Here is a 57,671-nt window from a genome sequence, read left to right on the forward strand (position 1 = left end):
TCCCCGCCATCGAAGCCTGCCGCCACCGCCGGAAATGGCCGCAAAGCTGCACCCAGGGCGGCGATCTTCTTCCCGTCCCGAACCTGCAGCATCGTATTCGCCGCCAACCACGCACCCACCCCGCGGCTGGCAATCACCTGATCATCCGGGCGCGTCGACAACTCGTCCACCACCGCCACTCGAACGGCTTCCAGGCGCAGAATCTCGGCACTCGCTTCGACAGCAGCAGCGCGTAACTCCGAAGCAGTCAACCGCCACAACCGTCCGCGCAACCCCACCGCAGAACCAGACACCACATCCGACAACAAGACACTCATTGAATCCCCCGATCCCCTCCCCAAATCATATTCGAATATGTGTTCGAGTCAAGGGGTCATTCACCAGCGAATCGGCCTGACTCTGTGATGTCAGCGGGTTGTCATATTGTGGTCGAGTGACTTCGCCGTGGACAGCTGGGCAGGTGGCGTCGGTAGCTCCGGACGCCGCATCGCTGGCCGCTGCGCGCAAGTTGGCTGGTTCGTGGAGCCATGCCGGCAACAGGGGTCTCGCGCTCTGGGGGCTGTGTCAGGGCAGCGGCTCGAAGCCGTATCAAGCAGTGGTCGACCTGCGGGGCCCTGCATACAAGTGCTCGTGCCCCAGTCGAAAGTTTCCGTGCAAACATGCTCTGGGGCTGTTGGTGGAATGGTCGGAAGGGCGTGTGCCGTCGGCGGACGAGCCCGCCGACTTCGCGGCAGAGTGGTTGTTGCGCCGCGAGGAGAAGGCCGAGACCCGCGGCGAAAGGGCTGAGACCGGCGACGAGGCTCCCAAGAGGGCTCCCGACCCGGCGACAGCGCAGAAGCGCGCCGACCGCGTTGCGAGCGGTCTCGTCGAATTGGACCTGTGGATCACCGATCAGATTCGCAGTGGTCTGGCAGCGATGGACACATCCTGGGCGGGCTTCGACGCAGTAGCTGCTCGAATGGTGGATGCTCAGGCGCCTGGTGTCGCAGGCACACTTCGAGCCTTGGCGGGCACCGTTGCGTCTACCGAGAACTGGCCCGAGAAAGTCCTCGACGAGTTGGCTCGGTTGCACCTGCTGGTTGCTGCGCATCAGAAGCTGTCCGAGTTGCCGGAAGATCTTGCCTATTCGGTGAAAGCACACGTCGGCTATCCGGTCTCAACCGAGAGTGTGATGGAATCGATTCCGGTGAAAGAGAACTGGATGATTCTCGGTTCCGGGATCACCGAGGAGAAGCGACTGTTCACCCGAACGGTGTGGATGCTCGGCAGGAATTCGAAGCGGTGGGCCATGCTGCTCGACTTCTCCCACGGGTCGGCCAATTTTGCCACCGAAACGCCGCCAGTCGGGTTTCTGCTCAACGCCGATGTTCATTTCTATCCTGGTGCCGCGGCATTGCGGGCGCGGATAGGGGTCACGCACGGAGAACCGGAGCCCTTCACAACCATGCCGTTCGGAAGCATCGACACTGCGTTGCAGCAGTTTACCGATGCCCTCGCCGCGGATCCATGGTTGCGCTCGTGGCCGGCAGTGATCAGTTCGGTGGTCCCGTCGTTCGTCGACGGATCATGGTTTGTCGTCGACGAATCGGGCACAGCGCTTCGGGCAGAGGGTGATTCGGATCTTCTGTGGAAGTTGCTCGGCATTTCCGGCGGTTACCCGGTCACAGTCTGCGGAACGTGGAACGCGCTGGCTCTTACTCCGATCTCGGTTTTCACGGGAGGGCAGGTGATCGTGCTGTGAGTACATCGATCTCAGCGGCGCTCCTTGGGACAGCCAGAACAGCAACAACATTCGAGGAGCTGCCGACTGAAGTGCGTGGCTACGCTCGCGAACTCGACGGCGATCCTGCCGAGATGCTTCTCGCAGGAGTAGCGTTGGAGAGGGCGTACCGCCGTGGTGGTGCGGGCTCCACCACGGCGGCGGTGCCGACACCTGCGCCAGACGATGTTCGATTCACGCTGCCGGAATCCTCATCGGCGCATCTGCTGTCGATGCTCGCGGCCAAGGCGACCTTGCTCGACGAATGGTTCGCAGTCGCGTTGGAGCACAATTACCGTGCGCCTGATCATCTGGTCGCCGAGTTGCTTTCTTTTGCACGTGCAAGTGAAGCTCACCGGGAGAGCATCCTGCAGATTGTCGGCGAGCGTGGTCGATGGCTTGCCGCGCAAAACCCCGAGTGGAGCAAACTCGTCCGAACCAGGGATGCCAACCCGGACGTGTGGCGTCACGGAAGTTCGTCGCAGCGCACACAGTGGCTGATAGACACTCGTCGAACAGATCCCGCGCTGGCGCTGGCCGAACTCCGAAAGTCCTGGGCCACCGAGCGGGGCGAACAGAAGGCTGCCTTCGTCGCGGCGCTGGCAAACGGACTGAGCGCGGATGATCAACCATTGTTGGAGGAAGCCCTCGACGACCGTCGCAAGGACGTGCGACGCGCGGCAGTGGAAGTACTCGGACAACTCCCCGAATCGGAGTTCGGGGAGAGAATGGCTGCTCGGGTTCGGAAATGGGTGCGGGTGGAACGGAAACTCGTTCGGTCCACGCTCGTCATCGTCCCGCCTGAGGAAGTCGATTCAGCGGCGAGGCGAGACGGCATCGAAGACCGGCCGAATCCACACACCGACTATCGTGCCGAGTATGTGCGTCAGGCGATCAGTTCTGTGCCGTTGTCTCTGTGGAACAACATGATCGGTGGACCAGGCAAGGTCTTGGGGATGGGCGTTGACGAAAGCTGGGAGCCGATCCTTCACGACGCGTGGTCCACCGCCGCAGTCGCGCAGAACAATACGGAATGGGCGCTGGAACTCTTTCGTATGCGCGGCACCGCAACCGATCGACGCGTGCTCCCGTTGGTGCAGGCCAAGGCGCTGGCTGATCTGTTGAGGTCCGGAAACGGCGACGCCAATGTTCTGCACCCGGGCCGGGCAGCGATCTACGACGCTCTGCGAGGTCCATGGCCCGAGGACATCACCCGGGCAGTGGTAGCCCAGTGGGAACGAGTTGCGGCCAGACGTGCCGACGGAGGCGCCAAGGCCGGCGAATTCTCACGCTACAAGTACGTCGCATCGCTGCGCCTGGCCGAGACTCGATTTCCTTACAGCGCAGTAACTTTGCTGGAGCGTGCGGCGGAGCGTGCTCGTGACCCCGACTGGCGGCAAACCTTCGCCAGAACTGCCAGTGCCATCACCCACCGCAAGACTCTGCTCGAGGAGCTCAAGTGACTGACAGCGTAACCGTGCCCACCACGGAACCGGAAAAGCTCGCGCAACCGGGAAAGCTGATGCGGCCCCACGCAGAGCAGGAGTACGCGCTCGAACTCGAAGCACTGGCCGCGCAGGATGCTCGTCCGCGTCCACCGTCGTGGAACTTGTCGCCCTGGGCCGTCGTGACGTATCTGTTGGGTGGCACTCTCGACGACGGAACCGTCATTTCACCGAAGTACGTCGGTCCACGGAGGTTGATGGAAGTGGCCGTCGCAACTCTTGCCACCGACCGGGCGCTACTGCTGTTGGGGGTTCCAGGTACGGCCAAGACCTGGGTCTCCGAACACCTTTCGGCCGCAATCTCGGGTGCGTCGACGCTCCTGGTTCAAGGCACGTCGGGTACGCCCGAGGAAGCTATCCGCTACGGCTGGAACTACGCACGTCTTCTCTCCGAGGGGCCGACCGCCGGTGCACTGGTGCCTTCTCCCGTGATGACGGCGATGGAAACCGGGAAGATCGCCCGCGTCGAAGAGTTGACGCGTATTCCGGCCGACGTACAGGACGCCCTCATCACCATTCTCTCCGAGAAGACGTTGCCGGTGCCGGAGCTGGGCATCGAGGTGCAGGCAGCCAAGGGCTTCAACCTGATCGCTACCGCCAACGATCGCGATCGCGGTGTCAACGACCTGTCGTCCGCACTGCGTCGACGGTTCAATACCGTAGTCCTCCCTTTGCCGGCCAGCGAGGAAGACGAGGTGGCCATCGTGGCACGTCGAGTCGAACAGCTGGGCGCAGCACTGGAATTGCCGACAACCCCCGCAGCAGCCGAGGAAATTCGCCGGGTCGTCACCGTGTTCCGGGAACTGCGATCAGGCACGACCACCGACGGCCGCACCAAGTTGAAGTCCCCGTCCGGAACTCTGTCGACGGCGGAGGCGATCTCGGTGGTCACCAACGGTTTGGCGTTGTCTGCGCATTTCGGGGACGGCGTACTGCGGGCATCCGACGTCGCTGCCGGAATCCTGGGCTCGGTGATCAAGGATCCGGTCGCAGACAAGGTGGTGTGGAACGAGTACCTCGAGGCAGTAGTGCGTGAACGCGGCGAGTGGTCCGACTTCTACCGGGCGTGCCGCGAGGTCACCGGGTGACCATCGTGATTCCGGACCTGCGTGTCCGGGTCTTCGGTATCCGTCACCACGGCCCGGGATCTGCTCGTTCGGTTCGGCAGGGCCTGGAAGAGTTCTCGCCTGACGTCGTCCTGATCGAAGGGCCTTCGGACGCAGACCCGTTGGTGATGCTGGCGGCGTCGGAATCGATGAAACCACCGATTGCGTTGCTCGCGTACGCCACTGGCGAACCGTCGAAGGCGGCATTCTGGCCGTTTGCGGTGTTCTCACCCGAATGGCAAGCGCTGCAGTGGGCTGCGAAGAACGGTGTGCAGGCACGGTTCTGCGATCTGCCCGCCTTCAACGTGTTGGCGGATCAGGGGATTCGTACTGTCCGCGAGGGCGATCCTCTGTCGGAACTGGCCGCGGCCGCGGGTTTCGACGATACCGAACGCTGGTGGGATTCGGTGATCGAATCTAGCTCGGGCGCAGATTCTTTCGATGCGATCACCGAGGCGATGGAGGCGCTGCGTGAGACAGTGCCGATCGACGAGGAGACAGCGCATCGCGAAGCGTATATGCGTCAGGTGCTGCGAAAGACGTTGAAAGATGGCGCTGAGCGGGTAGCGGTCGTCTGCGGAGCCTGGCACGCGCCGGCGTTGGTCGGAGCCTTGGGGCCGGCGGCACCCGATGCTCGCATCCTCAAAGGAATGTCCAAGGTCAAGACCTCGCTGACGTGGGTTCCCTGGACTCACTCACGCCTGGCGTCGGCATCGGGTTACGGCGCCGGAATCACCTCGCCGGGTTGGTATCACCACCTGTTCACCGCGAACGACAAGACGATCACGCGGTGGCTCACCAAAGTTGCGCGGGTGCTCAGGGACGAGGACCTTCCGATCTCGAGTGCTCACGTCATCGAAGCTGTCCGTTTGGCAGATACGTTGGCGGCACTGCGTTCTCGACCCTTGGCGGGATTGTCGGAGGTCACCGAGGCAACGAGGTCGGTGATGTGCGACGGGAACGACGTTCTTCTGGATCTGATCACGCGAAGATTGGTTGTGGGCGAAGCGCTGGGCGCGGTGCCCGAGGAAACGCCGACAGTCCCACTCGAAGCAGACCTGCGCGCACGCTCGAAGACCTTGCGGCTCAGACAACAAGCGGGAGCAAAGACTCTCGATCTGGACCTGCGACGCGATATCGACGTCGAGCGTTCCCAGTTCCTGCACCGACTGGGGATCCTCGAGATCGATTGGGGGACCCCGGCCGACAGTGAGGTCCGTTCCACCGGAACGTTCCGGGAAACTTGGGCGCTGCAATGGAAGCCCGAATTCTCGGTCTCGGTGATCGAGGCGTCGCTGTGGGGCACGACGGTGGCTGCAGCGGCAACATCACGTGTCGTCTCGAAGATCAACGAGCCGGACATCTCTCTCGCGTCACTGATCGGACTACTGGAGAACTCGCTCCTGGCGAACCTGCCGGCAGCGTTGTCCGCTGTGCTGGAAAGTGTGAAAACGGTTGCGGCACTAGATCATGACGTGTCGCACCTGATGGCGGCGCTGCCCACGCTGACGCGAACGCTGCGGTACGGCGATGTGCGCGGAACCGACGTGTCGGCATTGGTCGACGTCGCCGACAGCCTGTTGATCCGCATTTGCACCGGCCTCGCAGTCGCCGTCACGGGCCTGGACGATCCCAGTGCCGAGGAGTTTCGCGAACACCTCGACAAGGTTCACTCGGCAGTCATGGTTCGTGACGATCGCGATGCGAGCGCGCGGTGGCTGCAGGCCATGGCCGGCGTGATCGACCGTGACGACGTCAACGGATTACTCGTCGGCCGGATGGTGCGGCTACTGCGCGACAGCGGTTCGATCACGGAAACCGCTGCAGCCCAGCGCTTGTCTCGGGCCCTGTCCGTGGGAAGCACGCCGACAGCCAAAGCCGGGTGGGTCGACGGGTTTCTCGGTGGAGGAGGGCTTGTGCTCGTTCACGATCGAGCGTTGCTCACGCTGATCGACACGTGGGTTCGCCAACTTCGTGAGCAGGACTTCATCGACACGCTTCCACTGCTTCGACGTACGTTCGGAGCGTTCGAGGCGGGGGAGCGTCGAGCGATCGGTCAGGCGGTCAGAGGTGGACGACGCGTCGAAACGACAGTGGAGACCGATGCTCGACGCGGCAGAGCGGCAATGGCGGTCGTTGCGGACATCTTGGGGGTGGGCGCATGAGCGACGACGATCAGCGCCTTCGACGCTGGAGACTGATGCTCGGGGAATCCGCCGAAGAATCGACGGGTGGGCTGGGCCAACCGGGCGAGCGTCGAATGGATGCAGCTCTTGCCGCACTCTACGATTCGTCCGGCCCGACCAAGGGGCGACGCCGCTCAGCCGGATTGGGGGCGTCGGCTCCGTCCGTCGCCAGATGGCTCGGCGATATCCGGACGTACTTTCCCAGCACGGTGGTGCAGGTGATGCAGAAGGACGCGATCGACCGACTGGGTTTGGCGCAGTTGCTGCTCGAACCGGAACTGCTCGATGCCGTCGAGCCCGATGTGCATCTGGTCGGGACGCTGCTGAGCCTCAACCAGGTCATGCCGGAGGCCAGCAAGGCAACTGCTCGAATGGTCGTCGGCAAGGTGGTTCGGGAAGTCGAAGAGCGAATCGCGCAGAAAACGAAGGCCGCGGTGACCGGGGCTCTCAATCGTTCGGCCAGAACGTCGAATCCGAAGTTGCGTGACATCGACTGGGACCGAACCATCCGAGCAAATCTGTCGCACTACCTTCCGGAGTATCGAACCGTCGTCCCCGAGCGGCTCGTCGGATACGGCCGCAAGTCGAAATCCGTGCAGCGCGACGTAGTCCTGGCGATCGACCAATCGGGTTCGATGGCGTCCAGCGTCGTCTACGCATCCGTGTTCGGCGCGGTGTTGGCGTCGATGCAGGCGCTGAAGACTTCGCTCGTGGTTTTCGACACTGCCGTCGTCGACCTGACGGACAAACTGTCCGACCCAGTCGACGTCCTTTTCGGGACCCAACTTGGTGGGGGCACGGACATCAACCGCGCAATCGCGTACAGCCAGTCACTGATCTCGCGTCCTGCCGAGTCGATGTTCGTTCTGATCTCGGACCTCTACGAGGGCGGTATTCGCAACGAGATGTTGCGCCGGATGGCCGCCATGAAGAACTCCGGCGTTCAAGTCGTGGTTCTACTGGCACTCTCGGACGACGGGGCACCGTCGTTCGATCACGACAATGCAGCGTCGCTGAGTGCCCTCGGGATTCCCGCGTTTGCGTGCACGCCGGACAAGTTTCCGGAACTGCTGGCGGTGGCTCTGGAACGCGGGGACGTGTCGGCTTGGGCGGATCAGCTCAGCCTCGAACAGCACTGACCGGTCTGCTTCGAGAACCTGAACACCGGGTACACCCGCACGATGGGTGACGGACAGGTTGCTGGTTCGACGACGCAGGCGGGTTCAGGATTGGTTCTCACGGTGTTGGCATCCAGCCAATTCCTGATGACCTTGGACAGTTCGGTCATGAATGTTTCGATGGCAACCGTCGCCGAGGACGTCGGCACGAGCATCACCGGCATTCAAACCGCGATCACGCTGTACACCCTGGTCATGGCGACTCTGATGATCACGGGCAGCAAGCTGGGGTCGATGATGGGTCGTCGCCGGGCCTTCGCGCTCGGCTTGATCATCTACGGCGCAGGTTCTCTGACAACGGCGCTCGCTCCCAATCTTGCGGTCCTGCTGATCGGATGGTCGTTCCTCGAAGGCGTCGGTGCGGCACTCATCATGCCCGCGATCGTCGCGCTCGTCGCCACCAACTTTCCGGCGCAGAAGCGCCCGGCTGCCTACGGTCTGGTCGCTGCCGCCGGCGCGATGGCCGTGGCGGTCGGGCCGCTGATCGGCGGCGCCGCGACGACATTTGCGTCATGGCGTTACGTGTTCGTCGGCGAAGTCGTGATCGTTGTCCTGATCTTGCTGGTGCTGAGCAAGGTGGTCGACGTCCCACCGTCGAAGTCGCGCCTCGACTACGTCGGATCGATCTTGTCCGTGGTGGGACTGGGCATGATCGTCTTCGGTGTACTGCGCTCGAGCGAGTGGGGTTGGGTGCAGGCCAAACCCGACGGACCGCAGTTGGTCGGGCTTTCCCCGGTGGTGTGGCTGCTGATCGCCGGGCTCCTGGTCGTGTACGGATTCCTGCGCTGGGAGGGACGCCTGGCCGCTGCGGGGAAGGAGCCGTTGCTTGATCCGGCGATGCTGCGAAACCGCGAGCTCAGTGGCGGGCTGTCGATGTTCTTCGCGCAGTTTCTGGTGCAGGCGGGCGTGTTCTTCGCGGTTCCTTTGTTCTTGTCCGTAGTTCTGGAACTCAGCGCTCTCGAGACCGGAATTCGCATCCTGCCGTTGTCGGCGGCGCTCGTCGTGGCGGCGATCGGTATTCCGAAGCTACGGCCTACCGCGAACCCGCGACGCGTGGTCCGAGTCGGATTGTTGGTCATGGTCGTCGGCATTCTGATGCTCGTTGCAGGCATGGACCCCGGCGCCAATGCGGCGATCGTGATGATTCCCATGCTGTTCATGGGTTTCGGCTTGGGGTGCCTGTCTTCGCAGCTCGGAGCCGTCACGGTGTCCTCGGTCCCGGACGAGCGCAGCACCGAGGTCGGCGGGTTGCAGAACACCGCCACCAACCTCGGCGCTTCCTTGGGAACTGCCCTGATCGGATCGGTTCTCATTGCCACTCTCACGACGTCGGCGATCGCCGGAATCGAAGACAATCCGGCGGTTCCGACATCGGTGCAGCAGCAAGCGAGCACCGACATGGCCTCGGGCGTGCCGTTCCTGTCGACGACGCAACTCCGATCCGCTCTCGATGACGCCGGCGTCGCCGAGTCCACGGCGGATGCGATCGTGGACGTGAACGAAGAAGCCAGGCTGGACGCGTTGCGTGTCGCTTTTGCCGTGGCAGCGCTGCTCGCAATCGCCGCGTTGTTCCCGACCGCTCGAATCCCCCGCGTCGCGGTCGGCGACAAACGTGGTTCGAGCTAAGAATCAGCAATCGCGGATCGACCTGGACGATCGACGGAACGACCTCTGGATATAGTGATCTGCGCACAATCGATTCGTCAGATGGCTACCGTTGTGAAGGAAACAAGCAGCGAGTCTGAAACACTGACGTTTCACCGGATAAGGGTTCGGTGGGGAGCTGGGGGAGGTTCGGATGGCCAGGCGAGCGGATTCGACGCCCGCTGATGGCGCCTGCGCAGATGTCGGGATGCCTCGCTGATGAGCCGTCCGAGTCGATTGGGCAGGCAAGATCCTGCTTCGGAGGCCGACTGCAACAGCCTGTTTCGCCGTCAGATAGACGAAGCTGCAGCCGTCGCGCCGTTCGCCAATCTTGCGTACATGGCGAGTTTGGTCGTGATTCTGACCTACACCGTCCCGCCCGGACGTCAGACGCTCAGGTGGTTGGGTGGCGCCCTCATCTTTCTCGTCCTCGCGAATTCGATCCGAGTATGGATTCCCCTTCGCTGGCGGCCGTCGAAGCACACCCCGCGCTACGACTACGTGGGTCTGCTCGTCGAAGTGATCGTGGTCGCGACCCTCGACGTCACACTTTTCGCTCTGCTCTTTCACGACATGGACGTCTTCCGCGACTTGGTTCTGATCGCGACGATGGCCGGGATCATGGGCGCCGGGACCGTGACGTTCTCGAGTCTGAGATCGGTGAGCCTGACCTGGATCTACATTCACGGCCTCGGCGTCTTCACTGTTCTCGTCGTCCACGCCGAACCCCACTTTCGCATACTTGCGATTCAGTTGTGCATCTACATGTTTGCGCTCACCGTAGGGGCGGTCTATCTGTCGGCCTCTTTCCAGAGACGTTGTCTCGCAGAGTTTCAGGCGGAATCAGAGCGTCAGACTGTGGCGTTGTTGCTCGACGGTTTCGAGGGCGGTTCCCGCGACTGGCTGTGGGAGTGCGACACCAACGGCCGGTTCTCCCACACCTCGGCACGTCTCGCCGAGGTCGCAGGTATGACGGTGGACGAGTTGCAGAAACTCACCTTCGGACAACTCCTCACCAGACTCCAGATCGCATCGAGTCCGGAGGGGCGTGCGGCCGCGGCCCAGATGATCGACAAACTCGAATCGAGTGCTCCCTTCCGGGACACTGTCGTGCCGGTGCATGTCGACGGTAGGCGACGCTGGTGGTCTCTTTCCGGCAATCCACGGGTCCTCGAATCCGGCGTGATTCTGGGTTGGCGCGGTGTCGGTTCCGACATCACGGAGAGGTATGTCCACGAGCAGGAGATCCTTCGCCTTGCGGCCACCGACTCGTTGACCGGGTTACCGAACCGTCGTGCGTTCGGAGTGGCGCTCGAGGAAGCGATCGATTCCCGCGTGCCGGAGAAGCAGGTTCTCGTCGGGATTCTCGACCTCGACAACTTCAAATCGGTGAACGACACCCTTGGCCATCCGATCGGGGACCAATTACTTCTCGAAGTCACGAAACGCCTTCGCGACGTGATCGGTTCGGACATGTGCTCGCGGATGGGCGGTGACGAATTCGGGCTGATCGTCTGCACCTCTTCGCGCGACGATCCCGGTGTGATCTTCGATCGGTACCTGGAAGTGCTGCACGAACCATTCTTTGTCGAAGGCAATCGGATCGAAGTGCGGGCCACGATCGGTTACTCGAGCGCGCCCGAGGATTCGACGGACGCCGACGGATTGGTGATGCTGGCGGATCTGGCTCTGTACGAGGCGAAGTCGACGGGACGCAATCGAGTGGGTAAGTTCTCACCGCTGCTGCGGGCGAGGGCATCGGCGCGGGCGACGGCGTTGCACGAGCTGGACAGAGGGATCGAGGAAGGGCAGTTCGATCTCCATTACCAGCCTCAGGTCGACACTCAGACCGGTGAAGTGGTGGCCTTCGAGGCTCTTCTTCGGTGGAACCATCCCAGCCGCGGCCTCATCGGGCCCAGCCAGTTCATCTCGGTGGCGGAGGAAACCGGAATGATCATTCCCCTCGGCGCGCAGGCAATGGCGATGGCGACCGCCGCTGCTGCGGGGTGGCCGACCGGAATTGGCGTCTCGGTCAACGTTTCACCAGTGCAGTTGGTGTCGCGAGAGTTCGGTGCGATGGTGAAGAAAGCGCTGACGGATTCGGGCTTGCCTCCGCAACTGCTGCAGCTCGAAATCACCGAGACAGGTGTTGTGGACGATCGCGCGATCCGGGATCTCTACAAGCTGCGTGAGCTCGGGGTCACCGTCGCACTCGACGATTTCGGCACCGGCTATTCGTCCTTCGCCACGCTCCAGAGACTTCCAATCGACGTTCTCAAGATCGATCGCATGCTGGTCACCGACTCGGACGATCCGAAGATGTCCGTGGTGAAGTCCATTGTCGAATTGGCCGCGGCCCTCGGTATGAAATCGTTGGCCGAGGGCGTGGAGACCATCGAGCAGTTCCGCCGCGTCCAGTGGGTCGGGTGTGACCTGGTCCAGGGTTACCACATCAGCAAGGCTCTGACCGCTGAGCGCGTCGATGTGTATCTTGCCGCGACGGACACGGAAACCGGGCGCAGCGTCCACCCACTTACGTGGCTGTGAATCAGATCTGAGCCGAGCGGATCGTATTACCGCCTGCCGCCTTCGCTTGATACATCATCGAATCCGCGACATTTGTCGCCGCCAGGATTGCGGAAGCACCGCCGCTCCACGCCTTCGATTCGGCGGTCATCATCACCGCTCCGACGCTCACCGTTGTGGGGATCGCGTCGGAACAATCCGACAGCGCCGCGTTTATCCCTTCGATCAACAGGGTTGTCGATTCGGGATTGCCGGCGATGACGGCCAGGTATTCTTCCCCGCCGGTTCGAGCGATGACTCCGCGTTCGCCGAGATGTGTGCTCAATCGGTTCGCGGTTCTCCTGATGACATGATCGCCTTCGGCATGACCGTGAAGATCATTCACCGTTTTGAATTTGTCGATATCGACGACGATGAAGGCGAGAGATGAAGAATCGTCTCGGGCGCTCTCGAAGAGATCGCCGACTGCCCCTTCCAGTCCCCGACGGTTGAACAGTCCAGTGAGGGGATCCCGGTCCGAATACTGGGCATCGCGGTAGAGAGTGCGCCAAGTCAGGTGCGCAAAAATGGGAACGAGTGTGACAGCTCCGAAAAGAACGGTGCCGCGGGCCAGAAGCGTCGTGATATCGACGTCGCCTTCCAGATATGCAAGAACGAAAACGGTGGTCGTGACGGTCGTCGACCAAACGACATGAGCGACAAGCCACTTTGCGCTGACAAAAAGCGTCGCAAAGGTTCCGGTGACCGCGAAGACGATGCAACCGAACGTCCCGGACGAGCGATCCGGCACCAGGAGGACGGCAGCCGCGATCCCGAGATCTGCGAATATTCCGAATGCAAGCAACCCCCGGCGTCCGGGAAACGGTTGTGTGAACCAGCATGCGGCGATTCCCACACACGTACAGATCATGAAAATCGAAAGAGCTTTGCCGGGGGTGGTCGGCGGCGTATCCGGACCGATCAATTTGTAGAAAGCGGACAGTCCGAAGATGATCGTCATCATTCCGAGCAAGGTTCGGAAGATCGGAATGATTGCCCGGCCGGATCTCTGGTGCTTTATCCACTCGTAGTCGTGTGGTTCGTTGAACCATTCGTGAAGTGTTCGCCAAGAACTGTGCCCCTCGGAGGCGATGACAGGGCTCGGCATGCTGTCCATTTTGCCTTGAATTTAGGTAAAGAGAAAATCTATGTTCGACCGCTTCCATCGGATCGGCTCTTTTCGGGGAAGAGGTTCAATTATCGAGTCGAGCGCTTACTCGATGCTTGTTTCAAGCTTTCTTCGAACTGCTGTGTGCGTTGTTCGAGGCGGTCGCGAACGATCCGACTTTTCGCGTACGAGACTTTCTCACGCCGTAAGCGGCGAGGATGACCCCCAGCGCGACCAGGCTTTGGACGAATTCCGCGCGCGTGGGTTCGTTGAGACCCATTCCCACCAGGATCACGAGAATCAGACCAGTGACCACTATCGGCAGGCCGGGATACAACCAGACACGGAATTTCAGAATCTCGGGGCTTTCGCGTTCCCATCGGCGTCGGAGGCGTAGTTCGGATACACAGATCAGGATGTAAACGAACAAGCAGATTGCGCCCGACGAATTCACGAGGAACAAGAAAATCGTATCCGGCCAGATGTAGCCGGCCGCGATACAGAAGTACCCGGCCACGGTGCAGGCGAGTACGCCCTTCACCGGCACGCCGCGGCTGTTGGTCCGTGTCATCCAGGCCGGCGCGTCGTTGTAGACGGAGAGTGCGAAGAGCATCCGTGACGCCGTGTACAGGCCGGAATTGAGGCAGGACAGCACCGCGACCAGAACCACGAGATTGAGAATGTCGGCGGCGCCGGGAATTCCGAGCAGGTCGAGTGCGGAGATGAACGGAGAATCGCCGACGACGAACGAATCCCACGGCAGCATCGTCACGAGGAGGAAGGTGGCGACAACGAAGAAGGCGAGAATGCGGAAGACGACCGTGTTCGTGGCCCGCCTGATCGCTCCGGCAGGTTCGGCGGATTCCGCTGCGGCGATCGTGACAAGCTCGGCTCCGGTCATGGAGAAGATCACGGCGACAACGCCCACCAGTACGGGGGTGAAGCCGTTCGGCAGAAATCCTCCGTGGCCGGTCAGATTGCTGAAATCGACTTCACTGCCGGGCCAGATGCCGAAGACGAACAGACTGCCGAGCACGATGAAGCCGATGATGACGGCGACCTTGATACCCGCAAACCAGTATTCAGCCTCGCCGAAGTTGCTGACGGAGAGAAGATTGACCCCGGTCATCACCAACAGGAGTACCGCTGACATGAGCCAGAGCGGGACACCATGGATCCACCGGGAGAGCAAGGTTGCTCCGACGACGGATTCGATGCCGACGACGATCACCCAGAAATACCAGTAGAGCCAGCCAGTGGTGAAACCCGCCCAGTCGCCCAACGCCATGCGGGCGTATTCGGTGAACGATCCCGTACACGGCTTGGCCACGGCCATTTCGCCGAGCATGCGCATCACCAGGAACACGATGATGCCGCAGATCGCGCACGTGATGACTGCGCCGGGGCCGGCCTGGTTGATGATTCCGCTCAGCCCGACGAAGAAACCGGCGCCGATGACGCCGCCCATGGAAAGCATGGTCAGGTGGCGCTTCTTCAAGCCTGTTTTGAGTGTCGAATGAACGCTGGCGGCTTCGGCTGTTTCGGTGCTGCTGTCGGGCATGTGGGCTCAGCTCCTATTGCATGACGCGATCAGTTCTTTCGGAGAGACGCTAAGCTCATCGTGTGATCCAGAACATGGACTTGATGTACAAACCTGAACTGGAAACTGTCAGTTCTGTCCACTGCCTTTCTATTCACTGCCCTCGGAGGTTCCGGTAATGCCGATGACTGTCCGGCGCCTGGCGGCCACCACCTCGCTCGGCCTCACGATCGTTGCCGGTCACGACGACGTGGATCTGTCGATCAGCTGGGCGCACGCAATCGAATTGCAGGATCCGACCCGTTGGCTCGCCGGTGGAGAGCTTGTCATGACGACGGGGCTGCATCTACCGCGTTCGGCGACAAAGCAATACGAGTACGTCGAGCGCATCGCGCAGACTGGTGCGGTGGCACTGGCGTTCGACACCGGCACCGTCCACGAGAGGGTGCCGGACGCGATCATCAAGGCCGGCGACGAACTGGGTTTTGCCGTGCTTTCCGTCGCCAAGGAGACGCCGTTCATCGCCATTTCGCGGGCCGTGATCGACGAACTGACTGCCGACCAGATACGAACGGTGCAGGCGGTGGTCGACGCGCAGGAGAAGTTGGCGCGTGCCCTGCTCGACGGGGTGCCGGCTCTGATCACTGCCCTGGGTCGAGCCGTTCACGCAGCAGTCTGTGTTCTCGATCGGGACGGCGCGGTGCTGGCTCTGACGGAAGGTGCGAGTTCGTCTCTGCCCGAACGCATCAGGGAGCGATCAGGTAAGGAGCGCAGCCGGATCGTGGTGGACGACGACGGTCACCTGGCCATTCACCGCCTTGCTGTGAGCGGCACGCTGGCCGTGGCGTCCGAGGCCGCCTTGGATCAGTCCGAGCGACTGTTGGTGGGCCACACGGTGTCGCTGTTGACCATCGAGCTTGCCAAGCCGTTGCGGGTTGTCGATGCCGAACAGCGGCTGAGGTTGGCCGTTACGACGATGGTGCGCCAGGCCGGCGGTGACGTCGACGAAAGTCTGTTGCGGTACTTCGGATTCGAATCCGAAACCGCGGTGGTGGCAACCGCCTTGACCGATGTCGGACCTTTGCTTGCGGCCACCGACATCACTTCAGCGGCCCTGGAAGAAGAGTCGGTGCCGTACCTGTTGGCCCCGCTGACTGACGGAACCGGTGTGTGGTTCGTCGTGAAAAGTGAAGTTGCGGAGAAGGTCACGCGCAGTGTGTATGCGAGAGTACGGGAGAATTCACGCCGGAGTATCAACGGTGGAATCGGTGGCGTCCGGCCGATTAGCGGTGTTGCGGCCAGTCTGCGCGAGGCCGTCTCTGCTGCCAAAGTGGGGCAGGTCGAAGGACACACACTCGTTCCGTTCTCGGAACTCGGGACTTTCAGTCTCTTGTTGAGTGTGCAGTCGAGCGATGTTCTGCAGTCGATCGCGGCCGGCGGTCTCGGTGTGCTGGAAGGCTACGACGCCGAGAACGGTTCCCGTCTGGTGGACTCGATCGAAGCGTTCCTGCACCACAATGGTCAATGGGAATCCGCTGCAGCGCAATTGGGTGTTCACCGGCACACGCTGCGTAACCGCATGGACAAGGCTGCCGAGTTGATCGGGAGAGATCTCGATTCCGCCCACACCCGGTCCGAGTTGTGGATCGCACTCAAAGCTCGTGAACTGCTGCAGGCGGAATCGAATTCAGATCACGCTCGGCCGCCCCTGAGATAGACGGTGGTGGTGTGAGTGAAGAACTCTCGCGCCGCGTCGCCTTGTTCCTTGGGTCCGTATCCACTCCTCTTCGCGCCGCCGAAAGGTACGTGGGGATCAGCGCCCGCCGATTCCGAATTGACGTGCAGGATCCCCACGTCCAGATCGTCGATACCGGCCAGTGCACTGGTCAGGTCTTGCGTGAACAATGCTGCGGACAAACCGAATTCGCCCTCGTTCGCCAAGCGGAATGCGTCTGCGGTTGTTGCTGCCCGCTGCACCGCCAGTACCGGGCCGAAGAGTTCCTCGAACCACAGTTCGGTGCTCGACGGTAGTTCCAGCACTGTCGGTTGGACGTAGTAGCCCGACTGCGGCGCTTCGGCGGTGGCCACAACCCTGGCGCCGCCGTCGACGGCTCGATTGATCCCCTCGATGATCGACTGCTGCGCGTATGCGCTGACCACGGGACCTGTCGTGACGTCGGGATCGAGTGGATCTCCGACTCTCAGTTGCTTGACTTCAACGGTCAGCCTGGCCAGGAATTCCTCGGCGATGGATTCATGGAGCACCAGACGTGAAGTGGCCGTGCATTTCTGGCCGCTTGACCGAAATGCGCCCAGCATCACCTGCTCGACCGCAAGCTCGAGATCTGCGTCGGCAAGTACGACGGCTGCGTTCTTTCCACCCATTTCCGCCTGTACCGGAACTCCGCGCGCCGCAGCAGATCCCGCGATCTTTCGGCCGACGCCGGTGGAACCGGTGAAGGTGACGGCGTCGAGGTCCGGGTGATCGACCAGCGCTTCACCGGCCGCGCTGTCGGCGAGGATCATGTTCAGGACTCCGTCGGGTAGGCCCGCTTCGGTCAGTGCCTGCGCGAGACGGAAGGCCAGAAGGGGCACCGCGGCAGCCGGTTTCCAGACGACGGTGTTTCCGTACACCAAGGCAGGCGCAATCTTCCATGCCGGGATCGCGATCGGGAAGTTGAACGGCGTGACGACGCCTACCACGCCGAGAGGTTTGCGAGTGACGAGAATCTGCTCGCTGCTACGTGGGGAGGAATACACCGTTCCGGTCTCGCGGTCGGCGGCGTTGCCGTAGTAACGCAGAATCTGCGCTGCGCGGCGCACCTCTCCGATACCCTCGGCCAGCGTTTTCCCTTCTTCGCGGGTGAGTTCTTCGCCCCAGGCCTCAGCGTTGGATTCGATGATTTCCGCTGCGCGAGTGAGGTATGCGCCGCGTGCGGACATCGGCAGGCGGGCCCAGTCATTCGCGGCGATGCGGGCGACGCGAACACCGGTCGCCATTTCGGAGGCACCGGCGCGGCCTCCGGTGGCGACAACCTCGTCGGGACGGGCCGGGTTGGTGTCCGTCAGTGTGCCGTCGCTGCCCGTGACCCAAGCTCCGCCGATCAAGCTGCGCACTGCGACGCTCATCGGACTGCGGCCACAGCGTCGCGAAGAATACCGAGTCCTTCGGTCAGCAACTCGTCGGAGATGCTCAGCGGCGGGAGGAAACGGACGACGTTTCCATAGGTGCCGGCGGTGAGCAGAAGGAGACCGTGCGTGTGGGCGTAGCTGACGATCTGGGCGACGGCCTCGCGATTCGGAGCCTTGTCCTCGTCGTGGACGAGTTCGATTGCAATCATGGCGCCGCGTCCACGAATGTCGCCGATTATGTCTGTGTCCGAAGCGATTTCGGACAAACCTGTGGTCAGAATGTCGCCGATGTCCTTGGCGCGGTCGAGGAGCCCTTCCATCTCGATCGTCTCGAAAACTGCCAGGGCGGCCTCGCAGGCAACGGGATTGCCGCTGTACGTACCGCCGATACCACCGGGATGCGCGGCGTCCATGACGTCGGCACGGCCGGTCACGGCGGCGAGTGGCATTCCGCCGGCGAGACCTTTTGCGGTTGTGATGATGTCGGGGACGAAGTCCTCACTCTCGCTGGCGAACCAGGATCCGGTTCGTGCGATACCGGTCTGGACCTCGTCCGCGACGACGAGAATGCCGCGCTCACGGCAGAATTCCGAGATTCGCTTCAGGAATCCCGGAGCGGGAACGATGAAACCGCCCTCACCCTGAATCGGTTCCACGACCACAGCGGCTACCGATTCGGCGCCGATCTGAGTGTCGATCGCAAGACGGAACTGGGCGAATGCTTCGTCGGCCGCGTTTTCGGGGCCGCTCGGCCAACGGTAGGGGTATGCCATCGGAACCCGGTAGACCTCTGGTGCGAACGGGCCGAATGTGGCCTTGTACGGCTGGTTCTTGGCTGTCATCGTCATGGTCATCAACGTGCGACCGTGGAATGCGTGGTCGAAGACGACAACTGCCGGGCGACCGGTGGCGGCACGTGCGTATTTCACGGCGTTCTCGAGCGCTTCGCTGCCGGTGTTGAACAGCGCTGTTCGCTTCTCGTGATCTCCCGGGGTCAGGCGGTTGAGCGCTTCGCAGACCTCGAGGTACCCCTCGTAGGGGTTTGCGAGGAAACACGTATGGGTGAACTGACCGAGCTGGCGCGTGGTGCGTTCGACCACGCGCGGCGCACTGTTTCCGACGGTGGTCACGGCGATGCCGCTGCCGAAGTCGATGAACGAGTTGTCGTCGACGTCGACGACAACTCCTCCGCCCGCTGCGGCAACGTAAATGCTGGATCCGCTGGTCAGCCCGGCCGGCAGTGCGGCGCTCCGGCGCTTTGCCAAAGCACGCGAGTTGGGGCCGGGCACTTCGGTGACGAGGCGTCGTATCTGGGGAAGGGTCGGTCCACCGATGCACGTTTCCGTGCCGTGCTCGAGAATGGTCATCGCAGTGCCTCCAGTCGTTTTCCGAACTGTAGGACGGCGATGAATGATCCGGACATGGCCGGATTGTCGAGTGGCTTCTATCTCATAGGACGCCGCGTCCAGCAGGTTACTGTGCGAAACTGCCGAGGAATCGTTGCAACAGTGGGTTGTACACCTCAGGGGCTTCCCAGAACGCTGCATGCCCCACACCGGGAATCACGTGATACGTGCCCTCCCAGAGATTCGCGAAGGTCAACGACGCGACATACGACGTGTTCACGAACGGGTCCTCGGCGCCGTCGATCACCGCGAGAGGCACAGACGCCGTTGCAACCAGAGCCTTCTGATCCGATTCGCGGCCGGCGCCGAATGCGTCGAACATGATCTTGCGAGCGCGTCCGTCCGTGCGTATCGCGGCGTCGAGGGCAGCCTGCTCGAAGGGAACGGCGGTCATTCGTGCGTAGAGGTCGGCTTCTTGCGCGGTGATGACCTCGGTGCCGCCGATGGACAATCCGTCGCCGGCATTGAAGGCGTCGCCGAGCGTCTCGGGATTTGTCGGCGGCGTACCGGTGATGACGATTCCGGTGAGCCCGGGGAATTTCGCGATCAACTCGAGAGCGATGTGTCCGCCGAGCGACCAGCCGACGACAACGGCTCTTTCGACGCCGAGTTCGGTCAGAACATCGACGATGGCGTCGGCGTAACCGTTCTGCGTGTATGCGGCTTCGGGATCGCTCGCGTCCTCGGAGTCGCCGTGGCCGAGTAGGTCCAGAGTGATCATGCGGTAGTCGCCGGCCCAGTCGGCGTCGACCTGATGACGGAAGATGGAGCGGCTGGCCGAGTTCCCGTGGATGAAGACAACCGGAAAACCGTCGGTGGCACTGTCGTCGACTGCCATGACGCCATGCCGGGTTTCGATCTTGGTGGTTGTCATCGGAATCCTCATCGTTCGAAGTGCACGGTCAGCGGGTATCCACGCTACCGGGCATATGCGGCATAGAGTTCACCCGTGGACTTCGCATTGCGCTCGTGCAGTTGGCACGGTCACGAGACCTACGCTCCGGACGAACCGGAATTGCGGGATCGACTACATGTGGATACTGCGGTGGGTCAGGCGTGGCGGTGCCTACGTTGCGGCAACTTCGTCCCGGGAGCGCCCCGAGCATCGGGACCGGCGGACGCCGCCCCCGAGGTTCCGCGGGGGAGGCTGCTTCGCGACCGGTTGATCATGCGACTTCTCGCCATCGAGAGAATGTTCCGCGCTCTGGGTTTGGTTCTTCTGGCGATCGGTGTGTTCGAACTGAGATCGTCGAAGGGTCGCGCCGAGGACGCCTTCGAGAACGAATTGCCGTTGATCAGGCCACTTGCCCGTCAATTGGGCTGGAACATCGACGATTCCAAACTGGTCCATCACATCGAGCAGGCGTTTTCGTTGTCCGCTACGACGCTCACCTGGATCGCAGTCGGGCTGTTGGTCTACGCCGGCCTTCAAGTGATCGAGGCAGTCGGCCTGTGGATGGTCGAACGCTGGGGCGAGTACTTCGCGGTGGTGGCGACCAGCTTGTTCCTGCCCCTCGAAATCTACGAATTGACCGAGAAGATCACGTGGTTGAGGGCCGGGTTGCTGCTGGTGAACATCGCTGCCGTCGTATGGCTGATCTGGAGCAAGCGACTCTTCGGTGTCCGCGGCGGCGGCGCGGCGTATCACGCCGAACATTCGGAGGAGAGCTTGCTGACGGTGGAGAGGGCCGCGGTCAAGCAGGCTTCGTGAGACCAGCTTTCGACGCGGCAGCACCCGCCAGCGTTGCTGCACCGATCGTGATCATGGCGGCGAGGAGGATGGCTGCGGGTTCACCGTCGCCCATCACCCCCAATTGAGTGCCCACCGTAACTGCGGCAACCGGTACTCCCAGTTGTGCGGCGGACAGCACGCCGAGAGGGAGCGGGAGACCGAGGGCGCGTATCGCGGCGTGAACCACGAGAGTTGCTCCGCCCAAGACCAATCCGAGCCAGATGGCGGACGGATGGGTGACGAGGTCGCGCAGATTGATCGCCGCTCCCAACCAGACGAAGAAGAGGGGGGCGAAGAAGCCGTCGGTGATGGCGAAGAGCTGTTTGGCGAGGCGGCGGGGTTCACCGATCGCGGCAAGAACGAGCCCGAAGGCGAAGCCCGCGAGCATGATAGACACGTGCGTGCTCGACGCCAGCGCTGCCAGAGAAAAGAGGATCACCAGATTGATCCGGAGTTCGAGTGCAAACTTTCGTTTCTCCGAGAATTTGTGGAGCCTTCGCCAATGGCCGGACCGGTGGAAGGCTCGCAGTACGAAGAACAAGGCAACCGCACACGCCGCCACAGCCAGTGCGCCGACACCGGCACGAGGGGCATTGTCCGGATCGATCACCAAAGGCAGCGCGACAATGCAGACGGTGTCCGCGATCGCAACCTGGGCAGTCATCTGCAGAACCGAGGTTCCACCGAGCCCCAGCGAATCGACGATGGGGAGAATCAACGCCGCGGACGACGACGCGATCAGGACCGCGTACAGCGCGGCGTGACCGGTGCCGAATGCCGTCGCCGCACCGTAGCCGGCAACAACCGACAGAAGTCCGACGACAACCGAGCGAACGGCACCCTTGCCGATTGCCGCACGGACTGCCGGATCGCGAACCGGGACGTGTGAGCCGGCCACCATCATCGTGAGCGCGAATCCGATATCGGCCAGGAACGTGAAAGTTTGGTCCGAAGAGTCGAGCAGCCCGAAACCGGTGACACCGAAGACGACGCCCGCGGCAAGTTCGCCGACCACCACGGGGACATGCCAGCTGACGCGAGCGCCGAGCAGCGGGCCGAGAATGCCGGCCAGCGCGACGAGGGCAAGGATGCCGAAGGTCATCGACGACCTACGAGTTAACTGTCGAGGGTGCGATCTTCGCGGGGATGGCGGTGTTCTCGTCCACGTAGTAGCTCGCACAGACACGGTGGTAGCCGTCGGCGATCTGCGCCGGTACTCCGGCGCGGAAGTCTCCCTGCACCAGCAGGATCGGCGACAGCGCGATCCCCTTGCGGATCTTCAACAGGTCGGCAGCAACGTGTGGGTTGTCGACCGGAAGCAGAGGGAGCCCAGCAGCCCGCAGGATGTCTTTGGCCTTCTTCGAGACCAGCGTCGCCGTCTTGAGGGCGTACACGAGAGCTTGGACCTGAACCGGCGTCGCGCCCAACTGGAGGTAATCGCGGGCCGCCGGGTAGTCGTGCTCGTCCGGCAGGTCCTTCCAGAGGACTGCGGGCGCCTTCGCCGCGGGTGCTTTTGACGCTACCGGCGCCTTCGTCTTGGCTGCCTTCGACGTTTTGCTCTTGGCCATCTGTGCTGTTTCCTTCAGTGTCGGTCCGCGAGTGGAGCTGGTGCAGAAATCGTGCACTATCAGCGCCGCAGGCACCACATCGGAGCTGTTTGGCCCCCTAGGCGGCGGGTAATCAGCAGACTGCGGGGGAACGAGCAGGAGGCGAAGCAATGAAGCGGATTCTCGCAGTGCTCGCAGCGCTGATCCTGGCGGTGTTCGCACTGACCGCGTGCAGTGACAACAACGATTCGTCGGACAACGATTCGGCCGATCACGACGGCATGGCGATGACCAGTATGCCGACCAGTATGTCGATGCCGAGCATGCCTCTGGGTATGTCGACGCCGGGAGCGTCGTCGATGGGAATCGTGATCAGCGGCTTCGAGTATTCGACACCGGAGTCGGTGATGCCTGGTCAGGTACTGACCATTCAGAACAACGACACCGTCGAACACTCGGTCACGTCCGATACGGCAGGACTGTTCAGTGAGGACATCGAGGCGGGCGAGACGGAAACCATCACGGTGCCGAACGAGCCGGGAACGTACACGTTCCACTGCACCTATCATCCGAGCATGCGCGGCACCTTGACGGTCAAGTAGAGGTCGGCTCGGTCTGGCGTGACTTTCGCGAGAAAACGTTGGCGGCACGCGCCGGATTGAGCTGGTGGAGAACAGATCCGGGTGTACGGTTTTCAGGTGCGCCGGAGAATTGCGATCAGTGTCGTCACGCTCGTGGTTTGCGCCCTCGGCTTTTCGCCGCCGGCGCTCGCGGATTCACCGAACGGCTCGTATTCGTCACAGCTGCTGTACTTCTCGGTCGATGTCGGGCCTGAACTCTCGACGCCGTGCACCGTCGTCGGTGAACTCTTTGTTCCCGATGGTGTCGACGCTGACAACCCAGCTCCCGCGATCCTGACCACCAACGGGTTCGGCGGTTCGTACAAGGACCAGATTCCTGCCCTGCAGAACTTCGCCGAGAACGGGTATGTCGGACTGACGTATTCGGGATTGGGTTTCGGCGGCACGAGTTGCAAGATCACACTCGACTCTCCCGCATACGACGGTATCGCCGCTTCCCAGTTGGTCAGCTTCCTCGGCGGCCAAGAAGGGATTGCCTTCACGGATCAGGCTCTGACGCAGCCCTATCCGGCGCTCACCACGGTCGTTCAGGACTCCGTCGATCACACCGGTGCACCGTCGACGAACGACCCGCGGGTCGGAATGACGGGTGGCTCTTACGGCGGCGGCATTCAATTCGCCGCCGCGAGTGTCGATCCCCGCATCGACACCATCATCCCCATGATCACCTGGAACGATCTCTCGTATTCTCTGGCGCCCAACAGCACCGGGACCATCTCCGGAGTGTCGACTGCGGAGCCGGGAGCAGCGAAGGTGCTCTTTGCATCGCTGCTCTTCGGCGCGGGCATCGCGAATCCCGGTGTGGACGGTTACATCGCAGATCCCGCACGGCTACCCGGCTGCCCGAACTACGTCCCTTACATGTGCAACGCGATCGCCGAGGCAGTGGTGACCGGCGATATCGGACCGCAAGTAGTGAGTGAGCTCCGAGCGTCGTCGGTCTCGTCGTTCGTCGACCGGATCAACATTCCGGTACTGCTTGCTCAGGGGCAACAGGACACCCTGTTCGATCTGAACGAGGCAACCGCGACTTACGACGCGCTGAAGGATCGTGGCGTCGATGCCAAGATGATTTGGCATTCGTGGGGGCACAGCCACTTGGCCGCTGCGCCGGGCGAGTTCAGCTTCTCCGCACCCGACGAGGATACCCAGTACGAGACCGGTCGCTTCATGGACTGGTTCGATCACTACCTCAAGGACGAGAACACGGAGACCGGCCCGGAATTCGCGTATTTCCGCAACTGGATCGACTACGAGGGAAACGCGGCACCGGCCTACGCGACGTCCGACACCGTCGATGTCGGGACCGCTCGCGCCTTCCATCTGTCCGCTGACGGGGGACTGCTACCGGACGGCACGCCGGTGATACCGGGTTCGAAGACGATCGTCACCGCACCGGCTGGGCTGCCGACGGGCGTAGAGCCACTCAATATCAATCCGGCCGGAAACATTCCGAATGCACAGATTCCGGGAACCGAGGCGCTCTGGACCACTGCGCCGATGACCGAGGCTATGGACGTGGTGGGAGCCCCCACTGTGACGCTGCGTGTTGCGGCGCCCGGACAGCCGGTGGTGTTCGCGAAACTCTACGACGTGGCTCCGGACGGAACTTCCTCGCTGATCAACGGACTCATCGCGCCCATACGCATCAGTGACCCGTCGCAGCCGGTGCCGGTGACGATGCCGGCGATAGTGCACCGATTCGAGCCAGGGCATTCCGTGCGTCTCGCGATCACCGGTGGCGACATCAGTTTCCGTGGGGGACTGCAAGGTATGCCGGTGACGATCTTTGCCGACGGTTCCGGCCCCCTCGAACTTCCCGTCGTGGGCTGATACACCGTGGGCTGAATTTCAGCGGGTGATGGTTCGACTGTCGCCGCGGAACTCGGCCACGACGGTGTTGCCGTTGCGAACGGTCACGTCGTAGATCCCACTTCGGCCGCCTCGAGCCTTCTCGGTGGCGATCGCGGTCAAGGTGTCGCCCAGACGGGTCGGACGCAGAAATCTGATGTCCGCGCGCGCTGCAACGGCTGAATCCTCGTAGCCGTTGCAGGCGAGCGCAAACGCGGTGTCCGCGAGCAGGAAAACATAACCGCCGTGTGTGATTCCGTGACCGTTCACCATGGTTTCGCCCACGGTGACGGTCACGGTTGCGCTACCGGGCGCCAGCTCGGAAATCTCGATACCGAGTGCCTGCGATGCCTGGTCCGCGTCGAACATCTCTCTGGCGGTGATGCTTCCTGTACTCACGAGACAACTCCTGTGGGATCGGAGAATTGCAGGGGTCTAGAGGACCGAGACAACTTCCTGGACGTACATGTCGACTGTGCCGGTGGCAAAGTTTGCGACATCTTTTCCAGCGGCGCCCATCTCCGGGGACTTCAGGCCGCTCTGCATCGTCTCGAGATCGGGAAATACGAGGTTGGCGACGGCATAGAAGACTGGATCGGAGCCGTCCAGCGTCGAGCACTTGCTGAACGTGAAGTCCGAGAGCCCTGGCACTGCGCTGGCGAGCGGGACGTGGATCTCGTTGTAGTACTTGTCGAAAGCCTCCGGATCGGTGGGGCGTCCGTAACACACTGCTACTCGATAGGTCATGTGCTTTCAATTCCCTTCGGGGCGAGTCTTGGCTACCAGAGTCAGGACGTCGTATGTCGCGACCGGATCGTTGTCCTGGTTCGTCACCACGGCGTCCCAACGAACCTCACCGTAGTCGGCGCTGCTGCGAGGTGTGATGGTCTTGGCTGTGAGGGTGACCGTCAGGCTGTCGTCGGCTTTCACCGGGGTCAGGAACCTGAGGCTGTCCACGCCGAAGTTCGCGAGAACCGGGCCGGGAGCCGGGTCGACGAACAGGCCCGCAGCGAGTGAGACAACAAGATAGCCGTGCGCGACGATGCCGCCGAAGAGTGGATTCGCCGCAGCGGCCACCGGATCGGTGTGAGCGTAGAAGGTGTCACCGGTGAACTCCGCAAAATGATCGATGTCTGCGAGTGTGACCTGGCGCGGACCGCCGACAACAGTGTCACCGATCTTCAACTCGGCGAGACTCTTTCGGAATGGATGTTCGGATCCGGTCGTGCGCTGCGATCCGGTGAACCAGCGCTCGCCGACCGCGGTGAGCACGTCGGGTGTGCCCTGTACGGCGGTCCGCTGCATGTGGTGCAGAACTCCGCGGATGCCACCCAGCTCCTCACCGCCGCCGGCACGGCCCGGACCGCCGTGTACGAGGACTGGAAGGGGAGAGCCGTGGCCGGTGGATTCCTTGGCGTCGTCGCGGTTCAGCACGAGCACTCTGCCGTGAAAAGCTGCGAGGCCCAGCACCAGTCGACGTGCGATGTCGGTGTCGGCAGTGACCACCGAGGCGACGAGGCTTCCCTCGCCACGAGCCGCGAGTCCGATCGCATGATCGATGCCGTCGTATCCGATGACGGTGCTGACGGGTCCGAAGGCCTCCAGTTCGTGTACCTCGTGCGCATTCTCTTCCGCCCGGAGAAGGACAGGGGAAAGGAAGGCTCCTGACTGGCCGTCGGCACCGACCACGTCGACGTTGTCCGGGTCTCCGAATACGATAGTTGCCGACTTCGTCAGACCGCGAATGGATTTCAAGACCTCGTCACGCTGTTCGATGCTGGCGAGAGCTCCCATAGTGACGCCATCAGCATCGGGGTGTCCCACGACCACTTTGTTCAGTCGCTCGGATGCGGCATCGACAACGGCGTCGACCAGCGAGAGCGGGACCAGGGCGCGCCGGATCGCCGTGCACTTCTGGCCCGCCTTGACCGTCATCTCGGTGACGAGTTGTTTGACGTACAAATCGAATTCGGGCGTTCCTGGTACGGCGTCCTCGCCGAGGATCGACGCGTTGAGTGAATCGGCTTCGGCATTGAAATGGACGCCCTTGCCGACGACGTTCGGGTGAGCACGCAGCGTTGCCGCGGTGTCGGCGGATCCGGTGAATGCCACTGAGTCCTGCCCGCCGAGGTGATCGAGGAGGCCGCGTGCACTACCGGAGAGCAGTTGGACGGAACCCTCTGGAAGCAAGCCTGACTCGATGATGCGCCGGAAGACGAGTTCGGTGAGATATGCCGTGGAACTGGCAGGTTTGACGATGGACGGCACCCCCGCGATGAATGCCGGTGCCAGCTTCTCCAGGAACCCCCACACCGGGAAATTGAAGGCGTTGATCTGCACGGCGACGCCGCGACGTGATGTATAGATGTGTTGCCCGAGGAAGGTTCCGCCCTTGCCGAGAGGCTCGACGTTTCCGTCCAGAAAGACTGTGCTGTCGGGCAATTCGCGCCGAGCCTTGCTCGCGTAGCTCAGCAGGGTCCCGAATCCGCCGTCGATGTCCACCCCGGAATCTCGCGTCGTCGCACCGGTGGCAGTGGAGAGTGTGTAGAACTCGGCTTTTCCTGCCATCAACGTGAGGGCGAGAGCCTTGAGCGCGCCGGCACGTTCGTGGAAGGTCATCGCGGACAGTGCAGGCCCGCCGACCTCGCGGGCGTACGTAACCATCTCGGCGAGGTCGATGCCGGTTGCGGAGATCCGGGCCACCTCCGATCCGTCCACTGCGCTCGGCAACGGGGTACCTGCGTCCGGTGCGGCGTACCACTGACCGGCCACATAGCTTTCCAACAGTCTGCTCACGACAACTCCATCTCACCGTACGTTCGGTCGGTAATTACGATCGCCCGGTAACGCCGCGTTGTCAAGGATTCGGCAGAACTGCCTGGAGTCAGGCCTTGCGAAGTCCGTCGAAAGTGACGGCGACGACCGCGTCGGCGATGTCGGAGACGGACTCACCCGCTCGGGGTTTGTACCACTCGATCAGTGAGTTGACGGTGCCGAACATCAGCTTGCTGGCGAGGGCTGGTTCGATGTCCGGGCGCAAGTCTCCCTCCGCTGCGGCGGACGCGACGAGACCTCCGACGAAGTTGTCGAATTCGCGTCGACGAGCTAGCGCGGCGCGCTCGACCGTCGTGTTGCCGCGGACGCGCAGGAGCAGGGTGACGTATGGAAGCTCTGCGACCAGCACCTCTACGCTGCGCCGGACCAGGTATTCGAGCCGGTCGATGTACGGACCGGTGGTGGCGCCCTCTTCGGTCGTGACCGCAAACAGGGCGTTGAGTGCACGCGAAAGGGCGAGTTCGAGAAGTTCTGACTTTCCGGACACATGGTGGTAGATCGAGGACTTCGTGATGCCGAGTTTCTTGGCGAGCACCTCCATGCTGGCGCCGTCGTAGCCCTTGTCGTTGAACACCTTCACGGCCACGGCCAGGAGCGAATCGAGGTCGTAGCCGGGACGTCCGGGGAGGCCGGTGCGTCGAGTGGGGCGTGCCGTAGTCATGTCCCCATCTTCTCAGTTCGGGCAAAGCTGTGCACCATCCTCGTTCTCACCCTTGCCAAACGACCGAATGTTCGGTTACTAATGGAGAAGAGCGAGAAGGAGCGAATGTGAACACCCTGCACGTGGACGAGCGCGAGGATCGCGTCGTGGTCACCCTCGACAGGCCCGCGCAACGCAATGCGATCAACGCGGAAATGATCGACGAACTGCATCAGGTTTGTGGACGCCTCGAACGGGATCCGAAGCTGCTCCTGCTTGCGGGGTGCGGCGACCACTTCGCAGGCGGCGCTGACATCGCGGAGCTCCGAGAGCGCGGACGAGAGGAAGCGTTCGCGGGTATCAACCGCACGCTGTTCGACCGAATCGGAAAGCTCCCGCTTCCCACCGTGGCCGCCGTGAGCGGCTACGCGCTCGGCGGTGGGGCAGAGTTGACCTACGCCTGCGACATTCGCATCGCGACAACGACGGCGGTCTTCGGTAATCCCGAGCCCAATCTCGGCATAATGGCAGCCGCCGGCGCCAGCTATCGGCTGCCGAAGCTCGTCGGAGTCTCGATCGCGAAGCAGGTGCTCCTCGGTGCCAGGAACCTCGACGCCGAGCAGGCGCTACGAGCGGGCCTGGTTGTCGAGGTAACCGAACCGAACTGCCACGTCGACGCAGCGCATCGGCTGCTCGACCGCATTTCCCGACTGTCCCCGCTGGCACTGCGATTGACCAAGATCATCGTCGATGCGCCGGGATCGCATCCGTTTGCCGACGACATCGCCCAGGCCGTCCTGTTCGAGAGTTCGGACAAGCGCGATCGCATGACGGCCTTCCTGGAGAAGAAATCATGACTGAAGCAGTTGCACCGAAGACCGTCGGAGTCATCGGCGGTGGACGCATGGGTGCGGGTATCGCCCAGGTGTTCGCCAGTCTCGGCGGGGCGGTCACCATCGCGGAGAGTGGCGACACCGCGGCCGCGTTGCAGCGTGTTTCCGCCGGCCTCGACAGAGCTCACGAGCGAGGGAAACTCGACGACCAGGACCCCGCGACGGTGCTGGCGCGCGTGAGCGCCGTGGACGCAGTGACCTCGTTGCCACCGTCGCTCGACCTGATCGTCGAGGCGGTCCCGGAAATCGCGGCCCTCAAGGTCGAGGTGCTCGCCGCTGCGGAAACCGTTGCCGGAGAAAGCACCGTGATCGCCAGCAACACCAGTTCCATGTCGATCGCCGAACTCGGCGCAGCGCTGACGGATCCGGGCCGGTTCATCGGTATGCACTTCTTCAATCCAGTCCCGGCGTCGCTGTTGGTCGAGATCGTCCGGGCGCCTCAGACCCGCCCCGAGGTTGTCGACTCGGTACGAGCATGGGTGTCGATGCTCGGCAAAGCCGAGGTGCTCGTCAACGACTCACCTGGTTTTGCAACCAGCCGGCTTGGCGTCGGTCTCGGGCTCGAAGCCATCCGCATGCTCGAAGAAGGTGTGGCGGACGCGGAATCGATCGACCGAGCCATGGAATTGGGGTACCGGCATCCGATGGGGCCGCTTCGTTCGACAGATCTGGTCGGGTTGGATGTGCGCCTGGCGATCGCCGAACACCTCGCGAGCACTCTCGGTGATCGATTTACTCCTCCAGCATTGCTGCGAGAGAAGGTGGCTCGCGGCGAGTTGGGGCGCAAGACGGGACAGGGTTTTCACACATGGAGCTGAACCGAACTGCCTGCGAAAGGAACATCGATGACTGACGTGATTCGCTTGGAGATCGAGCGAGGTTTGGCGACAATCACTCTCGACCGGCCTGAGGCAGCCAATGCCGTCAACGGCGAAATGAAGTCTCAGCTGCTCGAAGCGTTGCTGCAGGTCCACGCGGACGCAGAGGTTCGAGCGGTGTTGATTCTCGCCGAAGGCAAGAACTTCTGCGTCGGTCAGGATCTGGGCGAGCACGCCGCAGCGTTGGATGCTGATCCTGCGCACGCGATGGATACCGTCGAGGCGCACTACAACCCCATCGTCACGGCGCTGTCGACGCTCTCTGTCCCGGTGGTGGTGGGTATCGGCGGAGCCTGCGTCGGGGCCGGGTTGGGAATCGCGTTGGCCGGAGACATCCGTGTCGTGGGGGCTCGCGCGAGCTTTGCGACGGCATTCACCGGCATCGGTCTGGCCAGTGACTCCGGGCTCAGTCATGCGCTCGTGCACGCGCTCGGACCTAGCCGCGCCAGTGGCCTGATGTTGCTCGGCGACAAGTTCGACGCGCAGAGCGCGCTGGAGTGGGGCTTGGTTCATCGCGTGGTGGCCGACGAGGACGTCGCAGCTGAGGCTCGGGTACTCGCGCGTCGGCTTGCCGACGGACCCACCGCGGCCTTCGCCCACGTGAAATCGCTGATCCGTGCCGTTGCTCCTGGGCTTTCCCGGACGCTGGCGGCCGAGGCGAACGCACAGGTGGAGCTGGGTTCCACGGCAGATCATCGAGGCGCAGTCACGGCTTTCCTGTCGAAGCAGAAGCCGGTTTTCGAGGGCCGCTGATTTCTGGTGCGGCGAAAGATTCTCTTGTGTGCTGGGACACCTCGGTGCATACTAGTTACCAACCGATCATTCGGTAATAAAAGGTAGGTACGATGACCAACGTGGAAGCTCCACAAGACCTGCAGAACCTGTTCGACGAGACGATCGCGGCAGACCAGCGCATCGAGCCTCGCGACTGGATGCCGGACGGCTACCGCAAGACTCTGATCCGTCAGGTTGCCCAGCATGCGCACTCCGAAATCATCGGAATGCAGCCCGAGGGAAACTGGCTCACCCGTGCGCCTTCGTTGCGACGCAAGGCGATCTTGATGGCGAAGGTCCAGGACGAAGCCGGGCACGGTCTGTATCTCTACTCCGCGGCCGAGACGCTCGGTGCCGATCGTGGCGATCTGACCACCAAACTGATCGAGGGAAAGCAGAAGTACTCCTCGATCTTCAACTATCCGACGCTGACATACGCCGACGTGGGTGTGATCGGCTGGCTGGTCGACGGAGCCGCTATCTGCAATCAGGTTCCGCTGTGCCGCAGCTCCTTCGGGCCGTATGCGCGCGCGATGATCCGTGTGTGCAAGGAGGAATCGTTCCATCAGCGGCAAGGCTTCGAACTGTTGGCGACGATGATGCGCGGCACGGAAGCTCAACGGGCAATGGTGCAGGAAGCCGTCGACCGATGGTGGTGGCCCGCTCTGATGATGTTCGGACCGCCGGACGACGAATCGCCGAACACCGAGCAGTCGATGAAGTGGCGCATCAAGCGGCACACGAACGACGAACTGCGGCAACGATTCGTGGACATGTCGATACCGCAGGCCGAGATACTCGGTGTGACCTTCCCTGATCCCGACCTGCGCTGGAACCCCGAGCGTGGCGCACACGATTTCGGCGAGCCGGACTGGAGCGAATTCATGGACGTGGTCCGCGGCAACGGAGCGGCGAGCGTCGAGCGGATCACCAATCGGAAAGCCGCACACGACAACGGGGCCTGGGTTCGCGACGCCGCGTTCGCCTTTGCACAGCGCGAGAGACTCGCGCACGATCGCACGACTGAGGAAACATCATGAGCGAGAACGATCAGGTACAGGGCGATCAGGTGCGCGGCGAATGGCCTTTGTACGAGGTATTTCTGAGGGGAAAGCGCGGACTGAACCACGTGCATGTCGGATCCCTGCGCGCGGCAGACGATCAGATGGCCCTACGCCACGCGCGCGACGTCTACACCAGACGTAACGAAGGCGTGAGCATCTGGGTCGTGCCGTCAGCGAACATCGTGGCTTCGAGTCCGGCAGAAAAGGATCCGTTCTTCGCGCCGAGCGGCGACAAGGTCTACCGGCACCCGACTTTCTACGACATCCCGGACTCCGTTCCGCACATGTGAGAATCACTTCGACTTCGAGGACCAACAGATGAACGATCACGACAGTGCCTACGACGGCCTGGTCGACGGCGACGGCCACGGTCAGTGGGCGTTCGGAACCAGCTTCGACGACCCCCTCGCCGGAGTCGACACCACGGTGCCGGATGACGTCGATCTCGGTGCGCTGGCGCGCTACTGCCTCATGCTCGGCGACGACGCGCTCGTCAGTTCGCAACGACTCGCCGAATGGTCGACGCGGGCACCGGAACTCGAAGAAGAGGTAGCTCTCGCGAATGTCGGCCTGGATCTGATCGGGCAGGCCAGGCTGCTGCTGGCTCGCGCGGCAGCAGCCGATTCCACTGTCGTTCCGTTCATCTCGGACACGTCGCCGGTGCCGGCTGAAGATGCGCTCGCCTTCTTTCGTGATCAGTTCGGTTTCCGTAACGTGAGACTGGTGGAACTCGCCAACGGCGACTTCGCGCACACGGTCGTTCGGCTCCTCGTGTTCTCGACCTGGCGGCTGGCGCTGTTCGATCGGCTCCGCACATCGCGGGACCCGGTCCTCGCGGCCGTGGCGAACAAGGGCGTCAAAGAACTGACCTATCATCGCGACTACGCGGCAAGATGGGTCGTCACCTTGGGTGCCGGCGCGGCAGAATCCAAGCGTCGGACTGCCGCGGCCCTGCTCGAGATCTTCCCGTTCGTGGACGAACTCTTTGTTCCCACCCAGGACGAACTCGTCTTGGCAGAAGTTGGCGTCGGAGTGGACCCGCGTACTGTTCGGCCGGAGTTCGACGCTGTTCTTGCCCAGGTCCTCCATGCAGCCGAAATGGAAGAGCCCCCTTCGCGTTTCTCCGGTTTCGTCGGCGGCCGCGGCGGGCGTGCCGGACTGCACACCGGGGCACTGGGGCTACTTCTCGCCGAAATGCAGAGCGTCGCTCGGGAGCATCCGGAAGGGGTGTGGTGACCGTGACTGCCGCTACCGTCTCTTCCGCTACTGTCTCTTCGGCGCAGGAGATCGTCGCCTCGGTGATGGATCCGGAGATGCCACTGTTGACCTTGGCCGATCTCGGCGTCATCCGATCGGTCGACGTCGAAGCGAACTTGGTCTGTGTGACAATCACTCCCACCTATTCCGGGTGTCCGGCGATGGCGACGATTCGAGACGACATCGAGCACAAGCTGACCGACGCGGGGTACGGCAGCGTCCAGATCAAGACTCAACTGTCGCCGCCTTGGAGTTCGGATTGGATCAGCGAAGAGGGGCTCGCGAAACTTCGGACGGCCGGGTACTCGGTGCCGGGGGCCGCGCCGCGTCGCACCTCCGGCCCGATCGCCTTGACCTTGACGGCCAAGCCGCGCGACATCCTGTGCCCCCAGTGCGGTTCGGCAAACACCAGACTGAGTTCGGAATTCGGTGCGACCCTGTGCAAAGCGCTCTATCGCTGCCTCGACTGTCTCGAGCCGTTCGATCACGTGAAGGAGATCTGAACAGATGAGTACCGCAACGACGAACCGGAACAAACCATTTCACCCGTTGACGGTCGCCGGTGTCGAATCACTGTGCGACGACGCAGTTGCCGTCACCTTCGACGTGCCTGCCGGTATCGCCGATCAATTCGACTTCGGCGCCGGGCAGTCACTGACACTGCGGCGGATGATCGACGGCGTCGAACACCGTCGCTCCTACTCGATCTGTGCACCGGTAGGGGCGTCTCCACGGGTGGGGGTTCGCGAAGTGGCAGACGGACTCTTCTCCTCCTGGTTGGTGCGAGACGTCAAGGCCGGGGATCGAATCGACGTCCAGGGCCCATCTGGCAATTTTGTCGCCGATCCGGCACTGGGTGGACGGCACGTTCTGATCGCGGCGGGCTCCGGAATCACGCCCATGTTGTCCATCGCTGCAACACTGCTGGTGAACCCCGAGGCCGATGTCACCCTGCTGTACGGGAACAGGCGCACCCGTTCGGTCATGTTCGCCGAAGAAATCGCCGACCTGAAGGACCGGTACGGTGCACGCCTGGACGTTATTCATGTTCTCTCTCGCGAGCCGCGCGAGGTCGAGTTGTTCTCGGGCCGTCTCGACGCCGACCGGTTGCGCGAGATCTTCACCTCTCTCGTTCCGTGCGACCAGGTCGACGGCTTCTGGTTGTGTGGTCCGTTCGGGATGGTCAACGACGCCCAGGAAGTACTGGCCGGCTTGGGAATTGCCAAGGATCGCATCCATCACGAGCTGTTCTACGTCGACGACGTCGCGCCGCCGGTCGCGGTGCATCGTGAGCCCGGAATTGTGGGACCAGGCAGCGAGGTCACCATCACGCTCGACGGTCGATCGACCACCGCGACACTTCCGCGAGACCAGTCGATTCTCGATGCAGCGGAACAGTACCGATCGGATCTGCCCTTCGCGTGCAAGGGCGGGGTCTGTGGAACGTGTCGCGCCAAGGTCACCTGCGGTGACGTCGAGATGCGCAGGAACTACGCACTCGAAGACTACGAAGTCGACGCGGGTTTCGTACTGACCTGCCAGACCTTCCCTGTCGGTGAACAGATAACAGTCGATTTCGACGCCTGACCGCCCGCACAGCGCCCTCACTGAGCCCACCGGAGACAATCATGACCGAACTCGTCACTGCTACCTCGCAAGACATCGAATTTGCCAGTCGGGACCGCATTTCGACGCTCCAACTCGAGCGGATGCAATGGTCCCTGATGCACGCGTACACCAATGTTCCGCACTACCGCAAAGCTTTCGACGACGCCGGCGTCCACCCGAGCGACTTGAAGGATCTGAGCGATCTCGCGAAGTTTCCCTTCACCACCAAAGCGGATCTGCGCGAGAACTATCCGTTCAAGATGTTTGCGGTGCCCCAGGACCGGGTCTCGCGAATTCACGCGTCCTCGGGGACCACCGGTCGCCCGACGGTGGTGGGGTACACGAGCAACGACCTGAACAACTGGGCCGATCTCATCGCGCGCAGTCTCTCGGCCGGCGGCGTGCGGTCTTCGGACAAGGTTCACGTGGCTTACGGGTACGGTCTGTTCACCGGTGGGTTGGGAGCTCACTACGGTGCGGAGCGCTTGGGCTGCACGGTCATTCCCATGTCCGGTGGCATGACCGAGCGGCAGATTCAACTGATCGAGGACTTCGAGCCCGACGCCATCATGGTGACTCCGTCGTACATGTTGACCATCGTGGATGCGATGATCAAGAAAGGCATCGATCCCTCGAAGACCTCACTGAGGGTGGGAGTTTTCGGAGCGGAGCCGTGGACCGAACAGATGCGTACCGAGCTGGAACAGCAACTCGACATGCATGCGGTCGACATCTACGGACTCTCCGAGATCATGGGCCCGGGTGTGGCAATGGAATGTGTGGAAACCAAAGACGGGCTCCATATCTGGGAAGACCACTTCTACCCGGAGATCATCGATCCGGTCACGGGCGAATTGCTGCCGGACGGTGAAGAAGGTGAGCTGGTTTTCACCTCTCTCACCAAGGAAGCGCTGCCCATCATTCGCTACCGAACCAGGGACCTGACCCGTCTGTTGCCCGGTACGGCGCGCTCGATGCGTCGGATGCAGAAGGTCACCGGCCGGACCGACGACATGATCATCCTGCGTGGGGTCAATCTGTTCCCCACACAGATCGAAGAGCTGATCCTGACCGTCCCCGCCCTGGCACCCCAATTCCAGTGTGTGCTGGAGCGTCCGGGCCGGATGGATACTCTGACAGTGCGCGTCGAGGCTCGCCCTGACGCGGCAATTTCCGATCATGCGGCAGCGTCTTCGGCGTTGCAGAAGCTGGTGAAGAACAAGATCGGTGTCACGGTCGAGGTGAGCGTTCTCGAACCCGGCGGACTCGAACGCTCGATCGGCAAAGCGCGTCGTCTGATCGACCAACGTCCGAAGGACTGAAACTACTCCAGGGCCATGCGGGTGGCGAAGATTCCGAGAATGCCACCAGCTAGCCATTTCTGAGCCCGCATCCACACCGGACGCGCCATGAGGAAGGTCGACACGGCTGCCGCACAGCACACGATCAACGCGTTGACGGTGACTGCGACCAGGATCTGCACGCCGCCGAGTACGAGTGCCTGTTGCCAGACCGGACCCGCAGTGGGATCGACGAACTGGGGGATCAGGGCCGCGTACATCAGCGCAATCTTGGGATTGAGCAGATTGGTGGTCAACCCCATCCCGAACAGACGGCCGCTACCGTGGCGGTCGACCTCGCCCACCTCGAAAGCGGACTTCCCACCTGGTCGGAGTGTCGACCAGGCGAGATAGGCCAGGTACAGGGCACCACCGATTTTCACCGCGGTGAACACCGTTGGTACGGCGAAGAGAACCGCCGTCAGCCCTGCACACGTGGCGGTGAGGTAGACCAGGAAACCGGTTGCGACTCCGCCGAGCGAGATCAAACCCGCCCGGCGGCCCTGGCTGATGCTGCGGGACACCAGATAGATCATGTTGGGGCCCGGTGTCAGAACCATCGCCAGGGCGATCAGCGCGACTCCCGTCATCGACGCTGACGTGATCATGTCGGTCTCCCACTACTCGATGCGTATGTTCCGTCGAGTACACAAGGGATTACTGTGGCGCGCCAAGGTCCAGTTCGCAGGCAGTGGTCCGCTCAGGTGTTGGCCCAGCTGTCGGGCCCGAAGACCTCGTAGTGGATATTCTGCGCCGGGACGTCCCGTTCGAGCAACGAGGCGCGCATCGCCAACATGAACGGCATCGGCCCGCAAAGGAAGGCTTGGGTATCGGGCTCCACTGCAATACCTTGCAAATCCGCCCGTCCTTCGTGAACCGATCCGAACGCAACGTGCGTGCCGAGATCCTCGTACCAACGGTGCAGGGTTGCGGCGGGAATCTGGTCGACGAGTGTGCTGAGTTCTGCGCGGTGCGCGTGATCCGCAATGGATCGATCCGCATGGATGACAGATACCGGACGGTCAGCGCCGGTGTCCACGAGATGATTGAGCATCCCGATCATCGGTGTGCAACCGATTCCGGCCGACGCGAGCAGGAGCGGCGAGTTGTCGTCCGGCATGGTGAGATCACCGAAAGGTGTGGTGACCGAGAGTTCTTGGCCTTCGAATACGTTGTTGTAGAGGAAGTTCGACACTTCGCCATCGGGAGTTCCGGAGATACGCTTGACGCTGATCCGCCAGTCTGCGCTGCTCGGTATCGAACACAGGCTGTATTGGCGGATCTGGCGGGCGCCGTCGGGCAGTGTAACCCCGACCGAAAGGTACTGTCCGGGAGCGAAGGTGGGGAGTGCGCTACCGTCGAGCGACGTGAGCGTCAGTGAGACGGTGTCGGCGGACTGAAGAACTCGTTCGCTGATTCTGACCGTGCGCCAGACGTCACCGGCGTCGACGCCGGCGAGTTGGTAGAGGCCACGCTCCATCGTGATGAGGGTTTCCGCCATCAGCCAGTAGACCTCGTCCCAGGCTGCTGCGACGTCGGGAGTGACTGCATCGCCGAGTATTTCGACGATCGCGGCAAAGAGGTGTTCGTGCACGATTGCGTACTGGTCGGGCGTGATTCCCAGCGACGCATGCTTGTGGGCGATACGTGAAAGTATGAGATCGACCTTGGCGCTGTCCGGCTCGAGCTGAAGCGTCGCGAATGCCGCGATGGCGCCGGCGAGAGCCTTCTGCTGTTCGCCCTGCTTCTGATTGCCGCGATTGAACAAATCGCGTTCGAGTTCAGGATGCGCGTCGAACATCTTGCGGTAGAACAGGGTTGTGATATCGCCGATGGCAGCGCCGACCACGGGAAGGGTGGCGCGAATGACCTCGGTTGACTGTGGGGAAAGCATGAGCTGCTCCGTTCGGTCGAAATTCGATTGATCAGCCTGCTTCGTCGCTCCGGGTGGTGAGGCGTAGCAGGACAGTTTTGGACGGCTGCCGGATGACGTCTTCGATCGTGACCGCGTCGAGTGAAACGAAGAACGCTTCCTGTGCTTCGCGCAAAGCGCTCCGAAGGAGGCAACCTCCGCGCAGTGGGCACGGTTTGTCGCCTTCGCAGTCGACGACTTCACCCGGGCCTTCGAGGCGTCTGGCCAGCCAGCCGATGGTGCCGGTGCGGCCGAGTTCGGTGATGGAAAGCCCACCGCCGCGGCCGCGCCTGGTTGTCACGATGCCGAGCTCACCGAGCCGTGTAACCACCTTGGTGGCATGGGAATACGACACGTTGAGCTGCTGCGCAACATCCCGAGTGCTGGGGGAGGCATCCGCGTCGAGTACGGCCAACCGCATGACGACGCGCAATCCCAGATCGGTGAACTGCGTCAGTTGCATGATCTGAACCTACATAATTCGCATCTGAGATGACTATTTATGTGAGGGGGATCTCGAGATGCCCCAACCAGGGCGAACGGTACGTTCGGCGCCTCCAGTGCGCTGAACGTGCCGTTCGCTCAGAGACGGGCGGCCGAACCCCCGGCAACGACGCCGAGAAAGTGGGGTGCTCGCCAACCTCGCGCCGCAAAGTCGCGGCTCACCGACGCGATGACCTCCGCTCCGCTTCCTTCCGGAACCAGCGCGATGGCCGAGCCTCCGAATCCGCCGCCGGTCATCCGCGCACCGATCGCGCCGCCGCGTCGTGCTGCGGCAACGGCGACGTCGAGTTCATCGCACGAGACCTCGAAGTCGTCGCGCAACGAGGCGTGCGAGTTGTCGAACAGTTCGCCGACGTCACTGAATCTGCTGCTGCGCAGAAGTTCTGCGGTCTTCCGCGTCCTCTCGATCTCGGTCACGACGTGCCGTGCCCGCGCCCGGAGGATCGGGTCTCGCACTGTCTCGGCCTGGTCTGCTGTAGCCTCTCGCAAGCTGCCGACGCCGAGAGCTGCTGCTGCAGCGACGCATTGAGAGCGCCGCATTCCGTACTGTCCGTCTGCGAGCGAGTGTTTGACCCGGGTGTCGATGGCGATCAGTTCGTACCCTGCACCGTGGAGTTCGAAAGGTATGGGTTCGGTGGATCCGTCCTGGCAGTCCAGCAGGAGCGCGGTCGAGGGCTGAGCAAAGAGGGCAATGGTTTGATCCATCCCTCCGGTCGGTGCGCCGACGCCGTCGTTCTCGGCCTGGATGCACACCTGTACCAGCTCATCGCGGGCGAAAGGTGAATCATGAAGTTCATTGACGGCCAACGCAACCGAACAGGTGAGGGCAGCGGAGCTCGACAGCCCGGCCCCGACCGGTACCGACGAGTCGACGGCAAGATCGATTCCTTCGATCGGGAGGCCTCTGCGCGCAAGAGACCACAGAACGGCTGTGGGGTAGGCGGCCCACCCTGTGGCGATGTCGCCGAGGGGCCCGGTGTACGTCTCGGCGGATTGCCGACTGTGCACGCGGACGATCCCGTCGCTGCGCAGTGCGACGGCAACCAGTGTTCGCTGCTCGAGAGCGACCGGTAGGCACAATCCACCGTTGTAGTCCGTGTGTTCACCGATCAGGTTGACTCGACCGGGTGCCACCCACACTCCGGTTGCAGGATAGCCGTAGGTGGCGTGAAACTGTTGGAGCACAGAATTGTTCGAGACCGTATCCACTATTTCAACTCCCGTAGGCGGGCCGCGACTGCCTCGGGAACGGTGTCGTTCACCCAGGCGCCCATGGCGGACTCGGACCCGGCGAGGTATTTGAGTTTGCCCGGTGCGCGCAAGATCGAGAACAGCTGAAGATGCAGTCGGCCCAGAGGTCGGTTGATGCGGACGGGAGCTTGGTGCCAAGCCGCGATGTACGGTACCCGGTCGACGCTCGGATAGAAGCGATCGATACGGCGTAGGAGATCTTGGTAGACGACCGCAAGCTCTTCGCGCTCTTGGTCGTTCAGCGAGGGAAGGTCCGGGACGTCTCGGTGCGGTGCCAGGTGAATCTCGATGGGCCATCGTGCGGCGGTCGGGACGTAGGCGCTCCAGTGATCGCCGTCGTAGATCAACCGGGCCTTGTCCTCGCGCTCGAACGCCAGAACATCGGCGAGTAGTGAGCGACCGGTGCGCTCGAAGTGTTTGTGCGCCTGCGTCAGCATCGATCGGGTGCGTGGCGTGACATACGGGTATGCGTAGATCTGTCCGTGTGGATGGGTGAGTGTCACCCCGATTTCTTCGCCGCGGTTCTCGAAGCAGAACACTTGTTCCACAAGCGGATCCGCCGACAACTCTTCGGTCCGAGAAATCCAGGCACCCACAATCGTGCGCATGCGTTCGAGTGGAAGCTCGGCGACGGACGCCGTGTGATCGCTCGAGAAGCACATCACTTCGCAGTGGCCGGCCGCTGGGCGATCGCCCACACCGTCTCCGGGACTGTCAATGGCTTCCTCGGGCGCCGCGGCAAAGCTCGGAAACCGATTCTCGAACACCGCGACGTCGTAGTCTCCGTCGGGTATCTCTGTGGGCGTGCGTGTTTCGTCGGTCGGGCACAACGGGCATTCGTCGGCGGAGGGGAGATGAGTCCGTGTCATGCGATGCGAAGCCATGGTGATCCACTCCCCGGTGAGAACGTCGAATCTCATCCGAGACGAGTGGTCGAGAGCCGGCAATTCGCGGGAATCTCGCGCAGAGTGGGTGCGGGTACTGCCGGCATCGTCGAAGTAGAAGATCTGACGCCCGTCGGCGAGGGTGCGACGGGTCGGATCCTGCTTGGGTGTCATGCGTCGACTTCCCATTCCAGAACACCCTTGCTGACAACGGGTTTCCACACTCCGATCGTTGATCCTGTTTCCAGCGCTACGGCATGGGCGGCCAGCATTACCGAGATGGACGCCCAGATCGGACCGCCGTTGTCAGTGGCGTCCGAGGCATACTCGGTCACACAATGGTGGAGTGCGCCGCTGCGGGTGTCCACGAAGTAGTGGTACTCGTCCAGTCCGGCGAAGGGAACGAACGAGGGGATGAACATCGTTGCGGCAGTGCCTGCCTCGCGTTGATCGTGTCGATCCATCTCGTCATCGGCGTAGAGGTCTGGATTCTCGTAGATCGTCTCATCCCACGTTTCGAGCAGAGTGAGACGAACTTCTGTTGCGACGTCGATGGGGTAGAAGAATTTGTCCGGGAGCACGCTGCCGAGAAAGAGGCCGGTCCGGTCGTCGTGGGTCAGGCTGCCGTTGTGGACCCGATACAGGTCGCGAAGTTCCTGGGGCCACGTGACGCCGGTCGAGGCTTCGAATTCCTCGATAACGGCGTCACCGAGTCCTTGTTGAAACGCTGCAGCCGTCACCGGTGCGTTTGTACGGCACCACGCTTCGATTCGGCTCCATTCGTTTGCAACGCTCATGGGCTTTACGATACGTCCGAGTCAGGACCCGTGAATCAGGTACTGCAGTGTGTCCACGAGCTTTCGGTCCGAAGCCTCGGACTTTCGGCCGGTGATTCCCGATCGGAGAATTGCGGAACCCTCGAGCAGGCTCACGATGGTCTGCGCTGTCGCGCCAAGTTCCGCCGCATCCAGCTCCGGTTGTGCACACGCGACTGCGCGCTCTACGTGTGCGATGTACTGGGCGTAGAAGTCTCGAAGCACGACCGCGACTTCTTGGTCCGCCGCTGCAATGGCCCATACTTCGACGTACAGACGCACCGTGGCCTGGTCGTCCTGTTCTCCGAGCAGGACTCCGATGAAGTGTTCGGATTCCTCGCGGGAAAGGCTCTGATCCGTATCGGGGACGACGGCAAGGCGATCCAGTGAGCGGGTCAATGCACGTGACATCACTGCGCGTATCAGATCTGCACGGGTGGGGTAGTAGTGCTGCAGATGTCCTACCCGCACTCCGGCCGCGGCTGCGAAATCGCGCATTGCCGAGTTGGCATTGCCCTGAGTAGTGAGGACCTGTTCTGCTGCGTCGAGAAGTGCTGCCGCACGGGCGGCGCCCTTGGAGAGGGTCATGGTCGCAATACTGCCACCCCGAAGCTCTCCAACTCGGAGACGGTGCGGCGAGGGTTCGGAAGCGATTCGGGGAAAGTGACTCCAGGCCGGGCATCGTCGGCCAAGGCTCGTCTGACGGCCAGCGCGCCGCCCACCGCGGTGAGGTGAGCCTGGCCCTGCCGGTCGACGATTGTCGCGCTTGTCGTGCCGCTCGGGCCGGTGACATCGATGCGTACTTGCGCGCTCCCGCCCTTGCCCGGCGAGTACAGGAGTCCGCGTCGTAGCGGTGTGAAGCGGTCGCCGCGACCCCAACGGAACAGACCCACCTTCTTGGCGGCGAGCAGCGCAGTTGTGGATGCATTCGAACTGAAACCTATTCGAGTGCTGGCAGTTTCGGCGCCCAAGGTCATGGGGAACGTGAATTGTTCCGGAGTGTCGATTCTTCCGACCTTGGTGCGCGATCCGGGGAAGTCGACCCAGCGTGTATCCGTCAACGGGCTGACGGTGATCGGGTTTCCTTGCTGCATCACCTCGAAATCCTGCCCGAGCCGATCGATGAAGTCGACGGAGTCCAGCCCGGCAATGTCGTTGACGTCGTAGCGAATCGAGACGTCGATCGTGCTCGCGCCACCCAGTTCCTCGGCCAGCGCTGCGGCGACGATATTGGTGACTCCGCCCATCCATCCGGACGACAGGTACACCGGTGCGCTCGGCGACTTCTGACCCGCCAGAGTGGCGGCGCGAGCGACGCGGGTTGTCCAGCGGGTGATGTCCACGTACGGAATGCCGGCCTCGACGGCGGCGGACAGGACACGATCGTGGGGATCGTTGACCGTCGAAACGACCGCGCGTACGGACGCGTCGAAGGGTGTCGGGTCGAGGAGGTCCCAGCGGCGGACGGAAGCGCCGTGACGGCCGGCCAGTTCGTTGCCTCGCTCGGGGGTGCGTCCGGTGAGGAGTAGTGGGAAGTCGGGGGCGAGCAACGCTGTCAGGGCGCTGCCCACGGTTCCGTATCCGCCGGCCACGAGGATCGGGCCGTCGGCTGAATACTGCAATGAATCGGTCATGCACCTAACTCTAGGTCAAATGACCTAAAACGTCGAATGGGGTTCTTTCCGCTGCTCAGTCCCGGTGTCGCACGATGTTGACGACGTAGCCATCGGGTGCCCGGACGAGGAATCGGCGAACACCCCACTCTTCGGTCGTTATGGGGTGCACGATTTCGTAGCCGAGCCTGCGGGCCTCTTCGTAGGCGCCGTCGACGTCGTCCGTGTGGACTGAGATGACCGAGTCCTCGGCTGCAGTGGCGTCGTGCGTGACGAGCTGTACGTTCGCGCCGGTGTCGGGAGAGGTGTAGCGAGCGACCCACCCCATGTTGAACTCTTCGGTGCTCAGGCCGAGAAAGTCGGAGTAGAAGCTCTTGGCGGTTCCGACATCGGCGACTTTGAGATTGGCGGTGATGCGTCGAGCGCGCATGTGGTTCTCCTACCCTCGGTAACAGATGCGCTCGATGATCGTCCGAAAGCGGAGCCATGTCGACTGTGCCGTCCGAAGATGCGGGCCGCCTGGTTGATTCGATCTGTCACTGCGGATCGAACGAGCTCACAGTTCCCCACCGTGAGAAGGGAAGGACGATCAATTGAACCTTGCCGATGACATTGTCGATCGGCACCGTTCCACTGTGTTCGTCATCGAGATGGAAACGTGAATCCTTCGAATGGGCGCGGTTGTCGCCCATCACCCACAGGTTCCCGTCGGGAACCGTGACCGGCCCGAAATACCTTCCTTGACAAGAGGTATCGTTGCCCGGAATGCGCTTGTCGATGTACGGCTCGGTCAGCGGCTTGCCGTTCACCCGAAGCCCCTCTCCCTCGGACAGGCACTGTACGGTTTGGCCACCGACCGCGACTACCCGCTTCACGAGGTCGTTTTCGTCCGGCGGGACCAAGCCGACGATGGACCCGAGTCCCTGAAACGCGCGAACAATCGAATTGTCGGATCGAATGGATTTGTACTCGTCGTTCCAGGACTCGGGTCCCTTGAACACGACCACATCCCCAGGTTGCGGATCCCCGAATCGATAGCTGATTCTGTCGACGAGGATCTTGTCTCCCGTGCAGCCGGTGCATCCGTGAAGTGTCGGTTCCATGGACTCCGACGGGATCAGAAAGATGCGTCCGACGAAGTTCTGAATGACAACACTCAGGACAAGTGCGACGACAACGAGGATCAGAATCTCACGCCACAGTGGACGTTTCCTCGGGTGATCGGCCACTGCCGATTCAGTGGAGTCGGTCGAGTCCTCGTGGGCGTCGGATTCCGTCACACTCCCGACAATAGATGGCGCAACCAGTCGTCGGTCCGATACGAATCTTCTCGGTTCGTGGGTCTGTCTGTCGGCTGACATGCTTCGGAATTGGATCACATCACGCGCGAAGATCCGGTCGAGATCGGCAATCCGCGCAGTCCTGACCCAAACATCGTGCCGACGAATACCTTTCGCAGAAGCAGGTTGAACAACTCTCCGAGATTCAAGCGTGCAGCACGCCGGCGCCTCTGTTGATCGATTGGCACAATCTTTTGCGAGAGATGGGCATTCTCCCACTGAAGCGTCGGTGCGAGACAGCGCCTCGTAAGGACGACTGTGCTTCCGGGCATTTTCTCTCGAACTTGGATTGACCGCACGAAAACCTGATGTTTGGGGGACAATCATCTGGGGCGATCACCTGGGGCGACAAGTCGAGGAGATGCAAATGTCCGAGGCCAAATCCGAAAGCACTGAGTCTTTTTCTGAGACGACACCGCCGGCGGAGCCGTCGAAACAATCGGTGCTCAGGCGGTACTACCCGGCTGCGGTGCCCGTCGTCCTCGGCCTGATCATCTATTTCATGCCTGTTCCGGACGGTGTGGATCCCAAGGGCATGCACATGCTCGGAATCTTCGTCGGCACCATCGTGGCGTTGATCTTGCAGCCTCTGCCGACGGGTTCTGTGGCGCTGGTAGGCCTGTCGATCGCCATGATCACCCAGACCGAGACGCCGACGGAAGCGTTGTCCGGCTTCAGTAACACCACGATCTGGCTGATTGTCGCATCGTTCTTCATTGCCGAGGGCTTTCTGGTCACTGGACTCGGCAAACGGGTTGCGCTCATGTTCGTGACCAAACTCGGCAAGTCGAGTCTCGGATTGTCCTACGGAATGGCGTTGACGGACTTGATACTTGCTCCGGCGACGCCGTCGAACACCGCCCGTGCGGGTGGCGTCGTCTATCCGATCATCGTCTCGCTGAGCAAGTTGGAGGACTCCAATCCCGAGCCCGAGGACTCTCGCAAGAAGCTCGGAGCATATCTGCTGCTCACGTCGCTGCAAGTCAACGTCGTGACCTCCGCGATGTTCATCACCGCCATGGCGGGTAACCCTGTGGCCGTCGATGCGGCTGCCAAGATCGGCATCGACATCTCGTGGGGCAAATGGGCGCTGGCAGCATCGGTTCCGGGAATTGCGAGTCTGATCGCGATCCCGTGGGTGATGTCGAAGATCTTCCCGCCCACGATGTTGAAGACTCCGAAAGCACCCGAGCAAGCCAGGGATGAACTGCGCAAGGCAGGTCCGATCAGCCGCAACGAGAAGATCATGGCCGCCACCTTCGTTCTGCTGCTGGTGCTCTGGTGCCTGGGCTCGCAGCTCAACGTCAATGCCACTACAACAGCATTCGTCGGAATCGGCATCCTGTTGGTGACCAAGGTGCTGACGTGGAACAACCTGGTCCACGACACCGGGGCGTGGCAGACGCTCGTGTTCTTTGCCGTTCTGGTCGGTATGGCAAGCCATCTCGAAGAACTCGGCGTGATCTCGTGGATCGGAACCCAGGTCTCCTCGAGCGTCGACGGTTTGCCGTGGATCTGGGCTTTTGCGATCCTGACCTTGGTGTACTTCTACGCGCACTATCTGTTTGCGTCGAACACCGCGCAGATCGTCGCGATGTACGCGGTGTTTCTCGGCGCGGCGGTGGCAACCGGTGCACCGCCGCTGTTCTCAGCCCTGGTGTTCGGCTTCATCGGCAGCCTGTTCGGCGGTATCTCGCACTACGCGTCCGGTCCGGCCGGAGTGATCTACGGTTCCGGATACATCAAGACCTCGGAATGGTTCCGAATCGGTTTCGTGATGAGCGTCGTGATCATCCTGATCTGGACGATCATCGGCGGCGCGTGGATGAAGCTGATCGGCGCCTGGTGACGATCAGTTGTCCTTGCGCCGCAATCCGAATCGCATCGATTCCTTGTTGACAGCGGCAATCGCGGTCAGCGGTATCTCCGCGGGACACACCTGCGCACATTCACCGTAGGTCGAGCACGGCCCGAAATCGGCCTCCATCTGGTGCGACATCGCTCGGGCCCGCTTGCCACGTTCGTTGCGGCCCTGCGTGACGAGAGACAGGTGGGTCAGTTTGGACCCGGTGAAGAGGTGCGCGGCACCGTTCGGGCAGGCTGCCACGCAAGCGCCGCAGCCGATGCACGCGGCGAAGTCCAGTGCAGCTTCGGCACTTTGATGCGAGAGCGGCTGACTGTCTGCGTCCGGCGCGGTTCCTGCATTGATCGAAACGTATCCACCGGCTTCGAGCACCCGGTCGAGCGCAGAGCGATCGACGACGAGGTCGCGGACCACTGGAAAGGCTGCGGAGCGGAACGGCTCCAGTTTGATTCGGTCACCGTCGGAGAAGCTGCGCAGGTGCTGACGGCACGTGGGAGTGTTCGCAACCGGCCCATGGGGAACGTCATCGACGGTGATGCCACAGGACCCGCAGATCCCTTCTCGGCAGTCGGAATCGAAGGCGATGGGTTCGTTGCCGCTTTCCACGAGTTGGTCGTTGAGTCGGTCGAGGAGCTCCAGCAGCGACATCTCCACCGTCGCGTCGTCTATTTGGTAGGTGTCGAATGCGCCGGACGACTCAGGTCCGGATTGGCGCCACACGTCCACGGTGATTTTCATACGTAGTTCCTCGTCTGCAGTGGAACAGCGGTGAAGGACAACGGCTCGTCGTGTCGAACGTGTCTGCCGTCCTGGGCGGTTTCCCACGCGGAGACGAAGCACCAGTCCTGATCGTTTCGCTGCGCTTCGCCGTCGGGAGTCTGATGTTCGGCACGAAAGTGCGCTCCACAGGACTCGTCACGATCGAGAGCATCGACGCACATCAGTTCGGCGAGCTCGAGGAAATCGGCTACCCTGCCGGCCCTTTCCAACTCCTGGTTGAACTGGTTTCCGCTGCCGGCAACTCGCAGGTTCGACCAGAAATCGGTTCGCAGTGCGCGGATTTCGGCGATCGCCTTGGTCAAGCCCTCGGCCGTTCGGGTGACACCGCAACCCGCATAGAGGATCTCGCCCAGTTGTCGATGGAACCTGTCGGGGCCGTGTGTTCCGCCGACCGAGAGCAGCAGGTCCACCCGACCCCTCACGTCAGTGAGCGTCGACGTCACAGCGGGATCGGACAGTTCGAGTGGAGTGGATCCGAGTAGCGGTGCAAGATAATTCGGAATCGCGTACGGGAGGGTGAACCAGCCGTCGACGCATGCCGAGAGCAACGAATTGGCGCCGAGGCGGTTGGCCCCGTGGTATCCCCAGCCTGCCTCACCACCGACGAACAAGCCGGGGATGGAGGTCATCTGGTCGTAGTCGTTCCACAGTCCTCCCATGGTGAAGTGGGCTCCGGGGGCGATGCGCATCGGCACCGTATAGGGGTCTTCGCTGGTGGCGTCGCGATACATCGAGAACAGATTTCCGTATCGCTCCTCGATGGTCTTGCGGCCGAGCCGTGCCAACGCATCGCGGAAATCCAGGTACACACTGTTTTTCAGAGGGCCGACGCCGTGACCGGAGTCGATTTGCTCGCGGGCGGCCCGTGAAGAGACGTCGCGGGGAGAGAGGTTCCCGAACGCCGGATATTTGCGCTCGAGGTAGTAGTCGCGTTCGTTTTCGGGAATGTCGCCGGGCTCACGATCGTCTCCGGGCTTGGCCGGTACCCAGATCCGGCCGTCGTTGCGCAGGGATTCGCTCATCAGAATGGTTTTCGACTGCCACTCGGAGTTGACGGGAAGTGCCGTCGGATGGAATTGGATGAACGAGGGTGAAGCCATCAACGCACCGCGTCGGTGCGCTCGCCAGGCGGCCGTGGCGTTGGAATTCTTCGCAAGTGTGGACTTGTGGAATACGGTTCCGTAGCCGCCGGATGCCAGTACGACGGCATGGCCTGTGGTGGCGCCGATCTCACCGGTCACGAGATCGCGTGTGACTATCCCTTGTGCTCGCCCGTCCGAAACGATGAGATCGAGCATCTCGGTTCGGGTGTGTAGGTTGACCGTTCCGGCTGCGATCTGACGTTGCAGTGCCTGCGACGACGCTATCTGCAACTGCTGGCCTGTCTGCCCGCGCGTGTAGTACGTGCGCGACACCTGAACGCCGCCGAAGGATCGGGTGGCCAGAGTGCCGCCGTACTCGCGAGCAAACGGTGCCCCGATGGCATTCATGTGATCGATGACGCGTACGGATTCTTCGGCGAGACGGAAACAGTCGGCCTCACGGCCCCGGAAATCACCGCCCTTGACGGTGTCCTTCACGAAGCGGGCGAGACTGTCGTTGTCCACTTTTCGAGCGCGAGCAGCGTTGATGCCTCCTTGCGCGGCGACACTGTGTGCACGGCGGGGTGCATCGTGGAAGGTGAAGGACTCGACGTGGTAGCCCAGTTCACCGAGGGAGGCGGCGCAGGCCGCGCCGGCGAGGCCGGTACCGACGACGATGACCGTGAACTTGCGCCGGTTGAGTGGGCTGACGAGCTTGTAGTCGAGTTTGCGAGTGGGCCAGGCCGTCGCCGGATCGCCGGCCGGGACCTTACCGTCCACCGGTGTCCCGATGCTGCGCAGATCGTCGAGTTCGAAGCTGTTCACTTATGACGCTCCTGTCTTCGAGATGGCGCCGGTCATGACCGCGATGGGGATCGACATGTTTCCGACCATCACGGCGAGCGCAAAGATTCCGGAGAGTGCAACGCCAATCCGGCGCAGTCGTTGGCCGGTCACGCCGAGATCGTTGACCGCGCTCCAGAGCCCGTGCGCGAGGTGCATTGCCAGCAGAGCCATCGCGACGATGTAGAACGCTGCCACCAGCGGACGCTCGAAGCTGGCAATCAGATTGTCGTATGCGTAACTCTGTGTGCGCGTGGCCGCTTCGTACTCGCTGCTGCCGATGGGTCGGGTTCCGGTCGTGAGGTCGAGTATGTGGAAAATGACGAATAGCAGCAGCACAGCTCCGGTGACGGGCATCGTGCGCGCTGTAAAGGACTTGATTCCCAGACCTTTACGTCGAAATTTTCCTCGAGCTCGGCGTCCGCGGACGGTGAGCAGCCAGGCACACCAGACGTGTGCGACCAATGACGCGAGCAAGACGATGCGAAGAATCCACAGAAGTCCCTCGTAGGGCAGGAAGGGTTCGAACACCGTTCGTAGCCAGTGTGCGTAGTCGTCGAAGTGATCGGCACCGGTGTAGACCTTCAGGTTTCCGATCATGTGGACGAGAACGAAAGCGGCGAAGATCAGTCCTGTCACGGCCATCAGAATCTTGCACGTGATGTTGGACGGCCGCGGTCGAGCTTGGAGTGAATCGCCGGTAGCTCGCGATACACGGGTCGGAGCACTCACAGACAAACCTCCCACGCCAGACTTGCCGGACAGGTGCCGTCAGCCTAAGCCCGATCGAGGTTTTCGGCCAACGGATGGGTGCCCGACTTGTCTGTTAATGCAGGTGAATGGGAGTGTAGGGGTGCTCATTACCCGAAAGTAAGGAACTCGTGAACGATGTTTGACTCGACGTGGCGACGGTGGTCATGGCGCGCCGGAACGGCATCGGCCCTGGCAGTGGCCTTGTTTGCGGTGGGGTCGCCGGCTGGTGCGCAGGAGACCGTCGACCTGGCCGACGTGTTCAACCCGTTGGTCGTGAAGGCACTCCAAGGCGCTGACATTTCCACCGAATTGACTCCACTCGGGCTCTCGTCCGATGATCCGTGGTTCGACGAACCTGAAATCGAGCCGGGTACCGCCCCCGGCACACTTCTCAAAGCGCGTCCGGTCAGCGTGCAGGTCTACCAGGTCCGTCCCGACGTGGTCTCGGCTCACCAACTCATGTACACCACCACTGATCACTTCGGTCGGCAGGTGATCAGCACCGGAATTCTGATGATTCCCGAGGACGGAACTGCGCCAGGTGATCGCAAGATCATCGGATACGCCGAGGCGAACGACAGCCTCGGCGCGAACTGCGCACCAAGTCACCAGTGGACCGGCGGCAATCAGAGCGACCCGGCGATGTTCTCGGCGCTCGGCCCGGTGGCTCAGATGTTCGGCCACGGCTGGGCAGTGATGATGAGCGACGTCGGCAACGACGGCGACACTGCTCCCCATCCGTTCTCGATCGGACAGTTCTCAGGGAAGGCAACGCTCGACGGCGTTCGGGCAGCACTCGCGCTTCCGGAAGGCGGCCTCGAATCAGACACCCCTGTCGGCATCTACGGTGTCGCCGGAGGCGGTGTCGCAGCGGGCTTTGCCGCGGAACAAGCCCATGATTATGCGCCGGAACTGAACGTCCAGGCCAGTGCCATTCAGGCGATGATGATCGACCCCGCAACGTTCGAGGAAACAGCGGCCGGTGGGATCGGTTCCGGATTCGTCTTCTCGAGCATTCTCGGATTCGACGCGGGCTACCCCGACGTTCGGCTCGACGATCATCTGACTCCGATCGGTCACAACGTCGCCGCAGCCTTCCGCGCGTCCTGCCAGGCGCTCTACCTCGGACTCCCATTCGTTCCATTCGACGTCCTACTCACCAACCCTTCGCCCCGAACGATCCCTGCGCTGGCCGCGGCGTACGCGGACAACACGTTGGGAAAGCAGGCGCCGGCTTCCAAGCTTCTGATTTCTTCCTGTGAGGACGACTTTCTCGTTCCCTTCAGTGAGGCAGAGCAATTGGCGCAGACATATCGAGCAGACGGCGGCAACGTGGACCTGCTCCCGTCGCAGTGCGGGCCGCTCGATTACGTGACCAACCTGTACAAGACGGTGACCGATCAGCTGGGTATGCAGGACATCGCCTGGCTGGCAAAGACGTTCGACGAAGCCGAGGGACGATGAGCTTGCGGAAGTCTCTGACGCGCAGGGATTTTGCGCGCACGGTTCTCGTTGCTTCGGCAGGTATCGGCGGTGCCGTCGTACTGGGAGGCAGGGCGTCCGCGGGTACTGGTGAGCTCGACAGGTACCTCGACCTCGAAGCAGTGAACGCAAACGCCGAAGCCACGGGCGGTCTGCATCCTTCTCTGCCATCGGATTCCGCGACGCTGCGGTCTTTGGTGGATACCGCCCGAGCCTCGGGAGTGGATCCGCATCGCTATCAGACACTGCTCAAGCAGTACTGGCTCGCGGTCGGGACGGAGTCGGCAGGTATCGATCTCGCTTCGTGGACTCCGTTCGACGGTGTGCACGCGAATCTCGGAAACCTCACCAACACTTTCCAATTCTACGAGCGACTCCAGCTCGAGCATCGAGAGCTGCAGTGGGCAGGTATGGGAGGAATGGTCGGGCCCGCTTTCGCCGGTGGACTCCTCGACTTGGACTACGGGCGGGTTGTGCTGGAAGTCCAAGCGATCAGCGAGGCGATGGCACTGGTCTGGCGAGAGATCGACCGCATCGGGTCGCCGGTTGCATCGTCGATGGGAGCACCCGAGGACATTGCGGCACTTCTCGAGGTCGGCCACGAGATTCGCCCCGAGGACGTGATGTGGTTCCAGGGGAAAGTGATTGCGATGAGCAAACACATCTTCTCGGACCTGATTCCCATGCACATGGCGTGGGTTCACGACGGTGTCGACGGCATCGCCGAACTCGATCGCGCAGGGCTGCTCGACGAGAACGCCCGTATCGCGTGGAACAACATTGCTTCGGGGACACCGGAATCGGTCTTCGACGGCAATGTGCGTCTGCTGCGAAGGGAGCAGTACCAGTCGGTGGGTGATCAGTGGGACGAGGCGAAGGCCTACCGCGGCAGCGTTGGTCGCTCGTTGACTTACCTGACCACCTTCGCCGCATCACCGTCGATGCCTGGCGTCGTGCCGCCACGCGAGTCGAACCCGCTCTCGTTCGCGGTGGGCAATGCTGTTGTGCAAACGCCGCTTCCGGACTTCAACTGGGCGGACCGGGATGGTCGTTGGACCTACATCAACGATCAGTTGCTCCCGGTCTACAACAACCTGATGAAGAATCAACCGGAACTGTGGCGAGCGACGCTGGCCGCGCCCGTCTCCGTTCGGATAACCGAGCAGCGAATGATCGCTCGCTTGCCGGACATGTTGCGGTCCATGTTGTCGACTCTGGCGATTACGGTCAACTGAACTCGGCGGTGGCGGGGCCTCAGGGTCCCGCCACCGCCCGTGAACTTGTCGGTCAGGCCTGGCTCAGCTCTGCTTGCATGCGCGCGGAGTCCTTGCCGACAGTGCGGGTAGCCAGGTAGATGAATACCGCGGTGAGTGCCAACATGATCGGCACGAGATACATGGCCGAGTTCAACCCGTCGCCGGCGTACTGAGCCAACTTCCCGGTACCGGCATCTGCAAGTGCACGCTTGGCGAACCAGTCCGAGATCGCTCCAACGGCAACCGGTCCGGAGAATCCGCCGAGAAGGTACATGGCAGCGAAGAACAACGCAGTCGCAGTGCCGCGGAGCCTGGGAACCACGACGTCGTGAATGGCAGGGTAGACGCTGATGTAGAAGCCGTAAGCCAGAAGCCACCCGGCCGAGAACAAGAGCGTGAACATCACGACGTTTCCGCCGTGTTGCAACAGTGCCAGCGCCGTCAAAGGTGCCGCCAATGCCGAGGTTCCGACACCGATCATCAACCGTGCGCGTGGTGAGCGTGCGCTGGCCTTGTCAGCGTAGCGAGCGCCGAGAAGCAATCCGATCAGGCCCGTGATTCCGACGATGATGCCGGTGACCGATGCCGCCGCAGTCAGTTTCAGGTGGTACTGGCGCATGAGCAGCGGGACGACAAACGAATTCACTGCGTAGGCGGCGAAGTTGAACGTCAGCCCGGCAAGGATGAGCCAACGAAGCGTGGGAATTGCGAGCAGACGACGGATCGGGCGGGTGATCGGTGCCTGTGAAACAGCGGCTGCGCGGGCCTCCGGACTTTCGGAACCACCACGAACCGGATCTGCCATGCGGTAGAGCACGACTGCAAGCAGGACACCGGGAATCGCCGCGAGGAAGAACGGTGCACGCCAGCTGTCGAATGCCTCGGCGATCTTGCCGACGGTGAAGTAGGCGAGCATGAGGCCAATTGGCAAACCGAGCATGAAGACACCAAGTGCGCGTGAGCGTCGTTCTGCCGGGTAGATATCGCCGATCATCGAGTTGGCTGCAGGTGTGAAGGTCGCTTCGCCCACACCGACGCCGAGACGCGCGAGGATGAACAGCACATAGCTGCCGGCGGCACCGGTTGCTGCCGTCAGTCCGCTCCACACCAGGAGTCCGATCCCGATGATCTTGGGACGGTTCTTCGTGTCGGCCAACCGGCCCAGAGGCAGTCCTGCGACTGCGTAGACGAGGGTGAATGCAGAGGTGATCAATCCCAATTGCAAGTCGCTGAGCGAAAACTCGTTCTTGATCGGCTCGGCAACGACTGAGGGGATCGCCCGGTCGAAGAAGTTGAGCATGTTCGCGAGAAACAGGGCGACGAGTGTGCCGCCGAGAAGTTTGTCACGTGTTCCGACAGGGGCGCCGTCGACGGACGGCAGCGGCGGAGCGTCTCGTTGAATTGACATGATTGTTCCACCCTTTTCGCGAGTGCTGAATGAATTGTGCTGGGGGAGAAGCTCAGGACAGAGCGTCGGCGACCGTTTTCCCGATCGCCTGCATCCCGGCCGCAGTGGGATGCAGTGGAACCGCCGGCTGGGTAGGGACGATTCCCGTGTAGTAAGCAGTGGCAGGGTCCGTGCAGATGTCATGCCCGGCAGTGGTTTCGGTGATGTCGATGTACTCGACGCCGTGACGGGCCGCAGTTGCTGCCATGACCGTGTTGCCGTAGTCGATCACACTCTGGAGATAGTCGGCGTCGCGCGGCCAGAACGGCTGAGTGCCGGGGCAGCCGCCACCACGGATGTATGTTCCGTATCCGACCACGACGATGCGCGCCGAAGGTGCTCGATCCTGCGCGACTTCGATCATGGAACTCCAACCTGTGGACGCATTTTCGATCATCTGTCGCTGTTGATCGACGCCACCGGAGGTGAACTTGTCACGGCAGGACGTTCCGGCGGGTTCGGGGAGTGGATTGACGCAGCTCAGAACTGTCGGGAACAACGAGATGTCGTTGGCACCGATGGTGATGGTGACGAGGTCGGTATCAGGCCCCAATGCTGTTGCCTGCGGTGATACTTGACCGGAGAACGTCGATTGCGCGGTGTCCGTGACGTTGGCGGATCGCGCCGACGAGCAGGTCATATCCGTGAGTTGAGCGCCGAGTTCTCGCGCCACCACGGACGGGTAGTTGTCGAGTGATCGTAGACAGCCCGGTGACGACGAGTCCTGCGCGGTGACCAGTGGGCCGGCCGCCGCGGAATCGCCGAGTGCGACGTACTGGATAGTGCTGACCGGTGTCTCGGCACTCGACACACCGGTCCCGAGAGCCGCGATCGAACCGGCAGCCACGACGCCTGCCAGAATGGCTGCGCTGCGCGTTTTCCACGTCACTCGAGGCTCCTCTTGGTCGAAGGTGGGACTTCCAGTTACGCCGCTGATTGTGAATTCGTGAGTGGCGTGGGTTACATAGTGATAGGAAAAAGGCAGGTCGGCCTTGTGGTGGCAATTCAATTCTGTGGAGGGTTTTGTGTCAGGAAACAAAGATCTGCCGTTCGAGCCGATCCTGGTTGGTGGCAGATCTCTGGCCGACCGACTGGCGCAACGCACCCATCCACTGGTCATTGAGACAGTCGATCTGGTCCACCGCGACGTCACCTTCTACCGGTTGCTCCCTGACGAGGCATTGCGTAACGACGTCACCACCATCGTGAGGCGCAATCTGGAACTGTTCATTTCGATGCTGCGGACCGGCGCCGATCTGACGCCCGAGTTGCTCGCCGACATCAGCGAATCGGCTCGCCAACGGGCTCAGGAATTGGTTCCACTCGGTGAGGTGCTGAGGGCATATCACCTGGCAGCCGGGCTGTGGTGGGAGACCATCAGCGAATGGGCGGTCCCGGAAGACGGTGTCGCACTTGCCCGCACCGGACGACTCCTGAATGCATACACCGCGGCCTCCGCGTCGGCGGTTCTTGCCGGCTACGGTTCCGACCATGCCACCCAGACGGACGAGGATTCTGCGCGAAGGTCATTGTTCGTAGCACTTTCGACGGGTGTCGATGTTGATCGGGTCTCCGACGATGTGGGCATCCGGTTGGCGCGCCTGTACTGGGTGGTGGCGCTGCACGTCGAACGGAATGACGACGAGTCCTCGACCGAGGTGGACACTGCCGTCGCCGAGCGGAGAAAGGTGCGCCACCTGCAACGAGAGCTCGATCAGGTGGGGCGTGACAAAGCGCTCGGGGTGCTCGGGAGCAGTGGCGGAGCCGTACTGATTCCTATTGTGGAATCGGAACCCGCTGAGGGGAACTGGGCGTCGAGTCCGCAGTATCTTTCATTGTGTCGACGATTGGGTGATCTCGAGAAGGTCATCGGTGCATCGACGGTTGCCGCCGTACATGTCGCGGCACCGCCGGCAATTCCCGCAGCGGTGTCGCAGGCGCGCGAGGTGCTGAACGTTGCCCGAAAGTACGGCCGTACAAGTGGGGTCGTGCGTCTCGAGGATCTTGCAGTCGAGTATCAACTGACCCGCCCGAGCGCTGCGCTGCCGATCCTCGCAGATGTGTTGTCGCGGTTGGAGTCCGATCCTGCCGTGCTCGAGACGCTCGAATCTTTCATCGACTCCGGATTCGATCGAGCTACCACCGCTCGGCAGTTGCACGTACACCCGAACACGGTCGTGTACCGCCTGCGTAAAGCGAGTTCCCTGACGGGACTTGACCTGTCGTCACCGAAAGATCTTGTACAGGTCACCATGGCGCTGGGAGCGCGTCGCGCGCTCGGCATGGAGGCGGACTCTTCCCAAACGTGATGCGTCTGTGGTTCTCTGTGAACGTGTCTGATTCTCGGATTGGCAATCCGGCCGGGAGACATGGCCAGACTGGGTCAGCTGATGGTGCAACGAGGCGCGTGGCGTGATCAGACGTTGATCGACTCCGCCTACCTCGACGAGTTGTCCGCGCCCTCTCCGTCCAATGGGGGTACGGCTTCTTGACCTGGGTGAACGCGGGCGAGGACTTCTACTCCGTGAATGCGCCGGTGAGCAAGTATGTTTCGCATCCGGTGTGGCAGAACGCGCCTCGGGATCTCTATCTCCAGGAGTTCTTGCGGCTTGTCGTCGCTTCGATCGTGGACGTTCCACCGCCGCCGTACGTCGGGCCTCCCGTGCATGGGTCGGGTGGTCCGCTCATCGACGATCCGTCACAGCTCGTCGGCTTCGCGAACCCCGAATTGATCTTCGACACGATGGTCGGGACGGGGCGAGCAGGAACACCCGGATGCAACATCGTGATCTGCAACAACGAATTGTTGCCGTTCAGTGTCGCCGACCTGCTCGGGGATGCTGCAGCTCAGATCGGTAACGCGGCAGGCGCGTCGATTCGAGATGCTGGTAGATGACGGTTTCGAACCCGAATTGTTGCCCAATATTTATGTTTAATCTGTGTGACGGTCAGTGAACAGTAAATTTGAGTCAAATGATGCAATCGCGACGAAATGTTCGTTACCGTGGGCTGGACAATCGACAATCTGGGGGTTCGGCTACATGGCAAATGTTCGTAGGTCTCTGACGAAGGGATTGATTGCTGCTTCGGTAATCGCCGCAGCCGGAGTGGGATTGTCGCCGGCGACAGCGAGTGCCGACATCACTCCGACGACGGTCGTCAACGGCATCCTGTCGACGGTGGGCGGCTGCCAAACACCGGTGCGGTCTCTCATTCTTGCGTGCACGAGTGCTGAGACGCTGACACGCCAGTCGCCCGTGCTGCTCGACCTCAACCCCGTGGGCACGAACATCGTCGTCTTGGGTGCCGGCCTCTTCGACGACGGCACGATGCGTCCGATGTTGGTCGACCGGCTTCAGGCGGCGCTCCAGCTGGCCCGTCAGTACCCGCAGTCTCCGATCATCACAAGCGGTGGGGCTCCGAAGGCCGGAGTAACGGAAGCCAGGGCGATGCGCGAATGGCTCGTTGCCAACGGCGTCAACCCGGGCCGGATCACCGAAGAGGGAACTTCGTGGTCGACGGTCGAGAATGCGATCAACTCTGCGCGGATTCTCGCCGATCGAGGCGCGACCGGCGTGGTTGTGGTCTCGAGCGCCAATCACGTGGAGCGCGCGATGGTGGACTTCCGCGTTGCAGTTCTCGGCCGGATCCCGGTC

Annotated in this window: 53 protein-coding genes and 1 pseudogene (1 of these 54 running past the window's edge); 27 read left to right on the top strand and 27 right to left on the bottom strand. The window is 62.2% G+C overall.

Translation table 11 applies throughout. From position 1 onward, the window contains the following. Positions 1 to 317: pseudogene (locus ABH939_RS21675) on the bottom strand (HNH endonuclease); the annotation flags it as partial. A 116-nt stretch (positions 318 to 433) separates the two neighbouring features. Here ABH939_RS21675 and ABH939_RS21680 point away from each other — a divergent pair. From ABH939_RS21680 to ABH939_RS21710, 7 genes are all read left to right on the top strand, one after another. After that, positions 434 to 1,741: an SWIM zinc finger family protein gene (locus ABH939_RS21680; RefSeq protein WP_030536087.1), complete on the top strand. Its 1,308-nt coding sequence runs from the start codon at positions 434 to 436 to the stop codon at positions 1,739 to 1,741. Then, positions 1,738 to 3,222 carry a DUF5691 domain-containing protein gene (locus tag ABH939_RS21685; RefSeq protein WP_404650117.1) on the top strand — a complete coding sequence of 495 codons (1,485 nt, stop codon included), beginning with the start codon at positions 1,738 to 1,740 and terminating at the stop codon, positions 3,220 to 3,222. The genes ABH939_RS21680 and ABH939_RS21685 overlap by 4 nt, the downstream gene beginning before the upstream one ends. 59 nt (positions 3,223 to 3,281) lie before the next feature. Next, on the top strand, positions 3,282 to 4,352 hold the full coding sequence (locus tag ABH939_RS21690) for an AAA family ATPase (RefSeq protein WP_050656937.1): 1,071 nt from the start codon (positions 3,282 to 3,284) through the stop codon (positions 4,350 to 4,352). Beyond that, complete coding sequence (locus tag ABH939_RS21695) at positions 4,349 to 6,535, top strand: DUF5682 family protein (RefSeq protein WP_404650118.1); 2,187 nt, start codon at positions 4,349 to 4,351, stop codon at positions 6,533 to 6,535. The genes ABH939_RS21690 and ABH939_RS21695 overlap by 4 nt, the downstream gene beginning before the upstream one ends. Next, positions 6,532 to 7,695 (top strand): VWA domain-containing protein, encoded by a 1,164-nt coding sequence (locus ABH939_RS21700; protein ID WP_047269390.1) that lies wholly within the window; start codon positions 6,532 to 6,534, stop codon positions 7,693 to 7,695. Before ABH939_RS21695 ends, ABH939_RS21700 begins: the two co-directional genes overlap by 4 nt. Before the next feature lie 42 nt (positions 7,696 to 7,737). Beyond that, positions 7,738 to 9,360: an MFS transporter gene (locus ABH939_RS21705; protein WP_030536082.1), complete on the top strand. Its 1,623-nt coding sequence runs from the start codon at positions 7,738 to 7,740 to the stop codon at positions 9,358 to 9,360. Positions 9,361 to 9,597: 237 nt separating this feature from the next. Then, positions 9,598 to 11,925: a bifunctional diguanylate cyclase/phosphodiesterase gene (locus ABH939_RS21710; RefSeq protein ID WP_063315540.1), complete on the top strand. Its 2,328-nt coding sequence runs from the start codon at positions 9,598 to 9,600 to the stop codon at positions 11,923 to 11,925. Position 11,926: 1 nt separating this feature from the next. Here the strand turns inward: ABH939_RS21710 and ABH939_RS21715 are convergent, their stop codons facing one another. Both ABH939_RS21715 and ABH939_RS21720 read right to left on the bottom strand, forming a co-directional pair. Then, a complete protein-coding gene (locus ABH939_RS21715; RefSeq protein WP_064113656.1) occupies positions 11,927 to 13,051 on the bottom strand; it encodes a GGDEF domain-containing protein in 1,125 nt (374 codons plus the stop codon). 121 nt (positions 13,052 to 13,172) lie between these two features. Beyond that, complete coding sequence (locus tag ABH939_RS21720) at positions 13,173 to 14,612, bottom strand: amino acid permease (protein WP_030536080.1); 1,440 nt, start codon at positions 14,610 to 14,612, stop codon at positions 13,173 to 13,175. A 163-nt stretch (positions 14,613 to 14,775) separates the two neighbouring features. On the opposite strand from ABH939_RS21720, the gene ABH939_RS21725 reads away from it, so the two are divergent. After that, entirely contained in the window at positions 14,776 to 16,308 is a 1,533-nt protein-coding gene (locus ABH939_RS21725; protein WP_404650119.1) for a PucR family transcriptional regulator, read from the top strand. On the opposite strand, the gene ABH939_RS21730 is transcribed toward ABH939_RS21725, so the two are convergent. The 3 genes from ABH939_RS21730 to ABH939_RS21740 all read right to left on the bottom strand — a co-directional run bounded on the left by ABH939_RS21730 (position 16,284) and on the right by ABH939_RS21740 (position 20,003). Further along, entirely contained in the window at positions 16,284 to 17,720 is a 1,437-nt protein-coding gene (locus ABH939_RS21730) for an aldehyde dehydrogenase family protein (protein ID WP_275231905.1), read from the bottom strand. The two genes, ABH939_RS21725 and ABH939_RS21730, sit on opposite strands and share 25 nt — an antisense overlap. After that, a complete protein-coding gene (gene gabT, locus ABH939_RS21735) occupies positions 17,717 to 19,090 on the bottom strand; it encodes a 4-aminobutyrate--2-oxoglutarate transaminase (RefSeq protein WP_030536079.1) in 1,374 nt (457 codons plus the stop codon). Before gabT ends, ABH939_RS21730 begins: the two co-directional genes overlap by 4 nt. A gap of 106 nt (positions 19,091 to 19,196) precedes the next feature. Next, positions 19,197 to 20,003: an alpha/beta fold hydrolase gene (locus ABH939_RS21740; protein WP_404650120.1), complete on the bottom strand. Its 807-nt coding sequence runs from the start codon at positions 20,001 to 20,003 to the stop codon at positions 19,197 to 19,199. Positions 20,004 to 20,078: 75 nt separating this feature from the next. Between ABH939_RS21740 and ABH939_RS21745 the strand changes: the two genes are divergently transcribed. Beyond that, positions 20,079 to 20,840, top strand: a complete 762-nt coding sequence (locus ABH939_RS21745) for a DUF2127 domain-containing protein (protein ID WP_404650121.1) — start codon at positions 20,079 to 20,081, stop codon at positions 20,838 to 20,840. Here the strand turns inward: ABH939_RS21745 and ABH939_RS21750 are convergent. Together ABH939_RS21750 and ABH939_RS21755 are read right to left on the bottom strand one after the other, a co-directional pair. Continuing rightward, positions 20,824 to 21,963 (bottom strand): cation:proton antiporter, encoded by a 1,140-nt coding sequence (locus tag ABH939_RS21750; RefSeq protein ID WP_030536077.1) that lies wholly within the window; start codon positions 21,961 to 21,963, stop codon positions 20,824 to 20,826. The two genes, ABH939_RS21745 and ABH939_RS21750, sit on opposite strands and share 17 nt — an antisense overlap. A gap of 7 nt (positions 21,964 to 21,970) precedes the next feature. After that, entirely contained in the window at positions 21,971 to 22,429 is a 459-nt protein-coding gene (locus tag ABH939_RS21755) for a hypothetical protein (RefSeq protein ID WP_404650122.1), read from the bottom strand. A gap of 149 nt (positions 22,430 to 22,578) precedes the next feature. On the opposite strand from ABH939_RS21755, the gene ABH939_RS21760 reads away from it, so the two are divergent. Further along, positions 22,579 to 23,010 carry a cupredoxin domain-containing protein gene (locus tag ABH939_RS21760; RefSeq protein ID WP_404650123.1) on the top strand — a complete coding sequence of 144 codons (432 nt, stop codon included), beginning with the start codon at positions 22,579 to 22,581 and terminating at the stop codon, positions 23,008 to 23,010. 81 nt (positions 23,011 to 23,091) lie between these two features. After that, entirely contained in the window at positions 23,092 to 24,882 is a 1,791-nt protein-coding gene (locus ABH939_RS21765) for a CocE/NonD family hydrolase (protein ID WP_054187524.1), read from the top strand. Positions 24,883 to 24,900: 18 nt separating this feature from the next. On the opposite strand, the gene paaI is transcribed toward ABH939_RS21765, so the two are convergent. From paaI to ABH939_RS21785, 4 genes are all read right to left on the bottom strand, one after another. Beyond that, positions 24,901 to 25,269 carry a hydroxyphenylacetyl-CoA thioesterase PaaI gene (paaI, locus tag ABH939_RS21770; protein ID WP_153211892.1) on the bottom strand — a complete coding sequence of 123 codons (369 nt, stop codon included), beginning with the start codon at positions 25,267 to 25,269 and terminating at the stop codon, positions 24,901 to 24,903. Between the two features lie 66 nt (positions 25,270 to 25,335). Continuing rightward, positions 25,336 to 25,647, bottom strand: coding sequence for an EthD family reductase (locus ABH939_RS21775; RefSeq protein WP_003943191.1), 312 nt, complete (start codon positions 25,645 to 25,647; stop codon positions 25,336 to 25,338). A gap of 6 nt (positions 25,648 to 25,653) precedes the next feature. Further along, positions 25,654 to 27,696 carry a phenylacetic acid degradation bifunctional protein PaaZ gene (gene paaZ / locus ABH939_RS21780; RefSeq protein WP_387388310.1) on the bottom strand — a complete coding sequence of 681 codons (2,043 nt, stop codon included), beginning with the start codon at positions 27,694 to 27,696 and terminating at the stop codon, positions 25,654 to 25,656. Positions 27,697 to 27,784: 88 nt separating this feature from the next. After that, on the bottom strand, positions 27,785 to 28,396 hold the full coding sequence (locus tag ABH939_RS21785) for a TetR/AcrR family transcriptional regulator (protein ID WP_007730612.1): 612 nt from the start codon (positions 28,394 to 28,396) through the stop codon (positions 27,785 to 27,787). Between the two features lie 107 nt (positions 28,397 to 28,503). Between ABH939_RS21785 and ABH939_RS21790 the strand changes: the two genes are divergently transcribed. The 9 genes from ABH939_RS21790 to paaK all read left to right on the top strand — a co-directional run bounded on the left by ABH939_RS21790 (position 28,504) and on the right by paaK (position 36,171). Continuing rightward, complete coding sequence (locus ABH939_RS21790) at positions 28,504 to 29,232, top strand: enoyl-CoA hydratase/isomerase family protein (RefSeq protein ID WP_378504948.1); 729 nt, start codon at positions 28,504 to 28,506, stop codon at positions 29,230 to 29,232. Further along, positions 29,229 to 30,086 (top strand): 3-hydroxyacyl-CoA dehydrogenase family protein, encoded by an 858-nt coding sequence (locus ABH939_RS21795; protein WP_378504949.1) that lies wholly within the window; start codon positions 29,229 to 29,231, stop codon positions 30,084 to 30,086. Before ABH939_RS21790 ends, ABH939_RS21795 begins: the two co-directional genes overlap by 4 nt. 27 nt (positions 30,087 to 30,113) lie before the next feature. Then, positions 30,114 to 30,899, top strand: coding sequence for an enoyl-CoA hydratase-related protein (locus ABH939_RS21800; protein WP_003942988.1), 786 nt, complete (start codon positions 30,114 to 30,116; stop codon positions 30,897 to 30,899). 92 nt (positions 30,900 to 30,991) lie between these two features. Then, positions 30,992 to 31,960: a 1,2-phenylacetyl-CoA epoxidase subunit PaaA gene (paaA, locus tag ABH939_RS21805; protein WP_373936656.1), complete on the top strand. Its 969-nt coding sequence runs from the start codon at positions 30,992 to 30,994 to the stop codon at positions 31,958 to 31,960. Next, positions 31,957 to 32,274, top strand: a complete 318-nt coding sequence (gene paaB, locus ABH939_RS21810) for a 1,2-phenylacetyl-CoA epoxidase subunit PaaB (protein ID WP_003942879.1) — start codon at positions 31,957 to 31,959, stop codon at positions 32,272 to 32,274. Before paaA ends, paaB begins: the two co-directional genes overlap by 4 nt. Before the next feature lie 28 nt (positions 32,275 to 32,302). Continuing rightward, the gene (paaC, locus tag ABH939_RS21815) at positions 32,303 to 33,220 is read left to right on the top strand and encodes a 1,2-phenylacetyl-CoA epoxidase subunit PaaC (protein ID WP_378504950.1); all 918 of its coding nucleotides are present in this window, start codon (positions 32,303 to 32,305) and stop codon (positions 33,218 to 33,220) included. Positions 33,221 to 33,285: 65 nt separating this feature from the next. Continuing rightward, positions 33,286 to 33,744 (top strand): 1,2-phenylacetyl-CoA epoxidase subunit PaaD, encoded by a 459-nt coding sequence (paaD, locus tag ABH939_RS21820; protein WP_314677238.1) that lies wholly within the window; start codon positions 33,286 to 33,288, stop codon positions 33,742 to 33,744. A 4-nt stretch (positions 33,745 to 33,748) separates the two neighbouring features. Then, positions 33,749 to 34,828 (top strand): 1,2-phenylacetyl-CoA epoxidase subunit PaaE, encoded by a 1,080-nt coding sequence (paaE, locus tag ABH939_RS21825; RefSeq protein WP_378504951.1) that lies wholly within the window; start codon positions 33,749 to 33,751, stop codon positions 34,826 to 34,828. A gap of 41 nt (positions 34,829 to 34,869) precedes the next feature. Further along, positions 34,870 to 36,171 (top strand): phenylacetate--CoA ligase PaaK, encoded by a 1,302-nt coding sequence (gene paaK, locus ABH939_RS21830; protein WP_404650124.1) that lies wholly within the window; start codon positions 34,870 to 34,872, stop codon positions 36,169 to 36,171. Between the two features lie 2 nt (positions 36,172 to 36,173). On the opposite strand, the gene ABH939_RS21835 is transcribed toward paaK, so the two are convergent. The 10 genes from ABH939_RS21835 to lepB all read right to left on the bottom strand — a co-directional run bounded on the left by ABH939_RS21835 (position 36,174) and on the right by lepB (position 44,448). Beyond that, on the bottom strand, positions 36,174 to 36,797 hold the full coding sequence (locus ABH939_RS21835; protein WP_007730629.1) for a LysE family translocator: 624 nt from the start codon (positions 36,795 to 36,797) through the stop codon (positions 36,174 to 36,176). Between the two features lie 92 nt (positions 36,798 to 36,889). Beyond that, positions 36,890 to 38,083 (bottom strand): globin domain-containing protein, encoded by a 1,194-nt coding sequence (locus ABH939_RS21840; RefSeq protein WP_285182926.1) that lies wholly within the window; start codon positions 38,081 to 38,083, stop codon positions 36,890 to 36,892. A gap of 31 nt (positions 38,084 to 38,114) precedes the next feature. Then, a complete protein-coding gene (locus tag ABH939_RS21845) occupies positions 38,115 to 38,564 on the bottom strand; it encodes an RrF2 family transcriptional regulator (RefSeq protein ID WP_404650126.1) in 450 nt (149 codons plus the stop codon). A 119-nt stretch (positions 38,565 to 38,683) separates the two neighbouring features. Further along, positions 38,684 to 39,814: a galactokinase gene (gene galK, locus ABH939_RS21850; protein WP_404650127.1), complete on the bottom strand. Its 1,131-nt coding sequence runs from the start codon at positions 39,812 to 39,814 to the stop codon at positions 38,684 to 38,686. Beyond that, on the bottom strand, positions 39,814 to 40,914 hold the full coding sequence (gene galT / locus ABH939_RS21855) for a galactose-1-phosphate uridylyltransferase (protein ID WP_118603119.1): 1,101 nt from the start codon (positions 40,912 to 40,914) through the stop codon (positions 39,814 to 39,816). Before galT ends, galK begins: the two co-directional genes overlap by 1 nt. Continuing rightward, complete coding sequence (locus ABH939_RS21860; RefSeq protein WP_404650128.1) at positions 40,911 to 41,537, bottom strand: SMI1/KNR4 family protein; 627 nt, start codon at positions 41,535 to 41,537, stop codon at positions 40,911 to 40,913. Before ABH939_RS21860 ends, galT begins: the two co-directional genes overlap by 4 nt. A 21-nt stretch (positions 41,538 to 41,558) precedes the next feature. Continuing rightward, entirely contained in the window at positions 41,559 to 42,143 is a 585-nt protein-coding gene (locus tag ABH939_RS21865; RefSeq protein WP_003943180.1) for a TetR/AcrR family transcriptional regulator, read from the bottom strand. Further along, entirely contained in the window at positions 42,140 to 43,189 is a 1,050-nt protein-coding gene (locus ABH939_RS21870; RefSeq protein ID WP_058038337.1) for a saccharopine dehydrogenase family protein, read from the bottom strand. Before ABH939_RS21870 ends, ABH939_RS21865 begins: the two co-directional genes overlap by 4 nt. A gap of 55 nt (positions 43,190 to 43,244) precedes the next feature. After that, positions 43,245 to 43,598, bottom strand: a complete 354-nt coding sequence (locus ABH939_RS21875; RefSeq protein ID WP_404650129.1) for a VOC family protein — start codon at positions 43,596 to 43,598, stop codon at positions 43,245 to 43,247. A 106-nt stretch (positions 43,599 to 43,704) separates the two neighbouring features. After that, positions 43,705 to 44,448 (bottom strand): signal peptidase I, encoded by a 744-nt coding sequence (lepB, locus tag ABH939_RS21880; RefSeq protein WP_099697150.1) that lies wholly within the window; start codon positions 44,446 to 44,448, stop codon positions 43,705 to 43,707. A gap of 427 nt (positions 44,449 to 44,875) precedes the next feature. Here lepB and ABH939_RS21885 point away from each other — a divergent pair, with 427 nt between their 5' ends. Then, positions 44,876 to 46,357: an anion permease gene (locus tag ABH939_RS21885; RefSeq protein WP_099697149.1), complete on the top strand. Its 1,482-nt coding sequence runs from the start codon at positions 44,876 to 44,878 to the stop codon at positions 46,355 to 46,357. Positions 46,358 to 46,360: 3 nt separating this feature from the next. Here ABH939_RS21885 and ABH939_RS21890 read toward each other — a convergent pair whose 3' ends face one another. From ABH939_RS21890 to ABH939_RS21900, 3 genes are read right to left on the bottom strand one after another with little or no spacing between them, the layout of a single operon-like run. Then, positions 46,361 to 47,110, bottom strand: coding sequence for a succinate dehydrogenase/fumarate reductase iron-sulfur subunit (locus ABH939_RS21890; protein ID WP_099697148.1), 750 nt, complete (start codon positions 47,108 to 47,110; stop codon positions 46,361 to 46,363). Further along, complete coding sequence (locus ABH939_RS21895) at positions 47,107 to 49,059, bottom strand: fumarate reductase/succinate dehydrogenase flavoprotein subunit (RefSeq protein WP_007730764.1); 1,953 nt, start codon at positions 49,057 to 49,059, stop codon at positions 47,107 to 47,109. Before ABH939_RS21895 ends, ABH939_RS21890 begins: the two co-directional genes overlap by 4 nt. Further along, positions 49,060 to 49,809 carry a succinate dehydrogenase cytochrome b subunit gene (locus ABH939_RS21900; protein ID WP_099697147.1) on the bottom strand — a complete coding sequence of 250 codons (750 nt, stop codon included), beginning with the start codon at positions 49,807 to 49,809 and terminating at the stop codon, positions 49,060 to 49,062. 156 nt (positions 49,810 to 49,965) lie between these two features. On the opposite strand from ABH939_RS21900, the gene ABH939_RS21905 reads away from it, so the two are divergent. Both ABH939_RS21905 and ABH939_RS21910 read left to right on the top strand, forming a co-directional pair. After that, on the top strand, positions 49,966 to 51,294 hold the full coding sequence (locus ABH939_RS21905; RefSeq protein ID WP_042446378.1) for a lipase family protein: 1,329 nt from the start codon (positions 49,966 to 49,968) through the stop codon (positions 51,292 to 51,294). Then, the gene (locus tag ABH939_RS21910) at positions 51,291 to 52,547 is read left to right on the top strand and encodes a hypothetical protein (RefSeq protein ID WP_052959792.1); all 1,257 of its coding nucleotides are present in this window, start codon (positions 51,291 to 51,293) and stop codon (positions 52,545 to 52,547) included. Before ABH939_RS21905 ends, ABH939_RS21910 begins: the two co-directional genes overlap by 4 nt. A 52-nt stretch (positions 52,548 to 52,599) precedes the next feature. Here ABH939_RS21910 and ABH939_RS21915 read toward each other — a convergent pair whose 3' ends face one another. Together ABH939_RS21915 and ABH939_RS21920 are read right to left on the bottom strand one after the other, a co-directional pair. Continuing rightward, positions 52,600 to 53,976, bottom strand: a complete 1,377-nt coding sequence (locus ABH939_RS21915; RefSeq protein WP_003942962.1) for an MFS transporter — start codon at positions 53,974 to 53,976, stop codon at positions 52,600 to 52,602. A 52-nt stretch (positions 53,977 to 54,028) separates the two neighbouring features. Further along, positions 54,029 to 54,904 (bottom strand): SGNH/GDSL hydrolase family protein, encoded by an 876-nt coding sequence (locus ABH939_RS21920; RefSeq protein WP_042446375.1) that lies wholly within the window; start codon positions 54,902 to 54,904, stop codon positions 54,029 to 54,031. 136 nt (positions 54,905 to 55,040) lie between these two features. Here ABH939_RS21920 and ABH939_RS21925 point away from each other — a divergent pair, with 136 nt between their 5' ends. The 4 genes in view from ABH939_RS21925 to ABH939_RS21940 are tightly spaced (at most 60 nt apart) and all read left to right on the top strand, a layout consistent with a single transcriptional unit that may run on beyond the window. Continuing rightward, entirely contained in the window at positions 55,041 to 56,324 is a 1,284-nt protein-coding gene (locus ABH939_RS21925; RefSeq protein ID WP_404650130.1) for a PucR family transcriptional regulator, read from the top strand. Between the two features lie 60 nt (positions 56,325 to 56,384). Further along, a complete protein-coding gene (locus ABH939_RS21930) occupies positions 56,385 to 56,507 on the top strand; it encodes a hypothetical protein (RefSeq protein WP_256520072.1) in 123 nt (40 codons plus the stop codon). Then, the gene (locus tag ABH939_RS21935) at positions 56,504 to 56,911 is read left to right on the top strand and encodes a hypothetical protein (RefSeq protein ID WP_144245833.1); all 408 of its coding nucleotides are present in this window, start codon (positions 56,504 to 56,506) and stop codon (positions 56,909 to 56,911) included. Before ABH939_RS21930 ends, ABH939_RS21935 begins: the two co-directional genes overlap by 4 nt. A 55-nt stretch (positions 56,912 to 56,966) precedes the next feature. After that, positions 56,967 to 57,671: the 5' portion of a YdcF family protein gene (locus ABH939_RS21940; protein ID WP_030536059.1), read on the top strand. 24 nt of this gene lie beyond the right edge of the window; the window shows 705 of its 729 coding nt (coding positions 1-705); its start codon is at positions 56,967 to 56,969; the stop codon falls past the right edge of the window.

The sequence above is a fragment of the Rhodococcus sp. 27YEA6 genome (assembly GCF_044908235.1).
Taxonomy (GTDB): domain Bacteria; phylum Actinomycetota; class Actinomycetes; order Mycobacteriales; family Mycobacteriaceae; genus Rhodococcus_F; species Rhodococcus_F qingshengii.

Coding starts and splice junctions, on each gene's coding strand:
- ABH939_RS21690 (WP_050656937.1), top strand. CDS start 3,282: ATGCGGCCCCACGCAGAGCAGGAGTACGCGCTCGAACTCGAAGCACTG.
- ABH939_RS21700 (WP_047269390.1), top strand. CDS start 6,532: ATGAGCGACGACGATCAGCGCCTTCGACGCTGGAGACTGATGCTCGGG.
- ABH939_RS21705 (WP_030536082.1), top strand. CDS start 7,738: ATGGGTGACGGACAGGTTGCTGGTTCGACGACGCAGGCGGGTTCAGGA.
- ABH939_RS21710 (WP_063315540.1), top strand. CDS start 9,598: ATGAGCCGTCCGAGTCGATTGGGCAGGCAAGATCCTGCTTCGGAGGCC.
- ABH939_RS21715 (WP_064113656.1), bottom strand. CDS start 13,051: ATGCCGAGCCCTGTCATCGCCTCCGAGGGGCACAGTTCTTGGCGAACA.
- ABH939_RS21720 (WP_030536080.1), bottom strand. CDS start 14,612: ATGCCCGACAGCAGCACCGAAACAGCCGAAGCCGCCAGCGTTCATTCG.
- ABH939_RS21725 (WP_404650119.1), top strand. CDS start 14,776: ATGACTGTCCGGCGCCTGGCGGCCACCACCTCGCTCGGCCTCACGATC.
- ABH939_RS21730 (WP_275231905.1), bottom strand. CDS start 17,720: ATGAGCGTCGCAGTGCGCAGCTTGATCGGCGGAGCTTGGGTCACGGGC.
- gabT (WP_030536079.1), bottom strand. CDS start 19,090: ATGACCATTCTCGAGCACGGCACGGAAACGTGCATCGGTGGACCGACC.
- ABH939_RS21740 (WP_404650120.1), bottom strand. CDS start 20,003: ATGACAACCACCAAGATCGAAACCCGGCATGGCGTCATGGCAGTCGAC.
- ABH939_RS21750 (WP_030536077.1), bottom strand. CDS start 21,963: ATGACCTTCGGCATCCTTGCCCTCGTCGCGCTGGCCGGCATTCTCGGC.
- ABH939_RS21755 (WP_404650122.1), bottom strand. CDS start 22,429: ATGGCCAAGAGCAAAACGTCGAAGGCAGCCAAGACGAAGGCGCCGGTA.
- ABH939_RS21760 (WP_404650123.1), top strand. CDS start 22,579: ATGAAGCGGATTCTCGCAGTGCTCGCAGCGCTGATCCTGGCGGTGTTC.
- paaI (WP_153211892.1), bottom strand. CDS start 25,269: ATGTTCGACGCGGACCAGGCATCGCAGGCACTCGGTATCGAGATTTCC.
- ABH939_RS21775 (WP_003943191.1), bottom strand. CDS start 25,647: ATGACCTATCGAGTAGCAGTGTGTTACGGACGCCCCACCGATCCGGAG.
- ABH939_RS21785 (WP_007730612.1), bottom strand. CDS start 28,396: ATGACTACGGCACGCCCCACTCGACGCACCGGCCTCCCCGGACGTCCC.
- ABH939_RS21795 (WP_378504949.1), top strand. CDS start 29,229: ATGACTGAAGCAGTTGCACCGAAGACCGTCGGAGTCATCGGCGGTGGA.
- ABH939_RS21800 (WP_003942988.1), top strand. CDS start 30,114: ATGACTGACGTGATTCGCTTGGAGATCGAGCGAGGTTTGGCGACAATC.
- paaA (WP_373936656.1), top strand. CDS start 30,992: ATGACCAACGTGGAAGCTCCACAAGACCTGCAGAACCTGTTCGACGAG.
- paaB (WP_003942879.1), top strand. CDS start 31,957: ATGAGCGAGAACGATCAGGTACAGGGCGATCAGGTGCGCGGCGAATGG.
- paaC (WP_378504950.1), top strand. CDS start 32,303: ATGAACGATCACGACAGTGCCTACGACGGCCTGGTCGACGGCGACGGC.
- paaD (WP_314677238.1), top strand. CDS start 33,286: ATGGATCCGGAGATGCCACTGTTGACCTTGGCCGATCTCGGCGTCATC.
- paaE (WP_378504951.1), top strand. CDS start 33,749: ATGAGTACCGCAACGACGAACCGGAACAAACCATTTCACCCGTTGACG.
- paaK (WP_404650124.1), top strand. CDS start 34,870: ATGACCGAACTCGTCACTGCTACCTCGCAAGACATCGAATTTGCCAGT.
- ABH939_RS21835 (WP_007730629.1), bottom strand. CDS start 36,797: ATGATCACGTCAGCGTCGATGACGGGAGTCGCGCTGATCGCCCTGGCG.
- ABH939_RS21840 (WP_285182926.1), bottom strand. CDS start 38,083: ATGCTTTCCCCACAGTCAACCGAGGTCATTCGCGCCACCCTTCCCGTG.
- ABH939_RS21845 (WP_404650126.1), bottom strand. CDS start 38,564: ATGCAACTGACGCAGTTCACCGATCTGGGATTGCGCGTCGTCATGCGG.
- galT (WP_118603119.1), bottom strand. CDS start 40,914: ATGACACCCAAGCAGGATCCGACCCGTCGCACCCTCGCCGACGGGCGT.
- ABH939_RS21860 (WP_404650128.1), bottom strand. CDS start 41,537: ATGAGCGTTGCAAACGAATGGAGCCGAATCGAAGCGTGGTGCCGTACA.
- ABH939_RS21865 (WP_003943180.1), bottom strand. CDS start 42,143: ATGACCCTCTCCAAGGGCGCCGCCCGTGCGGCAGCACTTCTCGACGCA.
- ABH939_RS21870 (WP_058038337.1), bottom strand. CDS start 43,189: ATGACCGATTCATTGCAGTATTCAGCCGACGGCCCGATCCTCGTGGCC.
- ABH939_RS21875 (WP_404650129.1), bottom strand. CDS start 43,598: ATGCGCGCTCGACGCATCACCGCCAATCTCAAAGTCGCCGATGTCGGA.
- ABH939_RS21885 (WP_099697149.1), top strand. CDS start 44,876: ATGTCCGAGGCCAAATCCGAAAGCACTGAGTCTTTTTCTGAGACGACA.
- ABH939_RS21890 (WP_099697148.1), bottom strand. CDS start 47,110: ATGAAAATCACCGTGGACGTGTGGCGCCAATCCGGACCTGAGTCGTCC.
- ABH939_RS21905 (WP_042446378.1), top strand. CDS start 49,966: ATGTTTGACTCGACGTGGCGACGGTGGTCATGGCGCGCCGGAACGGCA.
- ABH939_RS21910 (WP_052959792.1), top strand. CDS start 51,291: ATGAGCTTGCGGAAGTCTCTGACGCGCAGGGATTTTGCGCGCACGGTT.
- ABH939_RS21915 (WP_003942962.1), bottom strand. CDS start 53,976: ATGTCAATTCAACGAGACGCTCCGCCGCTGCCGTCCGTCGACGGCGCC.
- ABH939_RS21930 (WP_256520072.1), top strand. CDS start 56,385: ATGGCCAGACTGGGTCAGCTGATGGTGCAACGAGGCGCGTGGCGTGAT.